This window comes from Pedobacter psychroterrae (genome assembly GCF_004331695.1).
Classification (GTDB): domain Bacteria; phylum Bacteroidota; class Bacteroidia; order Sphingobacteriales; family Sphingobacteriaceae; genus Pedobacter; species Pedobacter psychroterrae.
Genome location: NZ_SJSL01000007.1, coordinates 1 through 57671 on the forward strand (window position 1 = coordinate 1; position 57671 = coordinate 57671).

At 42.0% G+C, this 57671-nt stretch carries 46 protein-coding genes and 1 other RNA gene (1 of these 47 running past the window's edge); 20 read left to right on the plus strand and 27 right to left on the minus strand.

The window, feature by feature from the left end; all coding sequences use genetic code 11:
• The first annotated feature begins 93 nt into the window (after positions 1-93).
• The 7 genes from EZ437_RS18245 (at position 94) to EZ437_RS18275 (ending at position 7124) form a co-directional block, all read left to right on the plus strand.
• Positions 94-735: a DUF6266 family protein gene (locus EZ437_RS18245; protein ID WP_131597513.1), complete on the plus strand. Its 642-nt coding sequence runs from the start codon at positions 94-96 to the stop codon at positions 733-735.
• 103 nt (positions 736-838) lie between these two features.
• Complete coding sequence (locus EZ437_RS18250) at positions 839-1354, plus strand: LVIVD repeat-containing protein (RefSeq protein ID WP_131597514.1); 516 nt, start codon at positions 839-841, stop codon at positions 1352-1354.
• 3 nt (positions 1355-1357) lie between these two features.
• Positions 1358-2113 carry an LVIVD repeat-containing protein gene (locus EZ437_RS18255; protein ID WP_131597515.1) on the plus strand — a complete coding sequence of 252 codons (756 nt, stop codon included), beginning with the start codon at positions 1358-1360 and terminating at the stop codon, positions 2111-2113.
• On the plus strand, positions 2110-2820 hold the full coding sequence (locus EZ437_RS18260; RefSeq protein WP_131597516.1) for a hypothetical protein: 711 nt from the start codon (positions 2110-2112) through the stop codon (positions 2818-2820). The genes EZ437_RS18255 and EZ437_RS18260 overlap by 4 nt, the downstream gene beginning before the upstream one ends.
• A gap of 36 nt (positions 2821-2856) precedes the next feature.
• Positions 2857-5130 (plus strand): redoxin domain-containing protein, encoded by a 2274-nt coding sequence (locus tag EZ437_RS18265; protein WP_131597517.1) that lies wholly within the window; start codon positions 2857-2859, stop codon positions 5128-5130.
• 56 nt (positions 5131-5186) lie between these two features.
• Positions 5187-5590, plus strand: an RNA gene (gene rnpB, locus EZ437_RS18270) — RNase P RNA component class A.
• 124 nt (positions 5591-5714) lie between these two features.
• Positions 5715-7124, plus strand: a complete 1410-nt coding sequence (locus EZ437_RS18275; protein ID WP_131597518.1) for a sigma-54-dependent transcriptional regulator — start codon at positions 5715-5717, stop codon at positions 7122-7124.
• Positions 7125-7226: 102 nt separating this feature from the next.
• Here the strand turns inward: EZ437_RS18275 and EZ437_RS18280 are convergent, their stop codons facing one another.
• The 9 genes from EZ437_RS18280 to gatB form a co-directional block, all read right to left on the minus strand.
• Positions 7227-8183, minus strand: coding sequence for a BT_3987 domain-containing protein (locus EZ437_RS18280; protein WP_165500472.1), 957 nt, complete (start codon positions 8181-8183; stop codon positions 7227-7229).
• Between the two features lie 39 nt (positions 8184-8222).
• Positions 8223-10061 (minus strand): RagB/SusD family nutrient uptake outer membrane protein, encoded by a 1839-nt coding sequence (locus EZ437_RS18285; RefSeq protein ID WP_131597520.1) that lies wholly within the window; start codon positions 10059-10061, stop codon positions 8223-8225.
• 8 nt (positions 10062-10069) lie between these two features.
• Positions 10070-13396, minus strand: coding sequence for a TonB-dependent receptor (locus tag EZ437_RS18290; RefSeq protein WP_165500473.1), 3327 nt, complete (start codon positions 13394-13396; stop codon positions 10070-10072).
• 248 nt (positions 13397-13644) lie between these two features.
• A complete protein-coding gene (locus EZ437_RS18295) occupies positions 13645-14829 on the minus strand; it encodes a FecR family protein (RefSeq protein ID WP_131597522.1) in 1185 nt (394 codons plus the stop codon).
• Positions 14830-14879: 50 nt separating this feature from the next.
• Positions 14880-15464, minus strand: a complete 585-nt coding sequence (locus EZ437_RS18300; protein WP_131597523.1) for an RNA polymerase sigma factor — start codon at positions 15462-15464, stop codon at positions 14880-14882.
• A gap of 157 nt (positions 15465-15621) precedes the next feature.
• Positions 15622-16344, minus strand: a complete 723-nt coding sequence (locus tag EZ437_RS18305) for an RluA family pseudouridine synthase (RefSeq protein ID WP_131597524.1) — start codon at positions 16342-16344, stop codon at positions 15622-15624.
• Positions 16345-16393: 49 nt separating this feature from the next.
• The gene (locus EZ437_RS18310) at positions 16394-17083 is read right to left on the minus strand and encodes a response regulator transcription factor (RefSeq protein WP_131597525.1); all 690 of its coding nucleotides are present in this window, start codon (positions 17081-17083) and stop codon (positions 16394-16396) included.
• Between the two features lie 105 nt (positions 17084-17188).
• Entirely contained in the window at positions 17189-18298 is a 1110-nt protein-coding gene (locus EZ437_RS18315; protein ID WP_131597526.1) for a TlpA disulfide reductase family protein, read from the minus strand.
• Between the two features lies 1 nt (position 18299).
• Positions 18300-19766, minus strand: a complete 1467-nt coding sequence (gene gatB / locus EZ437_RS18320; RefSeq protein ID WP_131597527.1) for an Asp-tRNA(Asn)/Glu-tRNA(Gln) amidotransferase subunit GatB — start codon at positions 19764-19766, stop codon at positions 18300-18302.
• 219 nt (positions 19767-19985) lie between these two features.
• On the opposite strand from gatB, the gene EZ437_RS18325 reads away from it, so the two are divergent.
• Positions 19986-20444 (plus strand): hypothetical protein, encoded by a 459-nt coding sequence (locus EZ437_RS18325; protein ID WP_131597528.1) that lies wholly within the window; start codon positions 19986-19988, stop codon positions 20442-20444.
• A 22-nt stretch (positions 20445-20466) separates the two neighbouring features.
• Here the strand turns inward: EZ437_RS18325 and EZ437_RS18330 are convergent, their stop codons facing one another.
• The 13 genes from EZ437_RS18330 to EZ437_RS18390 form a co-directional block, all read right to left on the minus strand.
• Positions 20467-21555, minus strand: a complete 1089-nt coding sequence (locus EZ437_RS18330) for a dipeptidase (protein WP_131597529.1) — start codon at positions 21553-21555, stop codon at positions 20467-20469.
• 4 nt (positions 21556-21559) lie between these two features.
• A complete protein-coding gene (locus tag EZ437_RS18335) occupies positions 21560-22684 on the minus strand; it encodes a D-TA family PLP-dependent enzyme (RefSeq protein WP_225869619.1) in 1125 nt (374 codons plus the stop codon).
• Complete coding sequence (locus EZ437_RS18340) at positions 22674-23150, minus strand: RidA family protein (RefSeq protein ID WP_131597530.1); 477 nt, start codon at positions 23148-23150, stop codon at positions 22674-22676. The genes EZ437_RS18335 and EZ437_RS18340 overlap by 11 nt, the downstream gene beginning before the upstream one ends.
• A gap of 11 nt (positions 23151-23161) precedes the next feature.
• On the minus strand, positions 23162-24475 hold the full coding sequence (locus tag EZ437_RS18345) for a gluconate:H+ symporter (RefSeq protein WP_131597531.1): 1314 nt from the start codon (positions 24473-24475) through the stop codon (positions 23162-23164).
• A gap of 49 nt (positions 24476-24524) precedes the next feature.
• Complete coding sequence (locus EZ437_RS18350) at positions 24525-25691, minus strand: TlpA disulfide reductase family protein (RefSeq protein ID WP_131597532.1); 1167 nt, start codon at positions 25689-25691, stop codon at positions 24525-24527.
• Between the two features lie 27 nt (positions 25692-25718).
• Positions 25719-26831 (minus strand): TlpA disulfide reductase family protein, encoded by a 1113-nt coding sequence (locus EZ437_RS18355; protein ID WP_131597533.1) that lies wholly within the window; start codon positions 26829-26831, stop codon positions 25719-25721.
• A 24-nt stretch (positions 26832-26855) separates the two neighbouring features.
• Positions 26856-28397, minus strand: coding sequence for a PKD-like family lipoprotein (locus EZ437_RS18360; protein WP_131597534.1), 1542 nt, complete (start codon positions 28395-28397; stop codon positions 26856-26858).
• Between the two features lie 23 nt (positions 28398-28420).
• Positions 28421-29110, minus strand: coding sequence for a DUF4843 domain-containing protein (locus EZ437_RS18365; protein WP_131597535.1), 690 nt, complete (start codon positions 29108-29110; stop codon positions 28421-28423).
• A 10-nt stretch (positions 29111-29120) separates the two neighbouring features.
• Complete coding sequence (locus tag EZ437_RS18370) at positions 29121-30605, minus strand: RagB/SusD family nutrient uptake outer membrane protein (protein ID WP_131597536.1); 1485 nt, start codon at positions 30603-30605, stop codon at positions 29121-29123.
• Between the two features lie 27 nt (positions 30606-30632).
• Positions 30633-34097, minus strand: coding sequence for a SusC/RagA family TonB-linked outer membrane protein (locus tag EZ437_RS18375; RefSeq protein WP_131597537.1), 3465 nt, complete (start codon positions 34095-34097; stop codon positions 30633-30635).
• Positions 34098-34274: 177 nt separating this feature from the next.
• Positions 34275-35264: a FecR family protein gene (locus tag EZ437_RS18380; protein WP_131597538.1), complete on the minus strand. Its 990-nt coding sequence runs from the start codon at positions 35262-35264 to the stop codon at positions 34275-34277.
• Between the two features lie 80 nt (positions 35265-35344).
• Positions 35345-35953, minus strand: a complete 609-nt coding sequence (locus EZ437_RS18385; RefSeq protein ID WP_131597539.1) for an RNA polymerase sigma factor — start codon at positions 35951-35953, stop codon at positions 35345-35347.
• Positions 35954-36152: 199 nt separating this feature from the next.
• Complete coding sequence (locus tag EZ437_RS18390) at positions 36153-37289, minus strand: glycoside hydrolase family 130 protein (protein ID WP_131597540.1); 1137 nt, start codon at positions 37287-37289, stop codon at positions 36153-36155.
• Positions 37290-37383: 94 nt separating this feature from the next.
• Between EZ437_RS18390 and EZ437_RS18395 the strand changes: the two genes are divergently transcribed.
• The gene (locus EZ437_RS18395) at positions 37384-38082 is read left to right on the plus strand and encodes a 3-keto-disaccharide hydrolase (protein ID WP_131597541.1); all 699 of its coding nucleotides are present in this window, start codon (positions 37384-37386) and stop codon (positions 38080-38082) included.
• A 122-nt stretch (positions 38083-38204) separates the two neighbouring features.
• On the opposite strand, the gene EZ437_RS18400 is transcribed toward EZ437_RS18395, so the two are convergent.
• Together EZ437_RS18400 and EZ437_RS18405 are read right to left on the minus strand one after the other, a co-directional pair.
• Positions 38205-40913: a PAS domain S-box protein gene (locus EZ437_RS18400; protein ID WP_131597542.1), complete on the minus strand. Its 2709-nt coding sequence runs from the start codon at positions 40911-40913 to the stop codon at positions 38205-38207.
• A 437-nt stretch (positions 40914-41350) separates the two neighbouring features.
• Positions 41351-42601 (minus strand): GAF domain-containing sensor histidine kinase, encoded by a 1251-nt coding sequence (locus EZ437_RS18405; RefSeq protein ID WP_131597543.1) that lies wholly within the window; start codon positions 42599-42601, stop codon positions 41351-41353.
• A gap of 136 nt (positions 42602-42737) precedes the next feature.
• Here EZ437_RS18405 and EZ437_RS18410 point away from each other — a divergent pair, with 136 nt between their 5' ends.
• From EZ437_RS18410 to EZ437_RS18430, 5 genes are read left to right on the plus strand one after another with little or no spacing between them, the layout of a single operon-like run.
• On the plus strand, positions 42738-43283 hold the full coding sequence (locus EZ437_RS18410) for an RNA polymerase sigma factor (RefSeq protein WP_131597544.1): 546 nt from the start codon (positions 42738-42740) through the stop codon (positions 43281-43283).
• Between the two features lie 13 nt (positions 43284-43296).
• On the plus strand, positions 43297-44409 hold the full coding sequence (locus tag EZ437_RS18415; RefSeq protein WP_131597545.1) for an outer membrane beta-barrel protein: 1113 nt from the start codon (positions 43297-43299) through the stop codon (positions 44407-44409).
• Positions 44384-44947 (plus strand): YceI family protein, encoded by a 564-nt coding sequence (locus tag EZ437_RS18420; RefSeq protein ID WP_131597546.1) that lies wholly within the window; start codon positions 44384-44386, stop codon positions 44945-44947. Before EZ437_RS18415 ends, EZ437_RS18420 begins: the two co-directional genes overlap by 26 nt.
• 5 nt (positions 44948-44952) lie before the next feature.
• Positions 44953-45885: a DUF5777 family beta-barrel protein gene (locus tag EZ437_RS18425; RefSeq protein WP_131597547.1), complete on the plus strand. Its 933-nt coding sequence runs from the start codon at positions 44953-44955 to the stop codon at positions 45883-45885.
• Positions 45886-45902: 17 nt separating this feature from the next.
• On the plus strand, positions 45903-46364 hold the full coding sequence (locus tag EZ437_RS18430) for a Rieske 2Fe-2S domain-containing protein (protein ID WP_131597548.1): 462 nt from the start codon (positions 45903-45905) through the stop codon (positions 46362-46364).
• Between the two features lie 17 nt (positions 46365-46381).
• Here EZ437_RS18430 and alaS read toward each other — a convergent pair whose 3' ends face one another.
• Positions 46382-49081: an alanine--tRNA ligase gene (gene alaS, locus EZ437_RS18435; protein WP_131597549.1), complete on the minus strand. Its 2700-nt coding sequence runs from the start codon at positions 49079-49081 to the stop codon at positions 46382-46384.
• Between the two features lie 200 nt (positions 49082-49281).
• On the opposite strand from alaS, the gene EZ437_RS18440 reads away from it, so the two are divergent.
• The 3 genes from EZ437_RS18440 (at position 49282) to EZ437_RS18450 (ending at position 53348) form a co-directional block, all read left to right on the plus strand.
• A complete protein-coding gene (locus EZ437_RS18440) occupies positions 49282-49617 on the plus strand; it encodes a MerR family transcriptional regulator (protein WP_131597550.1) in 336 nt (111 codons plus the stop codon).
• A 102-nt stretch (positions 49618-49719) separates the two neighbouring features.
• Positions 49720-51759, plus strand: coding sequence for a helix-hairpin-helix domain-containing protein (locus EZ437_RS18445; RefSeq protein WP_225869620.1), 2040 nt, complete (start codon positions 49720-49722; stop codon positions 51757-51759).
• Positions 51759-53348 (plus strand): ComEC/Rec2 family competence protein, encoded by a 1590-nt coding sequence (locus EZ437_RS18450; protein ID WP_131597551.1) that lies wholly within the window; start codon positions 51759-51761, stop codon positions 53346-53348. Before EZ437_RS18445 ends, EZ437_RS18450 begins: the two co-directional genes overlap by 1 nt.
• Positions 53349-53416: 68 nt before the next feature.
• On the opposite strand, the gene EZ437_RS18455 is transcribed toward EZ437_RS18450, so the two are convergent.
• Both EZ437_RS18455 and EZ437_RS18460 read right to left on the minus strand, forming a co-directional pair.
• Positions 53417-54646 carry an MFS transporter gene (locus EZ437_RS18455; protein WP_131597552.1) on the minus strand — a complete coding sequence of 410 codons (1230 nt, stop codon included), beginning with the start codon at positions 54644-54646 and terminating at the stop codon, positions 53417-53419.
• A gap of 74 nt (positions 54647-54720) precedes the next feature.
• Positions 54721-55395, minus strand: a complete 675-nt coding sequence (locus EZ437_RS18460; RefSeq protein WP_131597553.1) for a type 1 glutamine amidotransferase domain-containing protein — start codon at positions 55393-55395, stop codon at positions 54721-54723.
• A gap of 198 nt (positions 55396-55593) precedes the next feature.
• On the opposite strand from EZ437_RS18460, the gene EZ437_RS18465 reads away from it, so the two are divergent.
• The 3 genes in view from EZ437_RS18465 to EZ437_RS18475 are tightly spaced (at most 31 nt apart) and all read left to right on the plus strand, a layout consistent with a single transcriptional unit that may run on beyond the window.
• On the plus strand, positions 55594-56496 hold the full coding sequence (locus EZ437_RS18465) for a LysR family transcriptional regulator (protein ID WP_131597554.1): 903 nt from the start codon (positions 55594-55596) through the stop codon (positions 56494-56496).
• Positions 56497-56527: 31 nt separating this feature from the next.
• On the plus strand, positions 56528-57307 hold the full coding sequence (locus tag EZ437_RS18470; RefSeq protein WP_131597555.1) for an enoyl-CoA hydratase/isomerase family protein: 780 nt from the start codon (positions 56528-56530) through the stop codon (positions 57305-57307).
• A 29-nt stretch (positions 57308-57336) separates the two neighbouring features.
• A protein-coding gene (locus EZ437_RS18475) for a hypothetical protein (protein WP_131597556.1) crosses the window boundary here: on the plus strand, positions 57337-57671 show its start. 349 nt of this gene lie beyond the right edge of the window; 335 of the gene's 684 nt are visible here — the first part of the coding sequence; its start codon is at positions 57337-57339; its stop codon lies off the right edge, out of view.

A 57671-nucleotide genomic window follows, 5' to 3' on the forward strand; every position in this document is an offset into this window, starting at 1 on the left:
CGGTAGAAGGCATCTGCCAAACATTTTTGAAGCAAAAATATTAAAATTAAGAGTAGTAATTAACAAGAACTCAGAAACAAAAAAAAAGAACATATGGCAATTTTAAAAGGCGGAATCCTTGGTGGATTTACAGGAAAAATCGGGGATGTAATCGGTTACATCCGATTTGGGAAATCTTACATTAAGATGAAATCCAAAAAGAAAAAAAAGAAGGCTTCGGACAAGCAGGTCGAGGCAAGAAAGAGAATGTCGGTAGCAGTCAAATTTATCAACACGGCAAAAACGTTTGTGGCGATAGGGTTTGCCCAATCTGGCGCCAGGAAAAGGCGAACAGCCTATGCGGATGCAGTTTCCCACCAGATACTCTATGGGCTGAAGGGCGAATATCCGGCGGTGAGTATCGACTTTGAAAAGGTAATGCTTGCCAAAGGCAACATGCCCGGAGTGCAGCAAGCTGAAATTGTGCCCATGGCAAATGGCGTTACATTTAATTGGGAGCCAGAACTCATGGCAAGCATTTATCACATTCAGTCAAGGGCGATGTTGTTTGTGTATTGCGAAGATCTCGGCAAGTCGTTTTACAACTTAAATGCCGCGAGAATTATGGACAAGACGGATTTTATGGAATTGCCTTTGAATTTTAAAGGACATAAACTTCAGGCCTACATTGCTTTTGCCAGCGACGATAGAAAAAAGATCAGTGACAGCAGGTATATTGGCTACGTTGATTATTAATGTAAGGCAACGTTTAATTTATTGTTACATTAATTTTTCAAATACCTGTAGCAAACTGATGGATAATAGCGTCTGTGTTAATATAATTTAATATATTCGCTATATGAAACGCATCTCTACTTTTGTCCTGTTGGGTCTGGTCACGATCTTCGCTTCCTGCGTAGAAAATTCCCGTTGGGCCGACCCTGTCTCTGTCTATAAGCCTGTGATGATGGATCGCGCCTCCTTAGAAAAATCTATAGTGTGGCACTCCCCTGTGGATATTAAATCTCCTGCAAAGATCTATTATAAAGACAATTACATTCTGATCAGCGAACATTTTAAAGGTGTGCACATCGTGGACAATGCTGACCCTAAAAACCCGGTCATCAAAGGTTACATTAGCGTTCCAGGCTGCGTAGACATGTCAATGAAGGAAAATATCCTGTATGTAGACAATGCTGTAGACCTGGTGGCCATAGACATGAGCAAGATTGGCATTGGCCAGATCGAGGTAAAAAAACGGATCAAGGAAGCTTTCCCTGAACTGGTACCTCCGGATGGGTTTTCATTACCGCATAGGTATACAAAGGGAGTTCGTCCGCAAAATTCTGTGATTGTAAACTGGGTAAAAAAATAAGTTATGAAATCTCTGATTAAATATACTGCTGTAGCTGCCCTGCTTGCGCTGGCTGCTGCTTGCTCTAAAGGCGGCTCTGGTGTACAGAGTGATCCTTTTACCGGATCTGGTACGGGAATGGGCGGTTCGATGGCCCGCTTTACCATCACGAATGATCATCTTTATACTGTGTCCGATACTAAGATGTCTGTTTTTGATATCAGTACAGCCAGCAATCCGGTTCATAAAAACACACTGGATATAGGCTGGGGCGTGGAGACCATCTTTCCACTAAACGATAAGTTGTTTATCGGCACGCAAACAGGCATGAAGATCATGGATGTAAGCAACCCGATTGATCCTTTTAAGCTTTCTGAATACCAGCACATCAGGAGCTGCGATCCGGTAGTGGCCAATGAGCATTATGCATACGTGACTTTGCGGACCGACAACATGTGTACCCGTGGCACCAATGAACTGCAGATCATTGACATTGCTGATGTAACTAAGCCGGTAATGGTAAAAAGCTATCCCATGGGCAAACCGCAAGGCCTTTCTTTGGACGGCAACAATCTGTTTGTATGCGACAACAGCGTCGTGAAATGGTATAATGTTACCGACCCTAAAGTACTGGTTACCAAAAGTGTGACGACGGTAGAGGGTACAGACCTGATCGCCCGTGACGGAATTTTGATGGTGATAGGCCCTGGGGGCTTATCGCAATACAGTTATGATACCGGAGAACTCAAATTACTTAGCAGAATCCCTACCACTTTATGATCAATTATAAAAGAAACTGCTTAGCAGTGCTGGCATTATTATGCCTGGAAATATCTGTAAACATTGGGAACGCTTCTGCCCAGGAAAATGTAATAGTTGACACCACATATTTGGATAAAGCTGCAAACAAAAGGTCTGTCAGTGTATCGCTGCAGCCCTTATTTATGCTCATCAGCGCTGGCAAAATCGATATTGAACTGCAGCCGGCTGGAAAGAGGCACGCATATATATTGACAGCTGAGGTGTATGGTGGCCGTGTACAAGACAGGAGCAATGGATTTGATACCCGCAGTAACGGAGATTGGGATAAAGTGAACGGCGCCGGCGTGGGAATATCGCAGAAGTTTAAATTTAAAAATGAGCGTTCCAGTCCGTATGTAGCTTATGGACTTACCTACCGCTATCAGGAAATCAGTTTTGAAACCGAAGGATTTTATCCTTACGAGCAGGACGGCCTGACCTATTATGATTACGGATCGCTGGAGAAAAACCTGGTGATTAGCAGCGGATTGGCCACTACAGTGTTTGGCTATCAGAAAATAGCAGATGATTTTGTCTATGATTTTTATTTTGGCTTCGGATATAAAGCTCAATTGAAGGAAACGGACTTTATGGGCCTCAGAGAATATGACGATAACATAATGAATTATGCTTATAAAGGTTTTGGTATGGTAGCAGGATTTAAAATAGGTTTTCAGTTTAGGTAAGGAATGATATAAGCATAATATTATTATATTTAGCTTATGAAATCACTATTAACGCTCCTTATTGCTGCATGTGCAACAACTGCACTCTCACAGCAAATCAACGTTCCTAAAAACAAGGAATTTGAGATCAAAAGTACCAATAAAAATGCGGGCCCTTATATAACCGATGAAGAGTATGTATATGCTTTTAAATCGCTGGGTAAGAACGCAGAAGGCAACAGCCTGTTTGAGTGCAAAATAGTAAAGGTACTCATCAAGGATAAAAATTCGCCCGGCGGTGTATTGCTGAATACTGATTCGGTGAGAAAAACAAACTTCTATTCGACTGCAGTTTTATTGCCCCTGGCCATGCTGAACCAACCCTTTACGGTGACTGTAAGCCCTAAGGGCAGGATACTTGGCATCTCTGACAGAGCTGAATACCTAAAAAAAAGACTGGGAGAATGGAAGATCGAACAACAATACATAGATCAGACGCTGAGCAATGCTGATGGAGATTTTGCATCCCGGTTACAAAGCCTGTTCCTGGAGCTTCCGGACCAAAAAATTGCACTGTCATCTGAATGGAAATCGAAAAATGCAGATGTCCCTTTTAAAGTGACGGGCAGTCAGGGTGGAAATATGGTTATTAATTCAAACGTGAAGCAGGAAGACGGCACTGTGCTGAATAGTAAATATGTGATCAATACGAAGACGGGAATAGTGGAAAGCGCAATGAGCACATCCAAAGGACCACAAATAAACTATACCGGTACCCAAAAGCTCGGCAACCGGATATTGAGATCGCAGACTGATTCATCATGGGTAAACATGGCTGTCAAGATGAGCTATTGGAGCGAGTCTCTGAAAAAAGGCACGGTGTATGACTCTGTAAAGGTCAACCAATTACTGAATAACAAAAATAATGAGCGCTTTGCCAATGACCCGTATTTCCTGCTCAACAGGCTGAATGCGACACAGGGCCTAGATGGTCCAAATTCGCATTTGTTATATTACAAACTCCTGGTAGACATTCCAAATGAAGTAATCAAGAACAACCCTAGCCACTTGCATAATAAACTGGGCGAGGCATTAAGTCAGCGTGGAGCGGCCGAAGCATACGAAGTGAGTAAATACGCGCTGAAAACCAGCTCTTTTGATGACTGGATACAGCATTCTTTCGCACAGGGATTTTTGGTATATGACCATAACAACGCAGATGAAACTGCAAGACGTAAAAAACACTATGAATTAGCAGCGCTATTTCACAAAACTAAAGACCCATTGTACCAATTGAAAACGAACGCTTTGTACTTATGGGCTACTGCAAAAAATGAAAAGGAAAATGTACCCTTGCTGGTGTCGACTGCTAGTGCTTTTGAAAAAATGAGCGATGAGGAAATGAAAACAGGCAATGGCAGCAGGTATTCGTTAATGGTATACAAAATGCTTTTGGATGCTAAGAAACCAGTTGAGGCCGATAGTTTGTTGAATAAGACCATTGCCAAGTTGGAAAAATATGCTGCGGATACTTTAAATGTAAACCGCTTTGCTGAACAGAACATGCTGGCGGGGGCCTATTATTTTAAATATCAGCAGGCAGAAGCGGCGGCTAACCCGGATGCGATGACCTACTTATCAAAAGCAGCCCAATATTCCCCGAAAACGCCAAAAGAAAAAGCCCATTCAAGTTTTTACGACCGTGTATTCATTAAAAACAAGGAAACCTACAGACAGGAGTTTATCGACAAACTGATGAGCAATGGTAATGAGGAGCTGGCACTAAAGGTGTTTGAAGAACACATCAATGCAGAGCCGGACAACGTTGAGGAAATGCATGCATTGTATACCAAGCGGTTTCCTGATAAGGATTTTAACAAGTTTTTCGTTAACAACATCATGGGCGGCTGGAAGCCTGCTCCCGCCTTTGAATTAACGACGATAGACGGCAAAAAGCATTTACTGGAAAATTTTAAAGATAAGTGGCTGGTGCTTGATTTCTGGGGAACCTGGTGTGGACCATGCAGAGCGGAAATGCCTACTGTAAATAAATTCAGCGAGGAAGTAGCAGCCGGCAAGCATGAAGGGGTTGAGTTTTTGAGCATTGCCTGTCGCGACAGCGAAAAAAGTGTGAAGGCCTATATGGAAGCCAATAAATTTTCTATGCCGGTAGCAATTTCTAAAGGCGATGTAGAAAAGAATTTTAAAATCAGGGGCTTTCCTTCTAAAATACTCATTGCTCCTGATGGAAGGATGATGAACGTAGAATTCGGAAAAAACTGGCAAAAAGTTTTGCAGCAGTACAGCAAATTGTATGCTAACAGTCGCTAAATCATCATCTTACAGCTAAGCAGGAAAATAGCTTTTTTTGCTTTATATTTGCGCCAAATGCAAGCCGTTCTATCGCTGTTCCTTTATTGGGAGAGAGGAAAGTCCGGGCAACACAGGGCGTCCCGCTTCCTAACGGGAAGAGGTTTGGGAATGAACACCCGAATTATGGAAAGTGCCACAGAAAATACACCGCCGATGGGACTTGGCTGATACCGAAAGGTTGAGCTGCTGACACAGGTAAGGTTGAAAACGTGAGGTAAGGGCTCACGATTTTTGTCAGCGATGGCAGAACTGGTAAACCCCGGGAGTTGAAAGACCAAATAGGCTAACGCATGTAGGGCTGCCCGTCCGATGTTAGTGGGTAGGTCGTTAGAGATAAATGGCAACATTTATACTGGATTAATGATAGAAGACCTGAGCAATCAGGTTACAGAACCCGGCTTACAGGCTTGCATTTTATTTTTTTAAATGGGTATTACTCGTTGAGTATAATGATTTTAAATAGCTTCAGGCGGAGCTTAAAAAGAGTTATATTCTGATAAAAGTAATATATTAGTGACATAAATTAAAACGTTGCAGCATATATGGCAAAATTGTTAATTATTGATGATGAGAGGGCGATAAGAAGCACTTTACGGGAGATCCTGGAATACGAGAATTACGAAGTAGAAGATGTTGACAATGGAATTGACGGGCTTGACCTGATCAGGAAAAAGAAATACGATCTGGTGCTATGTGACATCAAGATGAATAAAATGGACGGTATGGAAGTGCTGGAACAGGCTCAGGCTTTTAGCCCCGACCTTCCTTTTATCATGATATCTGGTCACGGAACGGTAGAAACGGCAATCGAGGCGAGTAAAAAAGGGGCTTTTGATTTTATATCTAAACCGCCAGACCTGAACAGGTTGCTGATCACTGTAAGGAATGCGCTGGACAGAGGTAACCTGGTTACCGAGACCAAGGTACTGAAAAGAAGGGTTAGCAAGACCAGGGATATTCTGGGCAGTTCTGAAAATATCAACAGGATTAAAGAAACGATAGAACGCGTGGCCCCTACTGAGGCGCGTGTGCTGATCACTGGTGCAAATGGTAGTGGTAAGGAATTGGTAGCCCGCTGGCTGCACGAAAAATCTAACCGTGCTGATAATCCGCTGATTGAGGTCAACTGTGCGGCTATTCCGTCTGAACTTATTGAAAGTGAATTGTTTGGACATGAGAAGGGTTCATTTACCTCTGCGGTAAAACAGCGGATCGGTAAGTTTGAACTGGCAAATGGCGGTACTTTGTTTTTGGACGAGATCGGTGACATGAGCCTTTCTGCACAGGCAAAAGTTTTGCGTGCGCTGCAGGAGCATAAGATCACCCGGGTGGGTGGCGAAAAAGAACAGGAAGTAAATGTGCGTGTACTTGCTGCAACTAATAAGGACTTACTTAAAGAAATTGACGACGGTAATTTCCGTATGGATTTGTACCACCGTCTGAATGTGATCAATATCCATGTTCCTCATTTGAGAGAGCGTGTGGAGGATATTCCTGAGATTGCACAGAGCTTTTTGGAGGATATCTGCAAGGATTATGGAATGCCTGTGAAGAAGATTAGCGATGGCGCTTTGGTAGCATTGCAACGATTGCCATGGACAGGTAATGTGCGTGAACTGCACAATATGATAGAACGTCTGATCATTTTAAGTGATAAGATGATTACGGAGCATGATGTAGTGGCTTTTGCTAATCCGAGTGGTGGTACCAATATTGGTGCTGCTACGCATACGAATGGGGCCGTTGCAAATGTACCTTCATCTGTGGCGGTGAATTATGATAAGTTTACTAATTTCCAGGATTATAAAGACCATGCTGAAAGGGAATTTATTAAATTCAAGCTGGAGAAAAATAACTGGAACGTATCTAAAACTGCAGATGATATTGATATTCAACGCAGTCATTTATATAGTAAGATTGAGAAATTTGGCTTGAAAAGAACGGCTGAGTAAAGCTAGCAGGAAATGTTGGTCGGCCATAAGCCGCACTAGGCCTTTAATAAGCATAAAAAAAGCTCCTCGATGTTCGAGGAGCTTTTTTTATGTGTTATAGTTTTAGTACTTGTAAACCACAAATTCAGCAAGGAACGTAAGGTCCTGCTTGCCTTCAAGCATCGTGATCCTGATGTTCTTTAAGAACTGCCGCTCGATCGGGTATTCCTGGTGGCTTAACAAACCGGGATTAAACTCCAGGTTTTCTCCCAATGAATGCCAGGTTGTACCATCCAACGAACCTTCAAGCTTGAATTTAGTAAATCCATTTGCATTATTTTGCCTCGGTGCCATGGCGATCTTGGTTACATAGATCGGTGCAAGCATGTCAAAACTCAGCCAGTGCGGGTAATTGCTGCGCGGAGCCGAATAACGGGCATGCCAGATAGTAGCCAGGTTGCCGTCCAATACTGCCGATGCCAATCCGGTGTTCTCTCCTGTAGGCTGCTCTGATGAAGCTGAAGCTACCCATCCTGCAGTAGGGGCGGGCATCTCTTCCAGTTTTGGTGCGACGATAAAGATCGTTTTGGCAGTAGGATTGAGTGCATAGCCTGATGCATCAGTAATGGTCAGCGGCAACAAATAGCTTTTTTGAGAATCGAACTTTGTAGAATAATATTTGATCGAAATGAGATCAGAAGTCATCCCTCCTTTCGGGATTACCACATCCATTTTATTTATTTCATAGGAATCTGTAGGGAACAGCTCATAAGGAGCCAGCGCAGAATTAACCCTGATTACATTTAAACTATCAAGTGCCTTTTGATCTATTGCCAGTTTGATGTTGATATTGCTGGCCGGGTAACCCAGAGCACCTATAGAAGCGCCAAAAGTAAATGTACGTGCCGTATCAGCATATGGGAAGATGGTTAAATTCTGCAGGCCTCTATTGGCTTTTGCGATAAAGATCTTTGCACCTTCTTTGGAATCGCTCTCCTCCTCATAAGAAGTATTCTTTTCGCAGGCACTGAAGCCTAACAATGCGAAAAGAAGTAACAGGTTATATTTTGTGATTTTCATCTTTATGAAATTTGGTTTCATATACTTATTTATAAATGATTAATACCCCGGAAACTGAACCATTGCTTTATTTCTATCTGCTTCGTTCTGACCATAAGGCATAAAGTAATAACGTCTTTGCCATGGCGCCCTGTTGATGGCCGCAATTCTTTTATGATAGGCAGGATCAGAAAGCGAAGTGCCCGCATCCATGTTCATTCCATAAAATGCACCACCTTGATTAGAGCCCGGTTTATCAGCGATCTTCCAGCGGCGTACATCGAAATAACGGTTACCCATCTCAAAGCAAAGTTCTATACGTCTTTCAAGGCGTATTTCTTTACGAAGTTCTTCTTGTGAACCTAAAGTCAGGGATGGAAGCCCTCCCCTGTTGCGCACTGCATTCAGATACTTTAATATATCTGAATTGCCGGGTTCTGCTTCATTTAAAGCTTCAGCATAATTCAGGTACAGCTCCGCAAGCCGGATCAGCATAGCCGGACGGGATACGTTTACCGCAGGACTAGCGCTATAGGTAGGATGCAGGTTTTTGCGCACTACATATCCTGTTTTAGGCCAGTCGCGCGGCGCTCCTGATTTACCTGAAGTACCAGTATTGAAAAACTCAACCCTGGCATTGTTGGCGCCGGTTTTCGCGACAGATGGACTCACAGAGCCATTGAAGGTGATGTCTACATAAAAGCGGGCTTCCCTACCAGTATACATCGTGTTAGTCCCAGCTACATAGTATACGGTAGCGGGTTTGTTGTAGGTGTTTTCATTGTAACCTGGGTGACCAGTTATTGGCAGGCCATCAGCCATTCTGAAATCGTCTACCAGGCTTTGAACCACTCCTATTCCATTGTAAGCAGTACCCTGTGTAGAACGCGGGGCCACACTTATTTCCCATCCGCTGGTTCCGCTTGCGGTTCTCATCCATATACCTTCGGTTTTCCAGCCGTCCCAATACAGGTTGCGGGTGGATAAGAAAGCCGCACGGAAAGGATCCGCATCGTTAAATTTGTACAATGCTTTGTTTTGTGACTCTGCCAGATCAATTGCTGCTTTGGATGCATCAGCCGCTTTTTTCCAGCGAGTGGCATCATAAGCAGGATTGATTAGTACTTTGCCATCAAGGTTCTTAAAATCAGAGAATTCTGCATTTCCATTGTACAATGGACTGGCATGGTATAATAAAATCTGGGATTCTACCGCGGTAGCTATGATCTTATTGATACGTCCTGTCTGTGCAATATCAAGATCAGCACTGCCTACAGCAAAATTGTTGAGTGGCAGGTCTTCCTTCGCAATTGCAATTTCTCCAAGCACGAAGGCAACGCTTTCGTCCCATGAGCTTCTAGGGATCTGGAAGTCATCTTCAGGAGCCATTGATTTTAACGGCATGATCACAACCGGCCCTACTTCTTTCATCATGAGCCAATAGTAATAGGCCCTTAAGAACCGGGCTTCTCCTTTATATTGTTTGATCAGTTCTGTACCATTTACCAGCGTCAGGATTTCCTGGTTTCCTTCTATTCTTTCCAAAAAGATAGTGGCTGCACGGATGCGCTCATAATATGCGGCAAATCTGGAAGGCGTAGTGCTTGGCGACATCGCACCACTCGTTAGCGCGGGTGTATTCCAGTTTGATGCATCAGCCTCGTCAGTTGTAATCATGTAAATATTTCCAAAATTACCCAGGTTCCATGGATCTGGTACAAGCGAGTACAACCCGGCCAGCCAGTTTTCAGTCTGCCCTCTGTTGGCAAAAATGTCTTCTACTTTGGTAAGGTTATCTGGAACGGTATCAAAAAAACCCTTTTTACATCCCGGGAACATTAGCACTGCCAGGCAACATGCAATTGCCAATATGTTATGATATATTTTGTTTGTCTTCATGGTTTATGTTATTGAAAGTTAGCGCGTAAACCCATATTGTAGGTAGTGATATTTGGATAAGAAGCCCCACGGCCATCTCCAAGTTCCGGATCCCACAGTTTCCATTTAGAAAAGGTCAGCAGGTTGGTACCGTTGGCAAAGATCCTGAGGCGTTTAATGGCTACTTTGGACAGGAACTTATTATCAAAGTTGTAACCTACTTCAGCACTCTTTAAGCGGATATAATCTGCACGCTGCACCCACCAGGTACTGGAATAGTAGTTGGTGGTGATGTCCTGATTGGTAGAAAGACGTGGATAGAACGGTCTTGGATTTGGATTGTCAGGTGTCCAGCGATCGTTGATAGAGGTATACATGTTGCCATAAGAAGGTCCCTGAGAGAATGGTGTAGTACCAAAGCCACCCTGGTAACTGAAATCTACCAGGCCAGCTCCCTGAAAGAACAAGCTGATATCAAATTTCTTATATCCACCTCCAAAATTCAGACCGTATATAATACGCGGAACAGCGCCATAACCTATGCCTGTCTGGTCATCTGAATTGATCAACCCATCACCGTTCAAATCTTTATAACGAATATCGCCGGGGCGCACATCGCCAGATTGAATGGCTGCATTGTCTACTTCTTCCTGGCTCTGGAACAGACCTGTGGCAATATAACCAAAACGCTGACTGATCGGCTGACCTATCCGGTTCAGGTAATCATAACGCCATGGTGGCAAACCATCAAATACTGCTAAGTTTTTGTTGTAGTTGAAAGTCCCCCTGAAGCTAAAGAAACTTGCATCATCAAAATTCTTAGTATAGTTCATGGTGGCATCAATACCTTTGTTATTGGTCTTACCAATATTGTTGTAAGGGATATTACCAACGGTAAAACCTGAATTGTAAGGGATTACATAGTTAGGCAAAAGAATCCCTTCACGGTTTTCTTTAAATAGCTCGAAGATAAACTGCAAGTCGTCTTTAAGGAAATTCAATTCTATACCCAGATTTTGTCTGTAAGAACTTTCCCATTTAACATCACCACCAATACGGCTTTCCCCATATCCGCTAAAGGATCTTGATGCGCTCGGGTCACCAAAGGAATAGTCATAACCTGTTCCGATAGTGGTCAGGTATAAAAACCTCAGGTCAGGGCTGTTATTTGATGCATTTCCAGATACACCATAGGTATAACGAAGCTTGAAATGGGAGATGATGTTTTTAACAGGTTCGAAGAAGGGTTCGTTTGACACAATCCAGCCTGCACCTATAGAGGGGAAAAATCCATAACGCTTGCTAGGAACAAAATTGTCCGATCCGGAATACGAAAAGTTTCCTTCCGCAAAATAACGGTCTTTGTAACCATATGTAGCCCGGCCTACATAATTTCGCTGGCGGTATGGAATGGCACCTTTGTAATTATTTACACGTGAGGTAGCATCACTGTAATCTGACTGGTTGAATAAAGCGAGGCCAGATACATCGTGGTTACCGAATTTTCTGGAATAATTAAGTGCCGCCTCATTGTAAAAGCGTCTGTCTCCAAACCTCGTGTATCCATAGCCAAGGTCATTGGTTCCCACTGTACTGATAGCGGTGATCAGGTTTCCTTCTGCATCCCTGCTATTGCCAAAATAAGTTTGTACAGTCCTGGTACGGTTCAGGTTGTTGTTTACGTTTACGTCAAAAGCAAATAATGCGGAGAAGTTCAGTCCCTGGGTGATCATACTCAGATCCTGTGCAACTTTCAGATTGGATCGTACGGTATTGTTATAGCTGGTTGTAACTCCAGACTGAGTAAGCGCCATAAGCGGGCTAGGAAGTGTGCCCGGCAACTGTGGCCATTGCCCGTTGGAATAACGGGTAGGGATGATATGCGGAGCCGAACTCGTAGCCAGTGCAAATAACTCATTTACCCCAAATCCGGGTTGGTTCACATTGGTGATAAAACCATTTACCCCAAGGTCAAGCTTAGTAGTTTTGGTGATGTTTACCCCTACATTACTGGTGAAGTTAAACCTGTCCATTTTTAGTGTAGAGTTGTATGACTGAACCTCATCACGTTTGAACATTCCTACCTCACCATAATATCCTGTAGATATATAATAGGTAGCATCGTCTGAACCACCACGTACGTTTAATGTAGCACGGTTGTTATTGCCGTATTTATTGAACAATTCGTCATACCAGTTTACGTTTGGATAAATGTCAGTATCCTCACCAGAAACGTGCTTGGCAATGCGCTCTTCAGTATATAATGGTGTCCTGCCACGCATGGTAAGTCCTTCGTTGTACAAGGTCATGAAAGATGGGCCGTCCAGAAACTCGGGAATTTCGGTAAACTTGCTGGTACCCTGGTTGACCTCAGCATTAATTGCAGGTTTTCCTGATTTCCCTTGCTTGGTAACGATGATGATCACCCCGTTTGCACCTCTGGTACCATATACTGCTGTTGCCGATGCATCTTTTAGTACTGTGAAGCTTTCAATATCTTCAGGGTCTATGTTGTTGATAGATCTATCTGGCACTCCATCAACCACCAACAATGGCGTTTGCGGACTGGAAGAAAATGTAGCGATACCGCGAATAAATATATCTGCTCCATCTGCACCGGGAGCACCTCCCCTTTGATAAGCTACTACCCCTGCCAGACGGCCTGCTATTGCTGAAGTAAGGTCCCTTACCGGAAGCTTTAATTCTTCAGGACGCAAAGTTACCTGTGCGCCTACCAGACTGGCCTTCTTTTGCCGGCCGTAACCTACTACAGCTACCTCCTCCAGACTTCCGGCCTCAGGTTCCATCACTACATTGATGTCTACCTTATTGCGTACCGGAGCTAGCTGCTTCTTATAACCTATATAGGTGAATTCCAGGGTATCGGTAGGTTCTACCTCAATGGTAAATTTACCATTGCCATCGGTAGTGGCACCGCCCTGTTTGCCTGTGACCCTGACATTTACACCGGGTATCGGACTTGCCAGTTCGTCTTTTACTGTACCCGACACTTTCATCTGTCGCTGTACAGATTGCTGGGCCAATGTGGTTCTCGGCTTTTCGCGTTCTTTTACAACGATTGACTTTCCGGTTACGGAATAAGTTAGCGGCCTGTTATCAAGCACTTTTGAAAGTGCCACTTCCAATGATACTTCCTTAAAATTGGCCGTAACAGGCTTTACTTTCTCAATATCAGTGGATATAATAATGATGTTATATCCTGTCTGCTTTCTTATTGACTTCAATACATTATCCAGCGGCTCATTGGTTACGTTTAGCGTAACTTTACTCTGAGCCAGGCTGCCTGCATTTACCTGCAATAACGCTGATATTATTAACACAACTGTCAATTTCATAATTAATACAATTTTCTTGTTCATACAGAAAGGACTATATGAACCAGAGAAATAAATTTTCATACATTTGGATTGGTTTGGTTAAGATTGCTTATCGCATGTATGCGATAGGTAATCAGATTCAGTTAATTGTTTTGTTTTCAGACTAATGTTTAAAAGGATTATCCAAACTTCGCCAGGGATGCTACAACATTCCTGGTTTTTTTTTAAGTTAGTTATAGGTGGTTTGGAATCATCGCCAGGTAGAATTATTGCATAATGGTAATCCTCCTTCCTTCAGTTTTAAATTTGAACTTACCTGTTGCCTCCAGCAATTTCAATACTTCTGCCAGGTCGGTATTTTTATCAATAGTCCCCATTACTTTGGTTCTATTGCCCTCTGCACCTATGTAGGCTACCTCTACATCATACCAGCGTTCGAGCTTGCGCATGATCATATCCATATTGTCATTTTCAAAGATAAAATAACCGTTTTTCCAGGCTATGGCCTCTTCTGTATCTGCATTTTTTACATTAAATGCGCCCTTATGCAGCACCGACTGCTGTCCCGGTTTGAGAATTACATCGTCTATATCTGCGGTTCGGGATGACGGGTAGCTGAGAGACGATACTTTCACACTTCCCTCGATCAATGTTGTTTTAGTATCAGATTCATCTGAATAGGCATTTACGTTGAAATGTGTTCCTAAAACGGCTATTTCCTGATCATCCGTAATGATTTTGAATGGCTTTTTCTTGTCTTTAGCTACTTCAAAATACGCTTCACCAGTCAGCTCCACCTTTCTTTCAGCAGCAGAAAATCTGGCGGGATACTTGAGCACCGAAGCAGAGTTTAGCCAAACCTTTGTACCGTCGATCAGCACTATCTGATACTGTCCGCCTTTTGGTGCTTCAAGCACATTGTATTTGCCGTTATCTGCATCGGCTTCGGCAGTTACCTGATAAACAATCTGTCCATCTGATGTTTTAGTGATCTTAACGCCCGACTGCATGGCGAGTGTACCCGTGGTACTATCTGACAATACGATCCGTTTTCCATTGGAAAGTGTAAGGTATGCTTTATTGCCGCCCGGCTTGATCTGCGGGTTATGCTCAGCAACAAATTGCGCTGTATCTGCAGATCCTCCGTAATATGCAAAATAATAAACGCCTACGGCTACTGATACAAATATAGAAGCGGCCACAAGTATGCGTTTTGTATTGATGACCCAGGTGGGATGTTCAGGATCTTTATTAGCTTCTTCTTCTATCTTTGAAGAAATGGCTTTCCAGATGTCCTCTTTTGTATCGGGATAGCGTGGATCGGGTAACTGGTCTAAGGCCGACTCAGACTGGGTATTGTACCAATGCTCTACCACAGCTTTTTCCTGAGGTGTACAAAGTCCCTTCTTGTATTTTTCGAGTAGTTCTTCTTGTCTGTTAAAATCTTCCATCCTTGTAAACGGCCTTTTTGAGAGCTGTTACAGGTATAACGACTTAGTAGCTACCAGGTAGTAGAGAGCAATAAAAAAAATATTAATAAAGGTCCAAGTTTGGCTTTAAGGATGTGCAGGGCGTTGCTGATCTGCTTTTTGACAGTCTTGTCAGAAATGTTCAGGTATTCTGAAATTTCCTTGTGCGTTCTGTATTCCTTACGGCTTAGTTCAAAGATCTCTCTCATTTTTGCCGGAAGTGCTTTGATCTCCAGTTCTATCTGATAAGCCAGATCACGCTGACGTACCAGGGTATCAGGAGGCTGTACCTGGTTTTCCATCTCATTTTTCAGAGAAGTCATGTATTTTGCCTTTACTTTTGAATGTTTGATCTGGTCCAGTATCTTGTTTCTGGTAGCGGTATAAAGAAAGGCCGCAAGCGGAACATGAATGCTGGTATCCTGCGCTTTTAACCAGAACATCACAAACACTTCCTGCACCACATCTTTTGCTTCCTCATCATTCTGAAGCATTTTTCTGGCGTGGCGATAGAGGATTGCCCAATATTTGTCATATATAAGTTCGTACGCATTTCTGTCTCCCTGCTGGAAGGCATGCAATACTTCTTCATCATCAATACATAACAGCCTACTCATTTCACATTATTTAAATCGCTATGAATTTCCTTTTAACCCGTTGTGTGTGTGTAGGAGCTAAGCTATTAATTAAAAATACATTGAAGACTGGAATAGTCTGCACAAACGTTTGCGTAAGACCGGGCGACAGGAAAATTAGCGACAAAAGACTAAATTATTAGGCATCAAACTTATCCAGCAGTTTAATGAGTGTGGAAAAATCTTTTGGATACGGTGCGTCGATAAAGATCTCCTGATCATCGAGCCCCTTAAACGTAACAAACCTGGCGTGCAAAGCAAACCGCTTCATAATAGGTTGCTCATCTTCATCTTTGGCAATGCGATAGCTCTTTTTCATGCTAGACAGATAGACAGGTTTGCCTTTGTACATTTGGTCGCCCACAATTGCAGCCCGCTGCGTAGCGAGGTGAATCCTGATCTGGTGCATACGGCCTGTAACAGGCTTGCATTCCACCAGCGTATAATGTCTATAATTTTTAATCGAATTGAACCAGGTTTCGGCACGCTTGCCTTCCTTTCTATCTATCGTTACGCTTTTATTCCCGTCGTTTAGAATAGGGAGATCGATAAACAGGTCTTTAAAAGTAAACTGTCCGTCTACAATGGCATGGTAAACTTTATTTACTTTACGCCTTTCGAATTGCATAGATACGTGCCTGTATGCTTCAGGTGTTTTGGCGATAACCATTGCGCCTGAAGTTTCCTTGTCCAGGCGGTGTGCCACCTGCGCGTCGTCTGAATATTGTTTGGCCAGGCGCAGGATATTTACCTCTCCTGAGCCGCCACGCTCATCAAGCGAGGCAACAAATGGAGGTTTGTTTACAACGATGTAATCATCGTTTTCGAATAGTATAAGGTCTTTGAAATTTGGGTACTTCACTCGGTGATTTTATGTAAAGTACAAAAGTACGGATTCTTTGTCTTATTGTCTAAGACAACTCGAACTTATACCCCACTCCTTTTACGGTAGCTACATAAGTTTCACCTAGCTTCTCTCTAAGTTTGCGAATATGGACGTCAATAGTACGGTTTGTTACTACTACAGAATCCTCCCAGATGTTTTTGAGGATGGATTCTCGCGTGTATACCTTGCCTGGTTTTGATGCAAGCAGGTAAAGTAACTCGAACTCTTTTTTGGCCAATACAACCTTAACACCAGCCTGAAAAACCAGGTAAGCCTCTCTGTCGATCACCAAATCTCCTATCTCCACTTTGTTGTCAGAAACATCGTCCGCACCTGTATTTCTGCGTAGTATAGCATTGATCCTGCTTACCAGTGCTCTTGGTTTAATTGGCTTCGCGATATAATCATCAGCCCCAACATTGAAACCGGCTATTTCCGAGTATTCTTCGCTCCTGGCAGTAAGGAATACCATAAATGTATTCTTAAACTCCGGAATGGCGCGCATCAACCTGCAAGCTTCTATACCATCCATCTTAGGCATCATGATATCGAGAATGATCAGATCTGGATGAACTCTCTTTGCAGTAGCGATCCCTTCCTGACCATTATTGGCCAAAAATACCTGGTAGCCTTCTTTTTTTAAGTTGTATTCTATCAACTCTAAAATATCCGGTTCATCATCAACAATTAATATCTTTTGTTTAACGGCGCTCATAGCTTTAATTATTTGTTACGAAATTAGGTAATCAATTATAATATAGCGTTAAACACGTGTTAACAAATTGTTAAGACCAACATGTTTATTAACACGGATTTAGGATTATAGTAAAGTCTTACTTAAAAAGGCTTCAAGTTCATCCCCACGTAAATTTTTAGCGATAATCTTTCCACTTGGATCTATCAGGAAAGAACTGGGAATGGCTTCAATCTGGTATAGTCTGGCTGTCGGACTTTCAAAATCCTTTAGGTCACTTACATGGGTCCAGGTTAAATTATCATCCTGAATGGCTTTCTTCCATGCTACCGGGTCTTTATCAAGTGATATTCCGATTATGGTGAAGTTTTTATCCTTAAATGTATTGTAGGCTTTTACAATATTTGGATTTTCCTGCCTGCATGGCATACACCAGGAAGCCCAGAAGTCCAGCAATACATATTTTCCTTTGAAATCTGACAGTTTCACAGGCTTACCCTCCAGATTGTTGATGGTAAAATCTAAAGCATTCTGTCCAACAGAAACGGCTTTTAAACCTGCCATTCTGGTCAGAAATTCAGTAACTACTTCATTTTTATTAAAGCTGCTCTTGATCTTATCAGAATAATCGATCATCTCCTTTTCATATTCTGCAGGATTCAGCAGGTTGATGGCATAAAACCCAGCCAGCGAACTGTTATTGTCCTGTGCAAATTTTAACAGCGCATCGTTGAGTGCTTTAATCTCGGCATTGTATTGAGGCATCATCTGCTGCATGATCATATCCCTGTTATGAGGCTCCTTTGCAACTGTTTCCTCAAATGTTTTCTGTAAACCAGCCATTTTAGCAGTATACTGATTTTTTGTGGTGTTCATCTCCTGTAGCTTATCTGCCTCGGTAGCACCGGAAATTTCATAGGCCATATTTGGATCAGTCAAATCAGCTTTAATATTTACGTTGTCTCCATTTGCGGCAATAATCATATATTCTTTATCATCGGCAGTCACCTTAAAGAAATCTGCACCGGGTGTTGAATGGGTAAACTTGAACTCCCCTTTGTCTGAAAATACGGTGGAATCCAGCGCAGCTGTATTATTTTTGTTTATTCCATACAGATAAACCTTACTTTTTGGGGTGGCATTTTTAAATTCACCACTAATTACAAATTTATCTTTGTCTTTACATGCAGCAAAAGCAATGCAGACAACCAGTATATATACTAACCTTTTCATCATGTTATTTTAGTTTATCCAATAAGTATTCATTCACTTTTTGCGGGTCGGCCTTTCCTTTAGCAAGTTTCATTACTTCGCCTACAAACAGACCCAACACCCCTTTTTTACCTTTTTTATAAGCCTGTACCTGTGCTTCGTATTTGGCCAGGACCTGATCGACATACGTGAGGAGCTCATCGCCATTTTCTTCGATCAGCAGGTTGGCTTCTGTGGCGACTTTGAGTACATCCGCCGCAGCAGGTGATTCCAGCAACAACGGCAGCAACTGTTGTAAGGCAATTTGCTGTGTGATTTTCTTCTGATCTACCATATTAATGACATCTGCCAGCTGCGCAGGGCTAATTTTAAAATCTGCTATGCCTATTTCCTGTTCATTCAGTAATGCCCGGATAGAACCCGTAAGCCAGTTTACCAGGCTCTTTTTATTGCCGACAAGTGCCGAGGCAGTATTAAAATAGCTCAACAGCTCATGGTCTTCAGCAAGCATAGTTGCCTCTGAGTCTGTGATGCCATACTCCAGCACCAATTGACTGGAGATTTCTCTTGGCAAAGCAGGCATATCTGCCTTTAATTGCGCCAGCCATTCATCAGATATTTGAATAGGTGCCAGATCAGGATCGGGAAAATAGCGGTAATCATTGGCCTCTTCCTTACTTCTCATCGGTGAGGTAGTGCCCTGGTCTGCATCAAAGTTTAGGGTACTCTGGATAATTTTTCCACCACTGCAGATCACTTCTTCCTGGCGATTGAATTCAAAATCCATTGCCCTGCGTACGTTTCTGATAGAATTGAGGTTTTTAACCTCACAACGTGTGCCATAGGCAGATGTACCTTTTTGCCGGATGGAAATATTGGCGTCACATCGTAAGCTTCCTTCTTCCATATTTCCGTCACTCACATTCAGATGGCGCACCAGTTTCCTCATTTCGATAAGCAAAGCAGCCGCTTCTTCTGAACTTCTGATATCCGGTTCGGTAACGATCTCTATCAGCGGTACTCCGGCCCTGTTGAGGTCTACATAAGAATATTGATCGTTCTGATCGTGCATGCTCTTGCCGGCATCTTCTTCGAGGTGAATGCGGTTGATGCCTATGCGCTTTTCCTCGCCATTACTTAAGGTAACATCGAGGTATCCGTTCTGACAAATGGGTTTATTGTCCTGCGTGATCTGATATCCTTTTGGAAGATCTGCGTAGAAATAATTCTTTCTGTCGAAGTAATTGAGCTGGTTGATGGTACAATTCAATGCAAGGCCCATACGCACCGCCTTGGCCACTACTTCTTTATTCAATTTGGGAAGTGCGCCTGGCAAAGCCAGTGATACCGCCGAGATGTGTTCATTCGGTTTTGCACCAAAAGCCGCACTGTCTGAGGAGAATATTTTTGTCTCTGTATTGAGTTGTACGTGGATTTCCAAACCAGATACCAATTCAAATTCTGATGGAGAAACTGCAGTGTTCGTACTCATTTATAGGCAATAGTTACTTTATAGGATTTGTTTTTGACATACAAACATAACCATTTGCATGTTATTAATGGAGATTTGTAGCCAGAATTATACCTGGGCATCAAAGCGATTTTATATTTCGTGGCACAAACTTTGAATTTAATATCACACACACAATAATTAACACACCATTTGCGGAAGCAGCCTGGTGTAATTTTGAAACCTTTAAATCTAACAAGTATGAAAAAGCTGTTTTTATTGACGATGCTTGGGTTAGCATCAGCAATTACCTTACCGGCTACTGCGCAGTTGAATGTAAGCATCAACATCGGGTCGCAGCCGCAATGGGGGCCATCGGGTTATAATCATGTAGACTATTACTACATGCCGGAAATCGAAAGTTATTACTATGTCCCTACCAAAAAGTTCATTTATTATAGTGGTAATACTTGGGTACATACCCGCTCACTACCTACCAGGTACCGTAATTATGACCTGTATTCAGGGCCAAAATATGTGATCAATTCGCCGAGGCCATACATGCAGCACAATGTTTACAAAGTGAAGTACAGTAAACACAAGCCTAAATATGTTCAACATCATAATGTAAAGCAACATCATGTAAAGCACAAAGGCAATAACGGTCATGGCGGCAAGCACAAATCAAAAGGTGGAAAGCACGACAATAGAAGACATTAAAATATGAGGCCTGGGAAAAGAATTATTTCCAGGCCTTTCTTAAAAAGCGCAACCAGTTGCCGTGCATCAGATTGTCGATGTCATCATCCTGATAGCCACGTTTACCGAAAAGATCAGGGATCTTCTGGAGATCAGCTATAGTTTCTAAATCATACGGACATTGTTCCCTTCCGAAAGCTCCGTCGAGGTCTGAACCTATCCCGACATGATAAGTATTGCCGGCCAACTGGCAAATATGATCTATATGGTCTATCATTTTATCCAGATTGCAATTCATTGCTTCCGGGGTTGAATGGTCCCGCCTCCAATTCGGAACCATCATCCAGGCATCCATCGGCGCACCTATTACTGCACCGCGACCTATTAAAGCTTTTAGCTGCTCGTCGCTAAACTGCCTGTTGTGGTTCACCAGACTACGGCAATTGCTGTGAGAAGCCCAAACGTGTCCACCGAAATGATCTAACGCTTCCCAAAAGCTATCATCACAGAGGTGTGTGGCATCCAGAATAATGTTGAGCCGTTCCATTTCTTTTAATAACTGATGCCCATTTTTACCCATGAAACCCGTGGCATCTGTACCTTGAGCATACCTTCCGGGCCCATAGTGTGCCGGACCAAGAGCTCTTAGACCATTGTTATATGCTTTTTCGAGGTATATCAAATCTACGATAGAATCAGCTCCTTCAAGACTTAAAATGTAACCTATGGGTTTTTCGCTGTTGTTTTTCCCGGGACCATCACTTTCAGCTGCCTGCCACAAGAGCAGATGATTTTCCAGGCCTTTTAGATCTTTGATTTGCACCATCTCTCCCTTGTCCTCCATCGCTTTGTACCATGCCAGCTGTCCCTGGGTTTGTGCCCATGCCTGCTCCGGCGAATGCCATCCTGGTAAGGGATTTCCTTCAGCGACATACCGGGCTATTTGTGTAGCTACTACCAAGCCCACATTCCCCTTCCTCAATTCGGGCAGGGATACAGTGGCTTTGCCCCTGTCCGGTTTGTCTATCATTCCTTCCTCCCTCCTGTTAATAGCTGCAACGGGCTTCGTCAGGTCCCTGTTCCACTCCAGGGCATTCATACTTAAATCTAAATGGGCATCTATGGCAAACATTGGCTTATATATTAATTTTTCTGTCTCTTGAACTGATCTTCCATTCTCCCATTATTTGATTATCCTTGACAATAGCAGCCCTTTCATACAAGGCCACCGTAGGGCAAATATGCTTTGGTAATGCATACAGCACATCGCCGATCTGAAGACCGTGGTCTGCGCCCATTTCCAATACCAGATGCTCTTCGCTCTGACTAACCACCCGGGCATTTGGTGCATTGATAAAATACACTCTTTTGGTAAGTTCATTTTCAGCAGCTACGGCTTTATGGCCCAGATCCACTGTAATTGTTGTTTGACTGGGAAGGGAAACCACCCTTGTCAACACCATCGCAGCGATCAGGTATTCCTGCTCTTTGAAGGAATCCTGGTAGCCTTTATCCCACAAAATGAAAGTACCGGGACTACATTCTACCTCACTCTCTTCAGCATAGAACGGAAACGTGGGAGTGCCGCCAGCGATGATTCGTGGTCGCGGTAATCCTGCAGCCACAATCTGCTCCGAAAGATTCCTGATTGCATCCCAGCCAGCTTGCCATTCCTCTCTTCGTTTTTGTAACGAGGGCTTGTGTATATGACCGTCATAACCATGCAGACCTAGCATGTTTATTCCTTCTATCGTACTTGCAGCCAGATAGAGCCTGAGTGCCTGATCGCCAGAGGTGATGCCTGTACGGTTCATCCCAATATTGAGATCCAAAAATACATTAACCGGTTGTGCAGCTTTCCGTCCTACTTCCGAAAGCATCTTGATTGAATTTGCATGATCAAACAGACACGAAAAACTCGTGGACGGATACCTGCTGATTAACTCAGCATAGCGGGTTATTTTTGGCCCTACAGGCTGATAGGCCAGCAGCACATTGGTCGCGCCGCATTGGGCCAGCATCTCAGCCTCTGCTATGGTCGCGCATTTAAACTTCGAAATGCCTGCATTGAGCATTAATGTAGTAATATCGGCAGATTTATGAGTCTTGACATGTGGCCTCAGTCTGTCGACGTGATCTATGCTGCTTTTTAGTTTCTCTATGTTCTCAGCAATTCTGGCAGGATAAAACACCAATGCAGGGGAATCCAGTGTATCCAGATCATTTATCTCAAACCATTCATTCATTGAATTACTCATCATGAAGTTCGAATAACGCTTCAATTTCTACAGGAATATTATCCGGCAAGGAGCCAAATCCCACTGCACTTCTGGTCCCGATTCCATTTTCTTCTCCCCATACCTGCGCGAACAGCTCACTGCATCCATTAATAATAAAAGGATGTTTTTCAAAATCAGGAGTGCAGTTTACCATGCCAAGTACTTTAATAACCCGTTTTACTCGATTTAGACTGCCAAGGTTCGATTTTATGGTGGAGAGCATGGTTAGGCCGACCTGTCTTGCGGCCAATTTACCGACCTCCTGATCAATGTCCTGCCCGATTCGACCGATGATGAGGGATTTGTCATCACGAACAGGTCCGTGGCCGGACAGGTATAAATATTTTTCGTCCACCAGACAGGGTTTATATACACCTAGTGGCGTAGGCGCGGGTGGCAGGGATAATCCTAATTTTTCAAATTGTGCATCGGCATCAAAAAACTCCATAGTTATATAAATTATATGATTGCATTCAGTAAAAGTACGCCCAATAGTCCCATCACTCCTACTATTGTTTCCATAAGCGCCCAGGATTTAAAAGTATCTTTCATAGACAGGGTGAAATACTCCTTAAACAGCCAGAAGCCGGAATCATTTACATGAGAAAACATAAGACTGCCCGCACCGACCGCAAGCACCATGAGGTTGGGATTTGTACCAGAGCTTTGCATTAAAGGAATGATGATGCCGGCTGTAGTTAAACCCGCTACAGTAGCCGAGCCTACGCAAAAGCGGATCAGTGCTGCGATAAGCCATCCCAAAAACAAGGGATGCAATTGTACACCCTGAAGGTGCCCTGCTATTTGGTTGCTCACCCCGCTCTCTATTAAAATCTGCTTCAAAGCACCAGATCCAGCTATGATCAGCAAGATCATCACAATGTCTTTAAGTGCATCAGTATAAAGACCCATCACCTGTGAGATCGATTTCCCTTCGGATGTTCCCAGCAGCCAGGTGGCTACCATTAATACGATCAACATTACTATGGACGGATTTCCCATGAAAGCCGCTACATTGATCAGTACAGAATCTGCAGGAATAAGCAAGGGCACTACAGCCGCTAAGGCCAGCAATAGTACGGGAAGTAAGGCCGTGAAAAAGCTTTTGAAGGAGCTTGGCAATTGATCGTCGGGTATTTCCACAGCCTTAAATGAGGCTAGTGGTGTAGCTGGAATCTTCTTTAAAGTTCTTGAAAACAAGGGGCCTCCAATGATGATTGCGGGAATCGCCACTGCAAAACCATACAACAAGGTAAGCCCCATGTTGGCATTAAACTGGATCACCAATGCTGCGGGAGATGGATGAGGTGGTAAAAAGCCATGCGTAACAGACAGCGCGGTAAGCATAGGAAGACCTACATAAAGGGCGGGCAACTTAAACCGGTACACCACCGAAAATATCAAGGGAATCATGAGTACAAAGCCAACCCCGTAATACAAAGGTATACCTACCAAAAATCCGGTGAGCATCATGGCCCACTGGATGTATTTCTCACCAAATACCTCCATCATTACCTTGGCTATTTTCTGGGTGGCGCCACTTTCAGCTACTAGTTTTCCAAGCATCGCTCCCGTGGTAATAATGATGACGAGGCCGCCCAGTATATCGCCTATTCCCTTTTCTACAGATCCTGCAATTTTAGTAAGTGGCAGGCCCAGCATGATACCGGCCGTAATGGAAACCACTAAAAAGGCAAGAAAAGGATTGATTTTAAATGCTGAGATCAGCACAATGAGTAAGGCAATGGAGAGGAGTACGATCAGTATTGTCATTAGCTTTAGGTTCGTTGTTAAACCTAAAGCTAATGATAATAATGAGAATTTACTTCATCAGTTCCTTTACCTGAGCCAGGGTCATGTTCTCTCCTACCACAACTCCTTTATCGTTTAGTAAGAACATCGCAGGAATGGCACGGATTTTCCAGGCGTTGGATGTTTTTCCATTGTCCAGGAAACTTGGCCAGGGCAGGTTTTCTTCAGTTTCGGCTTTTTGCCAATCTGCTTCTTTTTTGTCTATCGAAATGCTTACGATCTGCAATCCTTTGTCTTTAAGTTCCTCATAAGCTGTTTTCAGTCCAGGTATGGATTTCCTGCAGGGTACACACCAGGAAGCCCAGAAATCTACCAACACATATTTATGACCTTTTACCAGAGATGCCACATCTGCAGCAGCATTGTTGTTAGCTTTCATGTCAAACAATGGAGCTGCTTTACCTTTAAATCCTTCAGGGTTCAGCACCTCATTTAATATTTTACCATAATGACTTTCCTTGGCTGCTTTAGTAAACTGAGCATACTGCGGCTTCTGCTGGTCTGTGAAATAGCTGTATAAATCAAGCATGATCAGTGGCCCCCAAAAGGTATCTTTATTATCGCCGATCATCTTATTGAAAACCGTATCCACCTTTGCGAAAAACGCTTTGCTATCTGCTTCCAAAAGTTGCCACTCTGCAGACTTAGTGATGGCAGCAACTGCTGCTGTGTCTTTCTTTTGCATGGCTTCGCCTCTTCTGATCGACACTTCTTTATGTTTAATGTTATTGGCATTATGCAGTGAATCTAACATAGCCCGCGGGGCTTTTTTCTGTAAGTATAGCGCTTGCAGTTTGCTGCCTTTTACTTCCATGTTTTTAAATTCATAACCCTTACTGTCGCCTCTTTCAACGGCTGAAGCCTCTCCTTTCAAGGTTATTTTTCCTGGTTCCAGCATAAGCGTATATCCGCCAAATGCATCGGCTATCGTTACATAAAATAAACGCGGACCATCCAGTTGTCCGGTTAAGACAAATTTACCAGCTTTAACTGTAGCCTCTGCGATGGGATCTTCACTAGCGTGCGTAGCACCTGGAACTAATTTTAATTTTGTTCCTTCAGGCAGTCCTTTAATTTCGCCATTCAGTGTAAATGGCTTAGGAGCGGCAAATGTATTTAATACTGTTGCGCACACCAAAAGCAATAGCGCAAAAGTTGATTTGATTCTAGTATTCATATATTTCTCTTTAGAAACGTTTATTCATTATTTAAATACAGTTTCCAGCTTCTTTTCCAGTGCATCTCCCCGAAGATCTTTAGCAATGATCTTACCTTCTGCATCTACAAGAAAACTAGTAGGAATAGATTTAATTCCATATTCTGCAGCGAGGTCACTTTTCCATCCTTTTAGGTCAGATGCATGCAACCATGTAAGTTGATCGGCCTCTATGGCCTTCAACCAGTTAGCCTTTTTGTCATCCAGCGATATGCCGATTATTTCAAAGCCTTTATCATGATATTTAGTATAAGCTTTTACCAGGTTTGGATTTTCTTTTCTGCATGGCACACACCATGAAGCCCAGAAATCTACCAGAACCACTTTGCCTTTCAACGAAGCCAGACTCAGCGGTTTTCCGTTTTGATCCGGTAATGTAAAACTTGGACTAACACCAATTCCTGTTTTGGCAGCAATCCTCAATGCCTCGCCCAACTGTAGACCATATGTCGAGTTCTTAGCTGCAGGAGCTAAAGCAGCGTACGTACTTTTTGCCTTTTCAGGATTTGGGTAATTGATGAACCGGTCTATAATGATGAAAGGCACCATTGGCGAGGAAGGATATTTCTTTACAAAAACCTCTACGGAATCAACTAAGCGCTGGTTCAGCTTTTCAAATTCGGCATCTACGTAGCTCCGGTCCTTGTTGGCTGATTTAGAAACACTATCAGATATTTTATACAGTACGCCTGCCCTTGCAGTGATTGCACTCCAGGCCTTGCCCCACTCCTTCCATACCGGAAGATGTTTGGCCCCTTTGATTTCAGCTTCTTTCAGGTTATCGACATTGCCCGTGATGGTGATTTTCTCCCCTGCATCTACCGGAAAGCCTATGAATCTGTTCTTTCCGAAGCGCAGGCCATAAAACAAAGCGCCCGGAGTAGTTCCTTTATAAGTAAACTCGCCATTTTTTGCCTGGACGGAATCAGCGATTTCCTGGCCCTTATACTGAGTAGAGAGCAGGACCATTTGGTCGGCCAGTCCATCCAGTTTACCAGTGATGGTGAAAGGTTTTTGGGTTTGGGCAGTCACAGTGCCCGCTAAAATTAGCGGGCTGACTGCTGCAAGAAGTGCTGTTTTGATCAATGATTTTAAATTCATATTAATAAGTATAGGTGCTGAATTTTAATATTTATAAGCTACGTCTACAATTTTGGTGAAGCCTGTAAAAGTATGCGAAGCTGATCCAAGGTCTCCCACATTATTGATAGTGAAGAAATACAACTTACCTTCCGTACCATTCCAGGTGGCGACTACCAATCTTGCTCCGGTTCTGTCCGACGAATACTTCGCATATTTTATCGCGGTAATTTGTTCTGAAGCAGCGAAGCTGTAGGACTCCGTAGTAGTATTGGAACTGGTTTCGTATTTCTGAACCTTATTTGCCAAGCCGTAGTAGATGTGCGGGGTGGTGGTTGAACCCGCTGCCGCAGTATAATTCACGAATCCAGGTGCATTCATCTGTGTTTTACTCAGTGTAATGATCGGAGCCGAAGTAGTACTCTCTGTCTTGTACTTGTACAGATATGGCTGATTATTGTCAGATTTCATTACTGCATTGATGGTTTTGACCACATCCGCAGAATCCTGAAAGATCATGGTCATGCCTACGTTGTTCATGTCGAAGGCATCAACACTACTGGCGGCTGACGGAAATGCTTCGAGAGAACCTGCAACTGGTGTTGGGCTGTAACCTCTGATGTAAAAGAATCTCTTTGAGAGATTGTCATACACTACGGCCGGGTAGGTATTGCCTCCGCTGGCGAATGGTGCAAGTTCATAATTTTGTGTACCTGAGGGGGTCAATGCGATATCACCCCATTTTTTTACACCAGGGAATCCCCCAACAAGATTTGAATGCGCTTTGCCATTATTTATAGCAATGCCTAAAATTGCACTTCTGTTTGCGCTGTTTAATGTTCCACTTGTGAAGTTCATGACAGATGGTTTAATAACCGGAGGCGCACTGAAAAACAAAAATGAATAGTCAAACTTTTTGGTCATTGTCAGAAAATTATATTCCTGACTTCCATTATCTGCAAGGATATACATACGCTTGCCACTTGCTGATATATCTTCCGTAATACTAAATGGCACAATCTCAATTTTCTTAGGACCTGTCAGCACCGTAGTATTTCTATCCGTATAAATGCCATGCTCAACTGTATAGTCAGGGAAAACAAAGGAAAGATCGCCTTTTCCGGCTTTATCTTCCAGTACCACCCAACCTGTACCATATTTATTCGCGATCAATAATCTGTAGTTTAAAAAGGAACTTAGGCCCGTAGATTTTTCAGTTACGGTTAGCCGCAGCAAATAGTTTTGCCCAAGGGTAAATGATTCACCACTCACAGTATACTTTAATTCATACTCATTACCAATGCTGAACCTGGGTAAGGTATAATTGCTGGATGGAGAATTGTCATATACCGTCCAACTGAAGGTGAGGTCGTCCATGTTGTTTTTCATGGACTGTGACAAGGTCGGCTTCAGATTCAGAACATCACCCTGAAAAATATTGATTACAGTTCCGGTTTTAGGATCTGACAAACCAACTTTGTTCTGTTCTAAAAGTCCATCTGTACTTTCATCTTTATGGCAGCCAGACAGAACCAATAACCCTGACAGCAGCACTATACCTATTATATTTTTATATATTATCTTCATTTCAATATCTTTTAATGTATTCGTTAAGGAAAAACTACCCGTTCGTTATTTTCATCAAACAAATCGCCAAACTGCTGATTGTAAACCAACAGTGCATTTTTGGCACGCTGGGACATAAACCTTGAATCTGCGGGAAAAGGAAAGGAATTCCATTCCGTGCGACCCGTTGCCTCCAACAAGAACCTGAATTTAACTTGAGAATAAGACCCGAAATATGGCGCCCAGGCACTGTCCCAGATAGTGGGCTTGGATAAAATATCGCTAATGCTGAGCTTGTACCTCAATCTTCCCAGATATCCCAACTTGAAATCCTCATTTTCTTTGATATCCAAGATCACGGTTACCGTACTATCTTTTAATCCTACTTTACGATATACATAAATAGGCACTATAGCACTGTATTCATTTGCTTTTACCACAGCCGGGCCAACACTGTAATGATAACCAGGCTTTGCCGTTGCTCCAGCTCTTGGTTCGAGTTTTATCGTACGGTCCTGAGCTGCCGCAGTGCCTATAATCCGGTACTCTACGTTGATAGTATCCTTTACCACATTTACAGGTACGGTTGCAAAAGTAAAAACCGTACTGTCTACACGGTCGTAAACATATATAGATGGCTGTTCATTATACATTAGTTGTTTATCCTTAGCGCAAGAAGCCAATATTACCGGTAATGCGATCAGAAGTCCTATATTTTTGATTGATAATTTCATGTTTTTCTAATTAATTGACACCCGATGAACCAAACTCAAGCTCTCCATTTGGCAATGGAAGCACATATTTCTCACGCGTAAGCGGATTTGCAGAACCATTAGGTATGTTTATGATGTTCTTGCGCTTGTAATAATACCAGAGCTGGCCCTCTGCGTAAAACTCCTTTCTATATTCCGCCATAATCTCGGCATCGAACAGCGCCTGAGTGGCAGGAACAGCTATTTCCGGGATTAGTCGGCGTTTGCGCACTTCATTCAGGTAAACAGTACCCTCAGCAAGGCTGGGAGATGCTTCCGCTGCTATGTAATACATTTCTGGCAGGCGGATGGCAGGAATTAAGCGCTGCTTTACGTTGGTCGACTTATCGCTATAATATTTCTTAGTATACACGATACTGGCGTTAATCTCGTTCCAAATGCTTCTTGAAGCCCCTACCTTGCGGATATCGGTGCCATATCCTGGAAGGGTGGCCTGGAAAGTTGATTCCAAACTGCTTCTGGTAGTGTAGAAATCGGTTATGTCGATATTTACCACCGTTGAATTGGCTATTTTGAAAGATTCATCTGCCAGTTTCTTCAATTCAGATACATAGAATGAAAAAATATGCTCAGGAGTGAACGTAAGATCTGACTGATCACTTGTTTGATCAACCACCAAGGTAGCAGGATTGATAAAACTAAACTTACCGCCCTGTATCACTTCCAATGCGTACTTAAGTGCATTGGGTTTATCACCTTTATATTGATATAACCTGGCCAGTGTAGCTTTTACAGCCCAGTAGTTGAGGTGATTTTGCCTGAACATTAAAAATAGATCAGCGCTGGTACTTCCCTGATTGAAGGCGATCTGGTCTATGTTCTGATTGCTGGATAGCAGCTCTTCGGCCTTTTTTAGGTCAGTCTCACAAAGGTCCAGGTAATCCTTTAGCGGAATCCGGTTCTCCGGGGAAACCTTATATTCTCTCATATAAGCTAACGAATTTGTAGATGCATTTGCCCCTTCATTATATGTATCAGCGAATAGCCTTACCAGATCGAAATGAAGGAAAGCCCTCATTCCAAGCGCTTCGCCTTCCACGATCTTGAGTGTTGATTCATCCAATACCCCATTACCTACATTCTTCAATAAGTAGTTTGCCTGGGCGATGGCCGAATAAGTGTTGCTAAACATTGCATCAACTCGCTTTTGCGCAATCGAATCTCTATACTGGTAACGAACAATGGCATTATAAGGACCATTTGTAAGTCCCGAATATTGCTGTGCAAACATGTCCAGCGCACCAAAACTCATGTTCCTTCCGTAACCATCCACAGTCGCAGCTTTCTGGTAAACACCAAATAGTGCATCAGTAAAACCCTGACTATTGCTAAACTGTACTTCCTCTTTTATCTGTGTTTTCGGACTCACATCCAGCCATTTATTGCAGGATGCGAAAAAAGCGATCGCAGCGAACAACGTGGCGGTTAGTATATATTTTGATTTTATAGTTCTCATCTTATTACTTATTTATCTATGCCGAGATTAAAATGCTGTCTGTAATTGCAAAGTATAGGAATGACTGAATGGATAGTCTAATCCGCGTTCGCGTTTGATGGTTGAGGATCTGAAAATATCGCTGCCAAACAAGGTGATCTTAGTGTTTTGCAAACCAATTTTCTTGTTTAGCTTATCAGAGAAACGGTAGTAAACAGAGGCGCTCTCTCCTGCTATGAAACTATTTTTCTGAACAAACCTGGAGGAAGCAAAGGTTCTGGGCGTGTTCAAACGTGTGCCGGTATTATCTAAGATTCCCTTAAAGAAAGCAATGTCACCAGACTGGGTCCATCTTTCATTATACACCCTTCTGTCCACATTGTAATAGTTTACATTCACATTTTCTACTCTGTCAATAAGTGTCTGGTTATAAGCATCGCCCCCGATATTGAACCTGATGTACACATTGAAACCTATCCCTTTAATTTCCATATTGGTTCCAAAAGTTCCCTGCAAATCCGGTGTAGCATCACCTACAATTCGTTGGTCAGCCGGATTGTAAATGGTGGTTTTATCTCCATTTAAAGTTTCAAAGATTTCGTTACCAGAAGCAGGGTCAATACCCAAGGATTTTACTGCCCAGATGGCATTTTTAGACTGTCCCTCAGCGTATCGAGGCAAAGGTGTAGTTGAATTGACAGTATTTGACCTGTTGTTCAATGCCTCAATCGTACTGGAGATTTTCTCAATCTTGTTGGTTACGTGGAAAAGATTTGCAAAAACAGACCAGTTATTTCTGTTTGCCGGGTTGGCAATCAGGTTATACCGTCCGTATAATTCATATCCTTTATTCACTACATCACCCATATTGTCGTAGTATCCGCCAAATCCGGTTGATGGTGCGCTGCTGATAAAGGCAATACTTCCTTTCGTGCGCTCATTAAAATAATTGGCCGTCAAAGAGAAACGATCAAAGCTCACATCCAAACCGATATTGTTCTTCAAGGTTTTTTGCCAGGCTAGGGCAGCGTTTCCGAATCCTAAAAGGTACGAAGCAATGACGCCACGGTACTCACGATCGGTAAAATACTGACTGGTAGATACGCCTTTGAAACTTTCGAAGCTCTCTGAACCGGTAGTACCAACGGTATACCTAAGTCTAAATTCGCTAAGTGCGTCTACGTCTGCAAGGAAAGCTTCATTTTTAATGTTCCATCCGGCGCCTAATGACCAGAATGGTGCATATCTGCGATCAGAACCAAATAGCGAAGAACCATCTAAACGGTAGGTAGCATCAAATAGATACCTGTTGTCGAAGGAATAAGCCCCTCTAACCAGCGTACCAATAGACCTCACAATCCCTTCCGTTCCTGTAGGCTTACCACCTGCAGGGTACTGATTGCCTAAAATCAGTTGATCCAGATTTGGATTTGGAAATCCTTCTACTCTGATCTGCTGCGTATCGTAAGAGTTTTCTTTTACGTTCAAGGTAGCTGAAGCAGACAAGAAGTGCTTACCAAAGGTTTTGTTTGCTTCACCAGTAAGGAATCCCTCCAAGCGTTGGTTTTTACCAGTTCCTCTGGTGTAAGATCCTTTTTCAAAAGTAGGCTTCGCAGCAAACGAACTGTGCTGAGCAGGCAGGAAGATGTCTGACTGGTCATTCTGAATTGTATAAGCTATACGGCCGGTTAATCGCAGCCATTCTTTTGCCTGCCAACGGGTTTCAAAGTTGTTGGTAATCGCAGTGAATTTGTTCTCGTCTCTTATATTTAACGAAGCATTGTACAATGGATTTACCGGTCTGCCGGTATATCCGTTCAGGTTGTTGAAGTTATCAAAGTTGGTCAGTCTTCCCCCATTGATTGGGTCAGTAACGTCTTCCAGATATACTTTAAAGCTTCCGTCTGCATTGTATGGGCTCCAGTAAGGATTAAGTTGTGTATACTGAGTAAACGAACCATAAGGTGAATTATTTGCCTTATTGAACGTCAGCGTAAGATCATTTCTGAACTGGAAATTCTTCAACCTGTAGGAAAGAAATGAATTGGCCGTAGTGGTATTACGGTCAGAACTTTTCATTACGCCCGTCTTCTGGTCATAGGTCATGTTCAATCCATAAGATACCGCATCAGCACCACCCTCTACATATAGATTGTGTTTTTGTCCTATACCCGTCCGTACAGGTTTTGCAATCCAGTCAGTATTTACACCTTGTTGAACAGCTAATAGTCTGGATTGTCTGTAGTAATCCATCTGGTCTTGCCTGAAATTGAAGGAGTCGTAGAAGGTTCTGGAACGATCTTCCAACTCAAACTTTTCGCGGGCATCTAGTAAATCATATCCACTTAGATCAGGAGCTTCAACAGACATGTTTGCGTTGTAGGATACCCTCAACTGACCGTCAACCGGTCTGATCATTTCGATTACAATCACCCCATTGGCACCTCTGGATCCATAAATGGCAGTTGCACCCGCATCTTTTAAGATAGTAACGCTGGCAATTCGGTTCATATCCAGGTCATTGATCCTCTGTAAGGTTGTCTCGAAGCCATCCAAAATAAACAAGGGCGAATTGGGAGCCGGCTGGTAGTTGAAGGGATTGCTCACAGTAGCCTGGCTTATGTCCACCAAAGTATTACCACCCCTAAGGACTACATCAGGAAGTACGTTAGGATTTGAACCCATATTCAGGTTTTCAGGAAGCTGGAAGGAAGGATCAAGCGACTTTAGTGCCGACAGTACATTGTTATTAGAAACTTTGGATAATTCCTGGGCATTAAATGTTCTGGCTGCTCCGGTGAAAGTAGACTTATTCTGGCTAAAGATCCCCGTTACCACTACACCTTTCAGTGACTGGGCAGACTCTTGGAGTCTGATTTCAAGCACTGGTTTTGTAATGGTTATTTCCTGCGTTTCATAACCAATATAGCTGATTAACAAGACATCATCAATCGCTGCGTTGATCCTGAAGTTTCCACGATCATCGGTTAGCACCTTAGCTTGTCCGCCTTTCAGCGCCACCGTAGCCCCCGGAATTCTGTCTTTAGTCTTCGCGTCAAAAACAGTTCCTGTAATCATTTGAAATTTCTCTACAGGAACTAGATTAACTGCTTTCTCAGTAGCTCTGGTAATCAGGATCCGGTCGTCAATTTGCTTGAAAGTAAGCTGAGAGCCGGCCAATAAGGACTTTACAAGGTTCTGAACACTAGTTGTTCCAGAGTTGTAGGTAAGGTTATCTATGTTCTTTACATCAGAAGTCCTGTAAAGAAAACGAAATGGGGTACTACTTTCTATCTTCTTGATCGCACTGATCAGATCTTCGTTCTCCAGTTTTATGCTTACGTTAACATTTTCCATTCCCTGGCCCTTTGCCCCTGAAGAAGCTACTACCTGGAGTGAAACTGTGGCAACGAAGCAAATAAGTAGTGTGATACGCATACAGTATATTAAGAAGTTGGGGTATTTCCGGAAAATAGAATCTCCGTTTCTTGCTGCATCTGCAGAAAAATTCATATTTTAGTTTTTTAATGTGATTACTAAACTCTTTGCTTGGAATTACATGACAAGACCCCTCATTCTAAATGAGTTGTCTATTAGGTAAGGTAAATTAACCGGTACTCGTAATACTGATTAATGACCTTACCTTTTTTTATGTTGAGTTTTTCTGTATGTAGAATTTCTTCATGTGGTTTATTGGTTTAAAGGTTTAATGGATATAGTTTTATTTTTATTGTCAATAGTGTAGGTGGCACCGATAAAAGCGCAGATACTTTTAATAAATGATTCCGGAGATTCTTTAATACGCATAGAATACGTGAAGGTTGCTTTGTTTAATTCAGGATCATCCACTGATATCTGATATCCAAACTGATCTTCCAGCCTTGATTTAGCATCGGCAAGGGAAACATCATCAAACTCCAAATCGGATTTGTTCCATGACAATTCCTTTACTGCATCAACCATTTTTCTGCTGATTATAGAATCACCTGCATTAAACACAACTTGCATGTTCTTTTTTAAGTAGGTAACCCAGCCAGTCTTCGAGCCGATCACTTCTACCATTCCTCTTATTACATTAATCTTCACCTTGCCTGATCCAGGAACAGCGGTAACGTCAAAAGCCGTCCCCATAACTCTGGTTCTCACAGTTCCCGAATAAATAATAAACGGCTTCATGCGATTGTGTGCAATATCAAAAAAAGCTTTTCCCTCCAGTTCAACTTCTCTGGTGTATTTCTTGTTGAAAGCTTGTAAAAGTGTAAGCTTACTACCTTTTTCAAGGATCACAATACTTCCGTCGGGTAGTTTGACCATTTTGTTCTCAATCCCCGAAGCTTCAAATATTTCATCTTTGGGAGATTCAGTAGACTTATTACCGACTATTTGAGGCTTATCAACTTCAGCCGAAACATCATTTCTCAATTTATAAACAAACAGTATTGCCAGCAATACAGCAGCTGCCACAGAAGCCCACCTGACCAGGGGAACAATGCTTCGTTTTGGCCTCTTAATGCCATTCCATATTTCTTCCTTTGCATCCGATAGCTGCCCATCAGATGGGCGACTGTCTGTCTGCTTCAATTCATTCAGGTACCACCCCTCTACAATTGCCTTTTCTTCTTCTGTGCAATTACCGGCTGTATACCTTTCAAAAAGGTCTTTAGAAAAACTGTTCTTCATTTTGTTTCGTCAATAAAAGCATACTGCTTTTATATATGTCGGTCATGAAGCCCTTTGGTAGTAGAAGAAAATGGAATAAATTAAAAAAACTTCAAGAATACCTGTAAAACTATCGAAAACAGCACCAAAACAAAGAAATAATAGTTATTAAACTTTGGCTTCAACAACTTAATAGCATTACTGATCTGCTTTTTCACTGTTTTATCAGAAATATTAAGCGTCTCGGCGATTTCTTTATGAGAAAGCTCTTGCTTTCTACTCAATTCAAACACTTCTTTCATCTTCAAGGGTAGATTTTGAATCTCTTTTTCCATTTCTGCATTGATTTCCTTTTCAATCAGGGCCCGGTCTGTAGTATAATTGCCTGTAGAAATGTAATCATTCAAAGAATCCAGATAGTCCGTGCGAACTTTTTTTCGGCTGATAAAATCAAGCACTTTGTATCGGACAGCCGTATACAGATAATTTGAAACACTGCCTTTTATATCAATAGAAGCACCTTTGCTAAGCAAGGAAATAAACACTTCCTGTACCACATCCTTGGCTTCATCTTCATCCTTAACGATCTTACAGGCAGCTATATACAACAATTGCCAGTACTTTTCATAGATGCATTTAAACGCAGCCTGATCGCCTTCTTTTATTAAAGACAGTAGTTCATGATCACTGATGTCAAGATGTCTGTTCACTCAATAAATCCCCTTCTATCGGAAGTCCCTACCCCCTTTTGATAAAATATATTACAACATTAAATGCGAGTGTTAATATGAGATTCCTAATTTACGATTAAAGCAACAAAAAATCAAATTAACGTAACACCCTTTTCAATGCGACAAAGGTAATTAATACTACTAAAACAGTATACTTTATATTGTAATATTTTGGACATTAAATCTTACCCGGATCAAACACTGCTACGGCTACTCTTGAATCTGCACAGCCATAGTATAGAAACCATTTATTTTTATGGTATACAAGCCCTTCAATAAATACTGTACCCGCAGGATACTGCCCGCTTTTTTCAAAGGAGGCTTCCGGAATCAGGAATGGCTTATCTAATCGTGAAATGAATTTTGATGGGTCCTCTGCGCTAAACAGCATTTGTCCGGCGCAATATGAGTTGGCAGTATATTCTTTACTAGCATCAGCTCCTGATAGGTTTTTACCGTTGTACATCAGCACGATTCCCTTATCGGTAAGGATAGCCGGAGGGCCACACTCTGTAAGGTGACTATCAAAATAACCTTTACGTGGCGAAACCAGCTCAAGTAATCCCCCTTTTTCATTCAGCACCGGCGCCCAGTCCACCAGGTTGTCTGATGTGGCAGCATATACATGGTTTTCTCCCCAATATACCCAATATTTTCCTTTATGCTTAGTGATGACCAATTTGTTATTTTTAACTGTAGTAAGTATGGATGCCGATTTTGAAGCGATGTCATGGAATTTGCCATTATAGGCATCCTGAAATATTGGGCCATGCTTTTTCCAGGTTACCAGATCTTTTGATGTCGCCGCCCCTATCCTGGGAGTTTTCTTGTTCCACTGTGTGTATAGCATCAGGTAGGTACCATCTTCTGTCACCGCTACGCGGGGATCTTCACAGCCACCTGTCCACTCAAATTCTTTCTGATCATCCTCTCCGGGGAAAAGTACCGGTTTTCCAGTCCTTTTCATGCTGATCCCATCACTGCTTTCGGCAAGGCCAATCCTTGAGGTACGGTGGCCGATTCCCACACCCGATTTATCTTCAGCCCTGTAAAGCACATAGATCTTTCCATTTTTTACCGCAGCAGCGGGATTGAATGTATCATTGCTTTCCCAATCAATCTGCTTCTTTTGCATTGGATCATAAAAACTGCTTATTGAATCCGGAGAGATCACCGGGTTGGTCCCAGCAGGACGGATAAAAGGCCCCAATGCCCAATCCGGAAGTTTATCAATCGGTTTTGGCGTTTCTGCCTGGGCATATAGCTGCACCTGTACAAACAGGAATAGGGCAAATAGATTAAATATTCTTTTCATATTTTTTTGGTTCAGCCCTAAGCTAGTAAATTCTTATGATTTTCATGCCAGCAGTTCAAGAACTACTAAAAGTATGCTATATTAGTGCTACTTTATGAAACAAAACCTAACCAGATCATTCTTTGCAGCTGCGCTATTATTTACCGCAACTGCTACATATGCGCAAACTAAAAGTCTTTTTAATGGCAAAGACCTTACAGGATGGCACGTAGATGTTCCTGAAATGGACAAAAATCCAAATGCACGCAATCCCTTTATCATCAGAAATGGAATGTTTGTAAGTCTGGGCAGTCCGGGCGGACACCTGATCACTGATAAGATTTATAAGAATTATCGCATAGAAGTTCAGTACCGGTTTGCCGGAAAACCTGGTAATTGCGGGGTTTTGGTACATGCTTCAACCTCGAGGGCGCTATATGAAATGTTCCCGAAATCCATAGAAGTGCAAATGGAAAATACCATGGCGGGCGACTTCTGGTGCATTCAGGAAGACATCACTGTTCCGGATATGGAAAAACGCAGAGGGCCAAAAGAAAACTGGGGCGTCAATGGCAATAAATTGCGCAGGATCAGAAGGCTGGCACCAGATGTAGAAAAACCTGTGGGCGACTGGAATAAAATGGTGATTGAATGCCTGGGCAATGAAGTAAAAGTCTGGGTAAATGACATTTTTGTAAACCATGGTTATAATGCCACTGTTTCCAGCGGAAATATTGCTTTGCAGGCAGAAGGATCTGAAGTAGAGTTCAGAAAAGTAGACCTTACCCCAATCAAAAAACTAAGCAAAGATTAAAAAGGGCATATGCGTTTTCATAGAACCGCATATGAAACTAGCGTTGAAATACCTGATGGGTTAGTTACTTTAGATTTCGTGGTTTAAGCGGCGGTGGTCATAGGCCAATTGAAGCCAAACTATTAGTCAATAACATTTTTAGCTGCATCTTCCGCCATTTTCCTCAATACGCCATCCATAGCGTCCAACTCGGTCATAAAATATCGAAGTGTAGTGATGTCACCAGGATCTTGCTCGATAATTAAGGATAATCCCTTTAAATTGGCCAAAGGACCTCGCAAGATATGGGATTGCTTCCAGATCAAATCCGTTATAAATTCCAGTTGTTTTTTTGAGCGTTCATAAGCCAATCTTAGTCGTTGCTCGTCTCCCTTTCGTTGGGTAATATCGCGATAAATCACAATGTAAGCATTCACGCTATCATTCTCAATCAGGTTGGTAATTGTACCTTCAATCCAAATATAGTGACCTTCTTTATGAAGAATCTGGTAGTTGATATTTTGCGGAATACCAGGCACTAATGCTGCTTTCTGCAAATCATCCTTACACTTTTGCAAATCAGCAGGATGTATAAAATCCAAAACTGTTTTATCTCCTAATTCTTCCAAACTGAAACCAGCACTCCTGACAAATGAGGGGCTTTGGTAGGTGATCTCATACTGTTTATTAATCAGGATTATCGTGTCGCTGATATTCTCGATTAATGCCCGGTGTTTTTCTTCGCTCTTTTTTTGTTTTTCTTCGGCTATTCTCTGTTCCGTAATATCTGTTGCAATGATCATAACCCTGGATATCTCACCATGAAAAGCGATAGGTACAAATCTGGCCCGAACCAGACTCCCATTACCTAACCTAATTTCTGATTCCTGCGTAACGCCTGTTTCCAGGCATCTCATTATTGACCTTCTCGAAATTCCCTGACTCTCTTTAGGCAAAATCTCAATACAGTCCATTCCAATTATCTCTTCAAATGCCCGTCCGCCCGGCACTCCCCTATTCATCGATTCAATTTTGAGATCTCTATTTACAATTAAAATAGTATCTGGAGAATTTTCAAATTGTTGTTTAAAAAGTTCTGTGGCATTTTTCCGTTCGGTGATCACCTCTGTCAACATAATAATCCCTCCAATTTTACCGGATTCTTTGTACCATGGTCGGTTTTCCCAACGGATCCATTCTAATGTTCCATCAGGATTAATAAATGAATCTTCTTCATTTTTTTCGATCGCCCCCTGTAAACTACGTTTATGGCCATCTTTAAAATGCTGGGGAAGATCCGGAAAAATTTCATAGTGGTTTTTTCCAACTAAATTTTGGCCAAGAATATCGTTTTCAATCATCCATTTATTACTGGTCGCGATATACTTCATATTGGTGTCAAACATGGCCAATGAAGCAGGGCTATGTTCAATAAATATATCTAGTAACTGCTTATGTTCTGCCAACTCGTTTTCTATTCGTTTTTTTTCGGTAATGTTACGGAGCGAGCCGTCAAAATGTCCTGGCAACTCATCGGAGCAGGGAATAAGGCGGACATTTAAAACAACAAATATCGCATCTCCGGATTTTGATTTGAAACTTACCTGATAGTCTTTAAGTTCGCCGGTTTCTCCAAGGATTTCTAAGGCATATTCCCGGTCTTTAGGGTTAGCATATAGGTCGGCTGCGTATGAACCTATTAGTTCTTGCTGGGTATACCCAAGGTGCCGGGTAATCGAAGGGCTCAGTTCAATAATGACACCATCTAAATCGGTTTGAAAAAATGCGTCTTGTACATTTTCGAATATATTGCGGTATTTACGTTCACTCTCTCTTAACACCTGATCGGTACGCAGGCGATTGGAAATGTCTCTGGCAATCGCCAAATACCCTATTCCTTCAAATACCCTGGTATTTATTTCGACGTCTGCCGTGGTTCCATCTTTTTTTAGCCATTTTTTTTCTAATAGAAGTGTTTTATTTTTTTCCAGAAGTTCAAGTTGTAACGGGGTCCTTTGTAATTGTTCTGCTGTAAAAAGATCAGATAATCCCATAGTCAACAATTCTTCTTCAGTATATCCAAGTAACTGGCACATACATTCATTTACCTCAATAAAGGAACCGCTTTTATTTAACAGGAACACCGGGTCATTGGCATGCGCTATTAACGAATAATATTTGTCCTTGCTTTTTTTAAGGTTTTTTATCAAATCCCGTACAGTTTGTATTAGATAATAAGAAAAAGCAACAGCAAAAGTGAGTGAGCTTATAATTAAAAACAAGAACTTTAACTGTGCCCTTTGATAAGTCTGCTTGCTATCATTATAAACCTCACCGCCTATTTGCACTTGTAATGCTATCAGTTGGTTTATCTTATTAATGATCCTACCCATCGCAGGGTGTAGTTCACCGGTAATGAAGGTTTGGGTTGCAACGCTATCATCTTTTTTCAGGACAACTTTCAACTTTTGAAGAGTTGCTGTAGATCGCTGCATTAAAACAAACCATTGTTGAGCAAAATGTTTTTCTTGAGGCGTGAGATAAGTTTGCATATATCCCTTCCAATCTTCAGCGATTTTTTTTTCTGCTTCTCCAATGATTTTTAATCCCTCGATATAAGAAATATCACGGGACATAATCCGCTGAGCTGTGACTAAGATGCCATAAGAATAGCTATCTCGTGAACGAGTTAATTGTTGCAATGGGAATACCCGGTCCACATACAATGTTTGTGTATAATGATACATTTTCTTCATTTCTAAGCCACCATATACGCCAATCCCAATAATAGACGCGGACGTGACGACTAGGAGTAGGTATAGTTTTTTAGGTGCATTTAATCTGCTAAGCATAAGGCAATTGCTAAAGACCTATTCGGCTGTAAAGAAAGTGTTGTTTAAACCAAATGTATTATAAACTAAAGTACAAAAAAATTAACCGTTCTTGTTTGCTCTGCCTATTTTTTTTGCGATACAAAAGCAGAGACGGCCAAACCGTGTGCTTCTATAATTTGTTTGGTTTTTTTTGAAAATAAAACTACCTCGGTTTTGATTTTCTCCGACTTAGCATAAAAGGGATATAAAATTTGATATGGACCAGGTTATTGCGAGGAATATCTCTAGATGCTGGTTAGATTAAATGAGTTGTACTTAAACATGTCCCATGATTCTTTTGCCATTTCTATGACCTTTATTTGAGCAGCTATTTGAGTTTGGATTTATATAGCTTAGCAAAAAATAGCGTGAGACGTTAAAAAGAACGATAGTTTTGTATGTTATCTTTGGAAAGATCAACAAAGGTGGGCAACCGGTAGTTTGAACCAAAAGGTGCTTCCTTTGCCCAATTCACTTTCGGCGCCGATATGGCCGTCATGGCGTTTGATGATCTCAGAGCAGATGTAAAGTCCAAGGCCCAGTCCGGTATATTTTACTCCTGAATGGTCTGCACGCCAGTACCTATCGAAGAGGTGAGGCAGATGCTTATCAGGAATACCGGGACCAGTATCTTTAACGGATATTTTGACATAACTGCCCTCGCGGGAGATATTGAGGTAAATTTCTTTAGAATCTGGCGCGTATTTGACCGCATTGTTCACAAAATTTACAACTACCTGATCTATCCGGTGTTCATCTGCATGCATCTGTAGTTTGTCGTCACCTGTAATAACGAGTTCATGCTTTCCGTCTATCCTGACATGGTTGCAGCAAACATGCAGCATGTCATAAATAGTAAATGTTGTTTTTTCCAGCTGCAGCTGATTCTCACTGTAACGGTACATATTTAGCAGATCGTCTACCATGCCATTGATCTTTACCAGACTTCTGGCAGAGGAGTCTATTATCCTTGAAAATACGGGTGCAGCAGGACTGTGTTTTAACTTATCTATGAGCTGTAGATTGGCTTTGAGTGTGGTGATAGGCGTTTTTAATTCATGGCTAACCATTCCCAAGAAGTCGTCTTTTCGCTGTTCTGACTGCGCAAGTTCCTGATTGGCCTTCTCTAACTGGCGCACTTTTCGTCTGAGTTCTATTTTGTCTACCACCTGTTTGGCCAGCGTTTTTAATGCGTGGACCTGATCGTCAGATAAGGAATGTGTTTTCTGATCAATTACACAAAGTGTTCCCAGCGCAAAGCCATCTTCATTAATAAGAGACACGCCTGCGTAAAAAACAACTTTGGTGGGACCGGTAACCATTGGATTATCGACAAAACGTGCATCCTGCCTAGCATCGGGAACGATCATGATTTCCTCACTTGAAGCAATGGTATGGGTACAAAAGGACAACTCTCTTAGGTTTTCTCTAAAGTCGGTGCCGTGATGTGACTTGAACGTCTGCCGTGTTTCATCAATGAAAGTGATCAGCACAATGGGGATCTGGCAAATTGCCGAAGCCAGTGCGGTAAGTACATCAAAGTCCTTTTCTTCTTCAGTATCAAACATATGGTAAGAATGAAGTGCTGCCACACGTGCTGACTCATCACCTGCAAATGCAAGCTTCAATTCAACACCAGAAGTTTCACCAAAAGTATGATTGGTCATAAGCAAACAGTAGTACCTGTTAAAAATCCTAAGTTACGTTTTTATAAGTTCATGACATAAAATCTTTTTTGGACAGCTAAGGCAACCTTCCTGATAAAACATTCGTAATATAGTGTAGCAGATTTATTTTTTTTAAGTGGACGATTTAACTATTCAGGAACTAGTAAAGGGTTGTAAGAAAAAAGACCGGAAAAGCCAGAAAGGGCTTTACCAGTCTTTTTACAGCCATTCCATGAAAATGTGCATCCGTTATGCAAAGGATAAAGACGAGGCGGTAGAATTAGTGAATGATGGCTTTATGCGAGTGTTTATAAATATTGACAGATACGATCAGGCAAAACCATTTAAGCCCTGGCTGAATACCATCATGATCAATACCTCGATAGATCACTACAGAAAGCAAATAAAAAAGATAGCAATGGAAGAGCTAAATGCAAAACATGATGTGGAAGATAAAGAAAGTATTCTTTCGCGCATCCATTATGAGGACCTGATAAAATTGGTACAAAAGCTTTCTCTGGCATACAGAACGGTGTTCAACCTCTTTGCTATAGATGGATATACACATGAAGAAATAGCCTCAATGCTTTCTATTTCTATAGGAACGTCTAAATCAAACTTATTTAAGGCTAGGGAGCAACTGAAAAAAATGCTAAAGAACAACCATGCAATTGAAAATTAAAAGATAGGCCGTAATGGAATTAAATGATAAAGAGTTTGATGCTGCCTTCAGAAAAAAGGTATTCGATGCTGATCCCCAGTTTGAGGAAGCAGCATGGGGTAAGATGGAGCAGAAACTCAAAAGAAGGGATAGGCTGGTATTTTTTAGAAATTCTGCGGTGTTGTGCCTGATGCTGCTGGGTGCGGTGATAGGTTTTTATTCAATTGGTGATAAAAGAGTAAGGCCTGTAACTGAGGTAGTAGTTGGTGTTCGGTCTGGAAATGTACCTGAGGGCACTGCGCCTGCAGGTAGTTTGACTGAAAATATTGAGGTTAAAGTTGATGCCGAATTGAAAATGAAGAAGGCAGATGAATTAACGCACTCAGCTTATAGAAAAGATACTATTGAAAATGATGCCGCCGCCATGGCACAAAGTCCTGTTAATACACAGGAAAGTGCTACGGTACCGGAAAGCGCTTCGGCTGCTGTGTTGGCTGACAAACCTGAAATTCCTGCTGATGCAAAACAGCAAAACAGAACCAAACGAGCATTGCCTATGAGCCTTTCGATCAGTGCGGGCCCAGAATTTAATTCGGCAAGTTCATTAATTGGGGGGAATCCCGGATTTAGCGCAGGCGTGGCGTTTGGAGTCGGCGTAACCAAAAACCTAAGCCTGCAGACGGGGGTTCATTACAGCATTAAGGATTATCATACAAACAATTACGCCTATAAATTCAGCAATGAACGGGTGCAGGGCCTGATATCTGGCGTAGAGGCTAGCTGTTTGGTGCTGGAGATCCCCCTGCTCGTTTCGTACAGGATTTCAGAAAATTATAAAAGGAGTATTGATCTGAATGCAGGTATTTCAAGCTATTTCATGCTCAGGGAAGATTATACTTTTAAATATACTCCCCAGTCGGGCATTGAAGACAGATTTGTAGAACGGCGAAATGAGAACCAGCATTACTTAAGTGTAGTCGACCTCTCCGCAACGTACTTTATTAAACTTAAAAAGGAGCAATTGCACCTGGGTTTTGAGCCTTTTGTAAAAATACCGCTCAGCGGAGTTGGAGAAGGAAAGGTAAACCTAAAATCAAGTGGAATTTCATTAAGACTACGCTATGATATCGACAAAAAAAATAATTAGCCTGGTGCTGATAGTCCTGTTTGTGATGCTGTATTTATGCGGGTCGGCACAAACATATGTGAGTAAAAACATCAGGGCAAGCATCTATTCGTCCACTCCACTGGAAGATATCAAGGCTGCGAGCGACAAAGCTTCGGCTGTGCTGATAACTAGTACAAGGGAAGTAGCGGTGCAGGTGCCGGTCAAGTCGCTGGAGTTTGACAGAAAGCTGATGCAGGAACACTTTAATGAGAACTATATGGAAAGTGATAAATACCCTTTTGCTAAATTTAAAGGGATCATTGCTGAACAATTAGATTTCAGTAAGGATGGAGAGTATGATGTGACGGTAAATGGTGTGCTGTCTGTACATGGGGTAGACCAGAAGCGCTCTATTCCTGGAAAGATCAGTATCAAAAACGGAACTGTACAGATCAGCACCGCATTTAAAGTGGCCTGTGCCAATCATAAAATTAAAATCCCAACCGTGGTGTTCACCAAAATAGCTGAACAGATCAGTGTAAAGGCAGAAGGTAAATTGAATCTTTTAAAACAATGATATACATGAAAACCAGACTACTCTTTTTATTTTTACTACTTACCGTTACCGCAAGCGCCCAGGAGGCCGATTCTTTGTTGAAGTCGCTCTCTGCAGATAGCCTGCCCCCTACTGTAGATGCAGTATTTAAATCTACCAGGGTGGTTTTATCACATTCTAGCGAGACGCAGAAAAAGCACGATCTGGACATGCGGATCAGGCACCATTTTGGGGATATAGGTGGAAGATTTGGAAGTGCCCATACGTTTTATGGCCTTGATTTGGCTTCGGATCTCTTTATCGGTTTTGATTATGGGATCAGTGACGACCTCACGGTGGCCATAGGCAGGAGCAAAACTGATGAGCTCTTTAATTTCTCAGGAAAATACAAACTGCTGAAACAGAAAAACAATGGTGCTATGCCAGCTAACCTTACTTTATTTGCACAGATGGGCTGGATAGCAAGGGAACCTTTTAATGCAAGTGAGTTTGTGGATTATACAGACAGGTTCTCTTACTTCCTTCAGGCCATTATCTCAAGGAAGTTTTCGCAGCGGTTATCACTGGAAGTCATGCCTGGCTTCTTGCTTAGAAAAAATGTGAGTGATGCCAATGAACCTGAAAACCTGTTTACCCTCGGCTTTGCAGGCAGGATGAAACTGACCAAAAGGCTTTCATTTGTAGCAGACTATACGCTGGTCAATGGCCTTTCCAGGCCAAAGGATCTGGCCACTACCTATTATAATCCTTTGGGTGTAGGCCTCGAGATAGAAACAGGTGGACACATCTTCTCACTCAACTTTATGAACGCTGAGTACATCATTGAAAATAACTTTATTCCAAATACCAGAAAATCATGGAACGATGGTGGTGTCCGTTTTGGCTTTACCATTTCAAGAAACTTCACCTTGTTTAAATCAAAAAATAAAGACTCCGATAAGCAATCAAAAATTTACTAATCTAAAAATTTAAAACTATGGAACGTGACGAATTCATCAAATCATTAGGATTTGGTATGGCACTGATGTGTGCTGGCTCATGCCTTTCAGCATGTGGAGGAAAGGGCAATGACCCTAAACCTGACGACAAGCCTGATCCAAATCCAGGCGGCGGTGGTAATACGGCATCTGTAAATCTATCCAGTCAACTGATGGCTGTTGGTGACCAGGTGATTACAGGTGGCGTGCTGTTTTTCAGAATTGCTGCCGGAAATGCTGCCTCGTCATTTGTGGCGACTGAATCTGTTTGTCCGCACCAGGGTGGTGGCCTGGTATGGAAACAAGCGATCAGTAAAGTTCAGTGCCAGTTGCACTTTGCTGAATATGCTGCCAGCGGATCGGTAACCCAGCAGCCACAGGGTACTTCCGGCTCAACAAGAACATTAAAAATTTATAGCACTGCTGTAAGCGGAACCACGCTGACAGCGACAATTGTTTAAATAGAAAAACAGGGGCGTTAATGTATTAACGCTTCTGCTTTTTCTAAAACTATTTTTAATCCTTCCTTATTTTTACCTCCGGCTGTGGCATAGAAAGGCTGGCCTCCCCCGCCTCCCTGGATATCCCTGGCCAGTTCGCGTACAATATTGGAGGCATTTAGCCCTTTTTCTTTCACCAGGCTATCTGACAACATAACCGTTATCCCCGGTTTATCATCAATTAGCGTAGTAAAAACAAGGAACAGATCATCTACCAGGTCCTTCACAGCAAAAGCAAGACTTTTAACTGCATCTGCATTTGGTAAATCGACATAGGTAGCGATCAGGTTAATGCCATTGATGGTTTTAAGGTGGTGAACTATTTCATGTTTAAGATTGGCAGATTGCTCTGATACGGCCTTCTCTGCATCTTTTTTAAGCCTGTTGTTTTCTTCAATTAAAGCTGACAGGGCAGATTTAAGGTCTTTATTGCCTTTTAGCAACTCTCTAAGCTCATTTAGCTCCCTGTTTTGATCCAATACAAATGCTTCTGCTTTATCCGCCGTAATGGCCTCTATACGCCTTACTCCTGCGGCGACAGCGCTTTCTGAAACGATTTTGAAATAACCTATTTGCCCTGTGGCCTGTACATGAGTACCTCCACAGAGTTCTTTGGAGTAATGGTCATCGAAGGTGATTATTCGTACCAGATCACCATACTTCTCTCCGAAAAGCGCCGTTACACCACTGGAAATAGCCTGATCGTAAGGCACATAACGCTGTTCCTTTAAAGGTATATTTTCCCTCACCTTTTGATTTACCAGGTGTTCTATTTTAGCAAGGTCTTCATCGCTGATTTTAGCGAAATGAGAAAAGTCGAAGCGCAGGTAATCAGGATTTACAAGAGATCCTTTTTGGTTAACATGCGCACCGAGCACCTTTTTTAAGGCAGCGTGCAACAAGTGGGTAGCTGTATGGTTGTCCTGAGAAAGCAAGCGTTTATCTTCGTCTATCACGGCCCAGAATGATCCTTCTACATCCTCAGGCAGGGTATCGGTATAATGCACGATTACTCCGTTTTCCTTTTTTGTATCGGTGATCTCCACAAAGAAAAGGCGGCTATGGTCTTCTAAGCGACCTGTATCTCCTACCTGACCACCGCTTTCTGCATAAAACGGTGTTTTACTAAGCACGATCTGGTATTGATCCCTGCCTTTGGCAGTCACTTTTCTATATTTTATGATCTCTGTTTCCGCCTCAAAATCATCATAACCAACAAATTCTACTTCCAGATCAGGATTTACAAGGATCCAGTCGCCCGTGTCAATAGCGGTGGCGGCACGTGACCTATCCTTTTGTTCAAGCAGTGCCTTTTTGTACTCATCCATATCCACCTGCCAGCGTTTTTCTCTCGCCATTAATTCGGTAAGGTCAATAGGAAATCCGTAGGTGTCCTGCAATTCAAAGGCAAACTTACCGGAGATGACCATCTGGTCTTTCAAAATGCTGTAAACCCATTGGTCTTCAAAAGATTTTTCAGGCTCAATAGCGTTTTCAGACAACAGGAAATCTGCCTGCTTTTTAGTGTAGTTATCAAAGCGTTGGATACCTGTAGCTAAAGTTCTTAAGAAGCTCACTTCTTCTTCCAGTACTACCTTCTGCACAAATTCTTGCTGAAGTACAAGTTCTTCAAAAACACCCTCAAACTGTTTGGCCAATACGGGCACCAATTGGTTTAGAAAAGGTTCTTTAAGGTTTAAGAACGTGTATGCATAGCGAACAGCACGGCGCAGGATCCTGCGGATTACATAACCTGCTTTGTTATTGGATGGCAACTGCCCATCGGCAATTACGAATGAAATGGCCCTGATGTGATCGGCCATAACACGCATAGCGATGTCTGTTTTTTCATCTGCTCCGTAAGTGATACCTGCATGTACAGCAATGAACTGGATAAGCGGCTGAAATACGTCTGTATCATAATTGGAAGTCTTTTCCTGCAGTACGCGAACCAGACGCTCGAAGCCCATTCCTGTATCTACATGCTGTGCAGGTAAGGACTGTAATGACCCGTCTTTTAGGCGGTTAAACTGCATAAATACATTGTTCCAGATCTCTATCACCTGAGGATGATCTGCATTGACCAGCGACTTGCCTTCTACTGCTGCACGTTCGTGATCAGGCCGGCAATCAACGTGGATTTCAGAGCATGGTCCGCATGGGCCCGTATCTCCCATCTCCCAGAAGTTGTCCTTCTTATTACCGAGGATGATCCGCGCTTCAGGAACGTATTGTTTCCAGATTTCATAGGCTTCATTATCTCTTGGCAAACCTTCTTTTTCATCTCCTTCAAAAATGGAAACGTATAATTTGTCTTTAGGAATTTTATATACTTCTGTTAGCAGTTCCCAACTCCAGGCAATGGCTTCCTTTTTAAAATAATCGCCGAAACTCCAGTTGCCAAGCATTTCAAACATGGTATGGTGATAGGTATCAATGCCTACTTCTTCTAAGTCATTGTGCTTCCCAGACACGCGGAGACAACGCTGGGTATCAGTTACCCTTGGATATTTGATTGGTGCTTCTCCAAGAAACAGGTCCTTGAACTGGTTCATTCCCGCATTGGTAAACATTAGTGTAGGATCGTTCTTTACTACAATAGGTGCAGATGAAACAATATGATGATCTTTTGATTTGAAAAAGTTTAAATACGCCTGTCTAATTTCCTTAGCTGTCATCTGTAATCTTGATTAGGTTAGCAAAATTAGCATATTATTGAGTTATTTTGCTAAGGTAGCATCCATTAAATGGCAATAATATAGAAGCGCGCGCATAGCTAATTTATATTTTTTTCTTCTGCATTGAATACTTGCATAACTTTTGCTAAGTTTGGATACTTCAATTGAAAGCTGTAAACTACTAATAATCAATACACATTATGCCTTACAAAGAACGGGAAATTAATAAAATGTACTACACCATGGGTGAAGTGACCGAAATGTTTGGCGTAAATGCTTCGCAAATCCGTTTTTACGAAAAGGAGTTTGATGTGTTGCAGCCTAAGAAAAATAAAAAGGGAAACCGCCTCTTCACTCCTGAAGATATCGACAATTTAAAGATCATCTTTCATTTGGTAGATGATAAGGGTTTTACCTTAAAGGGTGCCAAAGAGCATTTAAAAAATAATAGCGGAGAAGTAAAAGAAAACCAGAAGATCATTGCCTCGCTGGAAAAACTAAAAGACTTTTTACTAAAGCTGAACGAAGAAATCTAACCGATCTGTATAAATTTTATTATTCTCATTATCAATCGATTTTAACTTAACCGGATAATAGTTTTTTTCTTTAGATAATATTTCTCTTGCTTTGGCCGTTGTATGGCTATCCGGAAACTATTTATTCTGCTATTCATTCTTTTCTCCTGCGATAGCTGTATGGCCCAGGAGGATGAACTGATCAAAGATATCGTTGAAAGTTTTGCAGAAAACCTGTCGGAAGATTATGACCTGTCGGAACTTATAGAGCAACTCCATTACTTGCGCAAGCATCCCATTAATTTAAACAATACCAGACCTGCGGAACTAAAAAAGCTGGTCTTCTTGTCCGCGCTGCAGATCAGCAATTTGTTTGCACATTTAAATAGTAACGGAAAGCTTATTGATGTACTGGAACTGCAGGGCATTAATGGTTTTGATGCTGCAACCATTACGCGGATCATTCCATTTGTAAGAATTGGACAGCGCACTTTATTGGCCGATGCAACAGTTAATGACTTGATAAAGAGTGGAAATAATGACCTGATGTTAAGATATGGACAAATTATCCAGACTCAAAAAGGCTTTAAGGACCTGCCGGGAAGCAGATATCTGGGCAGTGCCGAAAAACTGCTGCTAAGGTACCGGTATAGCTATGTGGATGCCGTATCGATTTCCCTGGTAGCTGAAAAAGATGCAGGCGAACAGCTATGGCGTGGTGCGATAGGCTTGGATCATTTATCAGGCAACATTGGCTTTTACAATTTGAATAAGGTAGTAGACAAAGTCATAGTAGGCGACTATGCCCTGCAGTTTGGCCAGGGATTGACATTATGGTCGGGATTTGCATTTGGCAAAGGCCCGGATGTGACGAGCGTAGCGAGTAAAGATGTAGGCCTCCGGCCCTATTCCTCATCAAATGAAGCGTCTTTCCTTAGGGGTATAGCCTCGACCTTACATCTGAATAGGCATGTAGCGTTAACACCTTTTGTTTCTTTCAGAAAGCTGGATGCCAGTTTAAAATTTCCAGCTGAAGGTGGGGCTACCCTTCAAAACATCAACATTAGCGGCCTGCACCGAACCCTCACAGAACTTAAAAACCAGAAAAGCCTGAAACAAAATGTATATGGTGGGGCGTTAAAATATGTAAGCAGCAATCTCCACATTGGTCTGGTAGGCTATCACTCGATCTATCAGCATGAATTCATTACTGGCACTCAGTTATATAACAAATACGCTTTCATTGGCAAAAAGCTATTTAATACCGGTGCTCATTATAATTATACCCTTGGCAATATCTATTTATATGGTGAAGCAGCACACAGTGTGAAAGGGGGTTGGGCTATTGTAAATGGCGCTATGACCAGTTTGTCGCCAAAAGTTTCTGTTGTATTGCTTTTTAGAAATTACGACAGGGACTACCACAGCTTTCTGAGCAATGGTGTTGGTGAAGGTTCCGAAATCAGCAATGAAAAAGGTTGGTATGCAGGGATCAATTATTCCCCGGATAAACGCTGGATGTTTTCTGTCTACAGTGATTACTTTAAATTTCCATGGCTCAGATATCGCGTAGATGCCCCTTCGTCTGGCTACGAAGCTTTAGGTCAGGCCGCATTTACACCAAAGAAGACTTTTAAATTATTACTGAGATATAAGCGTGAAGTAAAACAGCAAAACCCCGAAGCAGGTACTGAAGAGAAAATTCTGTTGGTCTGGGTTAACAAACAGAATTTCAGGATGGAAGCCAACTGGAAGATGAATAAGAAGTTTAGTTTTCAGCAGCGTGCTGAGCTGATAAATTATCAGAAAGGCAGGGCTGCTGATGAATGGGGTTATCTAATCTATCAGGATATAAACTATCATCCGCTGTCGGCCAAATTGTCTGCAAATATCAGGATTGCATACTTTAACACGCCATCATATAACAGCAGGATTTATGCCTTTGAAGACGATGTTCTGTATGGATCTAGCTTTGGCGGATATAATGGCAAGGGCATTAGAACATTTGTAAACCTAAGGTACAGACTATTACGCCAAATGGACTTGTGGGCACGGTATGCGCTATATGCATATCAGGATAGAATAATGATAGGCTCCGGACTGGATGAAATACCAGGAAGCAAAAAGTCCGATTTCAAATTGCAGGTCAGGTATCAGTTTTAATGAAGACGAGCACTGCATCGGGGACTTTCGTAAGGATTTTATTGCCTTTTGCAGGTGGGATACTACTTTTCTACGAGCAAACCTTGTGGAATAATCAAGCATTGATTACCTGGAATGCAGCTATATGCATCATTATGTTTATCTATTTATTTATTGCCAATCTGTTGTACAAAAGGCTTCGTCTTTATCGGTTTAAAGGTTTTAATGGTTTGGCATGGTCTGTATTTATCTTCTTTTTTGGAGCACTATGGGTGATATTGCACAACGAATCACTGGCTGAAGATCATTATGCAAATAAGCCACATCAGTTTTTGAAGATCAAAGTAAATGATGAGCCCCGCCTTAAAAACAACATACTTAGATTTAAAGCTATGGTGAACGTTTGTTATGACCATCTCGAGGATGATGGCAATAAGGCTTCCGGATCTTTAATGGTTTCAATTGCTACTGACAGCTCAAACAGATTGAGTTTAAGCTATGGGGACGAACTGATAATACCTTATAAAATTTCAACTATCAAACTTCCTAAGCAAACCTCAGATTTTGATTATAAAGCATGGCTTGCTGCACAGAATATTTATCATCAGACATTCCTGAGACAAGCTGACCTGATAAAACTACCCGGTAATAATGGTCATCCGATCATATCATTTGCACTTAATCTGCGGAAGAAGCAGGTGGATTTTTATCGCCAGATCATGAAAGACGATGAGGCATTTGCAGTAGCTGCTACCCTAATACTGGGATACAGGACTGATCTTGATAAAGAAACCCTGGACATCTATTCAAAAACCGGCACCATTCATGCCCTGTCTGTGTCGGGAATGCACGTTGGCCTGGTCTATTTGGTACTGAACTGGATGCTACAATTTATGAACCGGAGAGGTTGGCTGAGCATGGTAAAACTTGTATTAATATTGATATCGGTCTGGTTCTATGCATTACTGACCGGCTTCTCCCCTTCCGTTTTAAGATCTGTGATCATGCTTTCTGTATTTATCATTGCCAAATCATTCGCCAGAAAAACCAGCAACTATAACATCATGGCTTTCGCGGCATGCTGTTTATTGCTCTACGATCCATTCCTGATATGGGATATAGGTTTTCAGCTATCTTTTCTAGCTGTAGCCGGACTGATCTGGCTGCAGCCCATGATCCAAAACTGGTGGCATATTGAACAGGACTGGTTGTATAAAATATGGGGTACCGTTGCGATGTCGCTGGCAGCACAACTGGCTACCTGCCCCTTCAGCCTGTATTATTTCCATCAGTTTCCGGTATACTTTCTGATCAGTAACCTGTTCATCCTCATCCCCATTGCGGTGCTGATGTACATGGGGATTATCATTCTGCTGTTTAGAATTGAGATCCTTGGTCCGGCATTTGAATGGTTGATCAGCTTCACAAATAAAGGTTTAACATGGATAGCAACACTTCCATTTTCAAGTGTATCTGGTATTTTCATCAGCAAAACACAACTGGTCGTATTGTGTGTAACCCTATTGTTATTTGTTTTTGCTTTGTCTGAATACAAAAAGCGCCTGCTATTTGCCTCATTAATTGGCTTACTGATATTTCAATTGCTTTGACTAGGGACAAAATTAAAGATGACCAGGAAAAATAAGCTCATCGTGTTATAAGGCAAGTCAATTAAATTTTAAATCTGTATGCTTAGTTTTTTGCTGATCAGCGCCACCAATACTGCTAACATTACAAACAGGGCCCCTATCCAGGGAGTAGCGCCAAGTCCGAGTGAGGAGGAAACAACCAATCCGCCGACGTAAGCACCTATTGCGATGCCTAAGTTAAAAGAAGCTATGTTAAAGGCCGATGCCACATCTTCTGTTCCAGGCAACTGCTTTTCAGCAAGCTGCACCACATATAATTGTAATCCTGGTACATTAGCAAAACTGAGCCCACCCATAATAAAAAGTGTAATGATGCCCAAAATAGTGTACTGAGCCGTAAAGGTAAACATCAACAACATGATACTCTGCAGCATGAATATCCATATCAGTGCTTTAAGGGGGTCTCTATTGGACACCTTACCCCCTACTACATTTCCAATAGCGATGGCTATACCATAAAGCAACAATATCAACGTTACAACAGATTCTGAAAGACCAGTTATCTGCTGGAGAACGGGCGATAAATAGGTAAACGTTACAAAAGTACCACCATAACCTAAAATGGTCATCAAAAATGCCAGCAGCAGACGCTTGTTGGTGACTACCTTTAACTGCATTTTTAGAGATGCACCTTTTTCATTTTTAAGGTTTGAAGGCAATAAAACCATACTGGATATTAATCCTATGAGACCTAATAGGGCAACACCGATAAATGTTGCGCGCCAACCAAACTGCTGACCGATAAAAGTTCCTAACGGAACACCTGTAACAATCGCTATGGTAAGCCCGGCAAACATAATGGAAATAGCAGAGGCCCGTTTTTCAACAGTAACCAGCGATGCGGCTATAGTTGCTCCTATGGAGAAAAATACACCGTGCGCAAAACCCGTAACTATCCTGGCGATAACAAGTGTGGTAAATCCAGGAGCGATGGAGGCGAGTCCGTTTCCGATGACGAAGAGAACCATTAATAAAATAAGCAATCTTTTGCGTGGAATGCTGCTGGTCAATGCGGTAAGAATGGGCGCGCCGATGGCTACACCGATAGCGTAAAGACTAACCAGCAATCCGGCAGAGGGAATGGCGATATTTAAATCACTTGCTACAGTAGGAAGCAGGCCAACGATTACGAATTCTGTGGTACCGATACCGAAAGCGCTAATGGTTAATGCCCACAAGGCTGCTGGAAGGCTTTTTCTTGCAGGGCTACCTTTTGTTTCCCTAACGGAAGCTGGAAGTGGTTTTGTAATTGTATTCATTTCACAAATGCTTTTATGATACAAGATGTTTCACCTTAACAGTATTAGCTCTAAAGGTGAAACATCGTTTTATTTTATTTTGTAAGTTCACTTAGTAATGCTTTACCAACGGCTCTAGCAGATTGCGGATTCTGTCCTGTTACGAGACGCTGGTCTGTTACAACATGTACTTCCCATACTCCTGATTTTTCGAATTGGGCGCCCTTGGCCTTTAATTTATCTTCCAGGGAGAAAGGAACGATATTTTCGAGTTTGACCGCCACCTCTTCTTCATTGGTAAAACCATTGACTTTTTTACCTTCCAGCAGATATTTACCATTACTTAATTTGATATTTACCAGACCCGCAGGGCCATGACAAACAGCGCTGACAAAACCGCCTGACTCATAAATACGCGCAGCTAACCTGGCGATAGCCTGATCTTTTGGCAGGTCCCACATGGCGCCATGACCACCGGCATAATGAATAGCAATGTAGTCATCAGGATTTACTGCTGATGGTTTCAATGTGTGTTCTATTTTATACCTGTAGGCGGTGTCACCCCAAAACTCATTGTTTTCGGGATCGGTCAGATCAAATCCGTCAACAGGCGCTTTTCCTCCTTTAGGGCTTACAAAGTCAATTTCGTATCCTGCATCTTTTAATACTTTCCAAGGATGTGAGACTTCACTTAGGTAATAACCAGTAGGCTCGCCTGTATTTCCCTTTTTATCGTGGCTGGTTACCACAAACAAAATTTTCTTTTTCATATCATTCGATTCTAATTGCTGGCCCACAGCGGTGTTATTTAATACCGAACTCGTTGATAACACCATCGCGCCAAGGAACATTGTTTTAAAAATTTTCATAACCATATATTTTTTAATATCACACCACAAAATTCCTCATAATATTCCTATCATCATAATAACATAAATTTTACCTTTGTATCATAAAAATAATGCATCATGAAACTAAATCTGGAATGGATCAGAACATTTAAAGCTATATATGAACATGGTACGCTCACTGGTGCAGCAAATGCACTGTTCATTTCACAACCAGGTGTGAGTCTGCACCTGAACTCCCTTGAATCGTATACAGGCTATAAACTGTTTGACAGGTCCCCAAAAAAAATGGTGCCCACAGAACGGGGGAAAGTACTTTACAACTTTGTAATCGAACCAATCAATAAACTGGAAACTGCAGAACAACTTTTTCATAAGAGCACAAAAACGGATAGGGCGACCATTAGTATTGGCATGTGCTTTGAAACTTTTCAGTTTACTCTTGAAAAGTACATCTCCTCTCTTCCTTTTAATGTGATCATTAAATTTGGCGATTATCACCAGATGCTGCATGACCTTGACAAAGGATTGCTGGACCTCATCATTACCCCGCATAAGGGAGATCAGAAAAACCTGGAATACCAGGCATTTTCAAAGGAAAGAATCGTACTGGTTTGCGGAGGAAAAACTGATCTTGGGAAACTACCTTCACTATTAAAAGAGAAAAAAACAAAAGAGGCTGAAAGCTGGCTAAAGCAACAGATATGGTACAGCACAGCAGCAGACATGGATCATCTTAAAAATTTCTGGCAGGTTAACTTCAAAAGTCATATAGATTTTAAGCCCAACTATATTGTGCCAAATATCAGTTCCATTGTACGCTGTCTGAGTAGTAGCGAGGGTTTTTCTATCATTCCTGATTTCCTGTGCCGCGAGGAGATTGCCAATGGGAGTCTGAAACTAGTATGGGAAGGCAGAAACATTATAGAAAACATCCTTCATTTTGGTACCAGAAAGAAAACCATGTACGAAAAGGAGATAGATATGGTAAAACACATTTTTGAAACCAAAATAGATTTGTAGCTTTATTTTTTTTTAAACTAACTGAAAAGGCATGACTGAACCTCTGGTTTTATACTCAGTACATCAGCGTATAGCTACCATTTCTATTAATCGTCCGGAAAAGCGAAATGCTTTGAATGCTGAATTGGTAACATTGCTAACAGAACAATTAATTACTGCATCTGAGGACGACGAAGTGAAAGTGATTGTACTTAAAGCCTGCGGTGCGGTTTTCAGTGCAGGTGCAGACCTGGAATATCTGCAGCAACTGCAGCAAAACACCTATGAAGAGAACCTTGCAGATTCAGAAAATCTAAAGCGCCTGTTTACCACCATTTACTATCTTCCAAAAATTGTGATAGCGCAGGTAGAAGGACATGCCATAGCTGGAGGATGCGGATTAGCAACAGTCTGTGACATTATTTTTGCCGTCCCTGAAGCCAGTTTTGGTTATACTGAAGTAAAACTGGGATTTGTACCGGCTATTGTATCCTGCTTTTTATTACGGAAAACAAGTGAAACTGTTGCCAAAAAGATATTGCTGACAGGTGAACTTTTCTCAGCACAGGAGGCATTAAATTACGGACTGATTACGTTTGTAACAAACAAAGAGGATATCGATCTTAAAGTAAATGAATTTGCGTTAAATTTGTGTACGGAAACATCAAGTAATTCGTTAATGGTTACAAAACAGTTGATCGGACAAACTACCCATCTGTTGCTGGAAAAAAGTCTGTCTCTTGCGGTACAGATCAATGCACGTGTCAGGGATAGCGAAGATTTCCGAAAGGGTGTGGGGGCTTTCATAAACAAAGAGAAAATAAAGTGGTAAACCTTAAAATTAATTTAAAAAACCAGAATATGTTTAAATCAATCAAAACCGGAGTTGTAGCAATTATTCTAATAAGTACGGCTGTAATAGCCAAAGCCCAAAAGGTATTGGATCAGGGTACTATTACTTATGGCATGCAATATGCCCTTACAGATGAGCAGAAGGCTGCAATTAATGAGGCAATGCTTCCTGCCGAGACCAAGATCAAATTTAACGGGAACATATCGATGATAGAGATGAACATGGGTGCGGCTATGATAAAGATATTTTCGGATGGCTTACAACATAATTCATTATTTTTAGTAGACATCCCTGTAATCCAAAAACAATATGCAGCAAAACTTTCAAAGGCTGAAATTGACAA

What these genes read in the sequence shown, in the direction of transcription:
- EZ437_RS18245 (WP_131597513.1), top strand. Translation starts at nt 94, where the DNA reads ATGGCAATTTTAAAAGGCGGAATCCTTGGTGGATTTACAGGAAAAATC.
- EZ437_RS18250 (WP_131597514.1), top strand. Translation starts at nt 839, where the DNA reads ATGAAACGCATCTCTACTTTTGTCCTGTTGGGTCTGGTCACGATCTTC.
- EZ437_RS18255 (WP_131597515.1), top strand. Translation starts at nt 1,358, where the DNA reads ATGAAATCTCTGATTAAATATACTGCTGTAGCTGCCCTGCTTGCGCTG.
- EZ437_RS18260 (WP_131597516.1), top strand. Translation starts at nt 2,110, where the DNA reads ATGATCAATTATAAAAGAAACTGCTTAGCAGTGCTGGCATTATTATGC.
- EZ437_RS18265 (WP_131597517.1), top strand. Translation starts at nt 2,857, where the DNA reads ATGAAATCACTATTAACGCTCCTTATTGCTGCATGTGCAACAACTGCA.
- EZ437_RS18275 (WP_131597518.1), top strand. Translation starts at nt 5,715, where the DNA reads ATGGCAAAATTGTTAATTATTGATGATGAGAGGGCGATAAGAAGCACT.
- EZ437_RS18280 (WP_165500472.1), bottom strand. Translation starts at nt 8,183, where the DNA reads ATGAAAATCACAAAATATAACCTGTTACTTCTTTTCGCATTGTTAGGC.
- EZ437_RS18285 (WP_131597520.1), bottom strand. Translation starts at nt 10,061, where the DNA reads ATGAAGACAAACAAAATATATCATAACATATTGGCAATTGCATGTTGC.
- EZ437_RS18290 (WP_165500473.1), bottom strand. Translation starts at nt 13,396, where the DNA reads ATGAAATTGACAGTTGTGTTAATAATATCAGCGTTATTGCAGGTAAAT.
- EZ437_RS18295 (WP_131597522.1), bottom strand. Translation starts at nt 14,829, where the DNA reads ATGGAAGATTTTAACAGACAAGAAGAACTACTCGAAAAATACAAGAAG.
- EZ437_RS18300 (WP_131597523.1), bottom strand. Translation starts at nt 15,464, where the DNA reads ATGAGTAGGCTGTTATGTATTGATGATGAAGAAGTATTGCATGCCTTC.
- EZ437_RS18310 (WP_131597525.1), bottom strand. Translation starts at nt 17,083, where the DNA reads ATGAGCGCCGTTAAACAAAAGATATTAATTGTTGATGATGAACCGGAT.
- EZ437_RS18315 (WP_131597526.1), bottom strand. Translation starts at nt 18,298, where the DNA reads ATGATGAAAAGGTTAGTATATATACTGGTTGTCTGCATTGCTTTTGCT.
- gatB (WP_131597527.1), bottom strand. Translation starts at nt 19,766, where the DNA reads ATGAGTACGAACACTGCAGTTTCTCCATCAGAATTTGAATTGGTATCT.
- EZ437_RS18325 (WP_131597528.1), top strand. Translation starts at nt 19,986, where the DNA reads ATGAAAAAGCTGTTTTTATTGACGATGCTTGGGTTAGCATCAGCAATT.
- EZ437_RS18330 (WP_131597529.1), bottom strand. Translation starts at nt 21,555, where the DNA reads ATGTTTGCCATAGATGCCCATTTAGATTTAAGTATGAATGCCCTGGAG.
- EZ437_RS18335 (WP_225869619.1), bottom strand. Translation starts at nt 22,684, where the DNA reads ATGATGAGTAATTCAATGAATGAATGGTTTGAGATAAATGATCTGGAT.
- EZ437_RS18340 (WP_131597530.1), bottom strand. Translation starts at nt 23,150, where the DNA reads ATGGAGTTTTTTGATGCCGATGCACAATTTGAAAAATTAGGATTATCC.
- EZ437_RS18345 (WP_131597531.1), bottom strand. Translation starts at nt 24,475, where the DNA reads ATGACAATACTGATCGTACTCCTCTCCATTGCCTTACTCATTGTGCTG.
- EZ437_RS18350 (WP_131597532.1), bottom strand. Translation starts at nt 25,691, where the DNA reads ATGAATACTAGAATCAAATCAACTTTTGCGCTATTGCTTTTGGTGTGC.
- EZ437_RS18355 (WP_131597533.1), bottom strand. Translation starts at nt 26,831, where the DNA reads ATGAATTTAAAATCATTGATCAAAACAGCACTTCTTGCAGCAGTCAGC.
- EZ437_RS18360 (WP_131597534.1), bottom strand. Translation starts at nt 28,397, where the DNA reads ATGAAGATAATATATAAAAATATAATAGGTATAGTGCTGCTGTCAGGG.
- EZ437_RS18365 (WP_131597535.1), bottom strand. Translation starts at nt 29,110, where the DNA reads ATGAAATTATCAATCAAAAATATAGGACTTCTGATCGCATTACCGGTA.
- EZ437_RS18370 (WP_131597536.1), bottom strand. Translation starts at nt 30,605, where the DNA reads ATGAGAACTATAAAATCAAAATATATACTAACCGCCACGTTGTTCGCT.
- EZ437_RS18375 (WP_131597537.1), bottom strand. Translation starts at nt 34,097, where the DNA reads ATGAATTTTTCTGCAGATGCAGCAAGAAACGGAGATTCTATTTTCCGG.
- EZ437_RS18380 (WP_131597538.1), bottom strand. Translation starts at nt 35,264, where the DNA reads ATGAAGAACAGTTTTTCTAAAGACCTTTTTGAAAGGTATACAGCCGGT.
- EZ437_RS18390 (WP_131597540.1), bottom strand. Translation starts at nt 37,289, where the DNA reads ATGAAAAGAATATTTAATCTATTTGCCCTATTCCTGTTTGTACAGGTG.
- EZ437_RS18395 (WP_131597541.1), top strand. Translation starts at nt 37,384, where the DNA reads ATGAAACAAAACCTAACCAGATCATTCTTTGCAGCTGCGCTATTATTT.
- EZ437_RS18400 (WP_131597542.1), bottom strand. Translation starts at nt 40,913, where the DNA reads ATGCTTAGCAGATTAAATGCACCTAAAAAACTATACCTACTCCTAGTC.
- EZ437_RS18405 (WP_131597543.1), bottom strand. Translation starts at nt 42,601, where the DNA reads ATGACCAATCATACTTTTGGTGAAACTTCTGGTGTTGAATTGAAGCTT.
- EZ437_RS18415 (WP_131597545.1), top strand. Translation starts at nt 43,297, where the DNA reads ATGGAATTAAATGATAAAGAGTTTGATGCTGCCTTCAGAAAAAAGGTA.
- EZ437_RS18420 (WP_131597546.1), top strand. Translation starts at nt 44,384, where the DNA reads ATGATATCGACAAAAAAAATAATTAGCCTGGTGCTGATAGTCCTGTTT.
- EZ437_RS18425 (WP_131597547.1), top strand. Translation starts at nt 44,953, where the DNA reads ATGAAAACCAGACTACTCTTTTTATTTTTACTACTTACCGTTACCGCA.
- EZ437_RS18430 (WP_131597548.1), top strand. Translation starts at nt 45,903, where the DNA reads ATGGAACGTGACGAATTCATCAAATCATTAGGATTTGGTATGGCACTG.
- alaS (WP_131597549.1), bottom strand. Translation starts at nt 49,081, where the DNA reads ATGACAGCTAAGGAAATTAGACAGGCGTATTTAAACTTTTTCAAATCA.
- EZ437_RS18440 (WP_131597550.1), top strand. Translation starts at nt 49,282, where the DNA reads ATGCCTTACAAAGAACGGGAAATTAATAAAATGTACTACACCATGGGT.
- EZ437_RS18445 (WP_225869620.1), top strand. Translation starts at nt 49,720, where the DNA reads ATGGCTATCCGGAAACTATTTATTCTGCTATTCATTCTTTTCTCCTGC.
- EZ437_RS18450 (WP_131597551.1), top strand. Translation starts at nt 51,759, where the DNA reads ATGAAGACGAGCACTGCATCGGGGACTTTCGTAAGGATTTTATTGCCT.
- EZ437_RS18455 (WP_131597552.1), bottom strand. Translation starts at nt 54,646, where the DNA reads ATGAATACAATTACAAAACCACTTCCAGCTTCCGTTAGGGAAACAAAA.
- EZ437_RS18460 (WP_131597553.1), bottom strand. Translation starts at nt 55,395, where the DNA reads ATGAAAAAGAAAATTTTGTTTGTGGTAACCAGCCACGATAAAAAGGGA.
- EZ437_RS18465 (WP_131597554.1), top strand. Translation starts at nt 55,594, where the DNA reads ATGAAACTAAATCTGGAATGGATCAGAACATTTAAAGCTATATATGAA.
- EZ437_RS18470 (WP_131597555.1), top strand. Translation starts at nt 56,528, where the DNA reads ATGACTGAACCTCTGGTTTTATACTCAGTACATCAGCGTATAGCTACC.